This is a genomic window from Chryseobacterium sp. LAM-KRS1 (assembly GCF_013184525.1).
Lineage (GTDB): Bacteria > Bacteroidota > Bacteroidia > Flavobacteriales > Weeksellaceae > Chryseobacterium > Chryseobacterium proteolyticum.
The window spans coordinates 633,155-690,825 of sequence record NZ_JAAOIZ010000004.1 but is presented as its reverse complement, the minus strand read 5'-3'; the positions used below and the strand labels follow the sequence as shown (position 1 = coordinate 690,825).

The window sequence follows — 57,671 nt, the reverse complement described above, 5'->3', positions numbered from 1 at the left end:
ATATACGTAGTGGATTCTTTTGATTGTACTCCGATTGATATTCAAGTGACAGTTCCTAACTTAATTAATGCCATCACACCTAACGGAGATAATGTAAATGATTACGTAGATTACTCTGAGCTAGGATACAAGAAAAATTTAGTATTCATCGTTTATGACCGATATGGAAATAAATTGTATGAAGCTGATAAACTGAGAGGCTACAAATGGGATGGAACTACCGGCGGTAAAAAAGTGATTACCGGAACGTATTGGTACACCATTTCTTGGAATGAAAATGATAAAAACAATACTCAAACGAATTATAGCGGATGGATATTGGTAAAAAATAGAGAATAATTGAAATTATAAATAGAATTTAAAAAATCACCTCAAAATCGAGGTGATTTTTTTATTAACATTGCTTATCTTTTATTGGTGGTATTTTAATAACCCTTAAGAATAATTTGTTGATTACTATTTTTTAATTTTTTTTTAAATAAACTATCTTTGCACAATGGCGCAGAAAGAAACATTATCATCTCTTACGCATGGAAATTTTGCGAAAGAATTGTCAATTGCAGATGGAAAAATGCCTCCTAATGCAGTGGATTTTGAAAGATTGATTATAGGAACTTTTTTAATTGATAAAAAAGGTCTTGACCATTCCATCGACCTTCTTACTCCGGAGGTATTTTATGATCCCAGACATCAGGTGATATTTGCTACCATTTTGAAATTATATGAAGCCAACCATCCGGTTGACTTAATGACTATTATACAAGACCTAAAAAAGGAAGACAAATTAAATTCAGCAGGAGGAGATCATTATATTATTGATCTCACCATGGGAGTAAGCTCCTCAGCTCACATAGAATATCACGTTCGTGTTATCCTAGAAAAATATATTTTGAGAAGTCTGATTAATGTTTCAGCAAACGTTATAGACTCTTCATATAAAGAATCCACGGATGTTTTTGAGCTGCTGGATAAAGCAGAACAATCTTTTTTTGAAATCACCAACGGGACCATCAAAAAAGGCTTTGATACTGCAAATTCTTTAGTAAAGCAGGCTATTGATACAATTAAATCCCTGAAAGACAAAGAAGGACTTTCCGGAGTACCCTCAGGATTTAGGGATGTGGATAAAGAAACCGGGGGCTGGCAAAATTCCGACCTTATTATTATCGCGGCTCGTCCTGCGATGGGAAAAACAGCATTCCTTCTTTCCATGGCTCGAAATATTGCGGTAGGATATAAAATCCCAATGGTACTGTTCTCTCTCGAGATGGCATCTGTTCAGCTTATTACAAGGATGATTGCTTCTGAAACCAGAATTTCTTCTGAAAAATTAAGAAAGGGAACCTTAGATGATGAAGAATGGCAAAGATTGTTTTCCAATGTATCCGAACTGGAAAACGCTCCGCTTTTCATTGACGAAACTCCATCACTTTCTATATTCGATTTCCGGGCAAAATGTCGGAGACTTGTAATGCAGCATGGTGTAAAGCTTATCATGGTCGACTACCTTCAGCTTATGACCGCAGGAGGAGGTGGAAAAGGAACAGGAAACCGTGAACAGGAAATCTCCATGATCTCACGTTCATTAAAAGCAATTGCAAAAGAACTCAATGTCCCTGTTATTGCACTTTCCCAGCTTTCAAGAAGTGTGGAAACACGTCCGGGGAAAAGACCTCAGCTTTCAGATCTTAGAGAATCGGGAGCGATTGAGCAAGATGCTGATATCGTATCTTTCATCTTCAGACCTGAATATTATAAGATCACGGTTTGGGATAATGATGAAGAAGGCCAGGAAACTTCGACTGAAAATCAGGCCGAGCTTATTATTGCAAAACACAGGAACGGTGCTACTGCTGATGTACGATTATCTTTCCTTAAACATTTTGCAAAATTCGGAGATATCGAAGCAGCAACTGGCGGAAATCCAGGATATCCGTCAGGTTTTAGTTCGAATGAACCTAGTGGTTTTGATAAGATAAAAACAACCATTCAGCCGGGGGCAGCATTTGATCTTCCGGACAACTCCCAATTGTCAGGATCTTCTATGAATGATTTTGATGATGATGACGACTTCCCTTTTTAATGATGTTGAACTGATAAGAAAAGACAATTTCTGAAATTTTGAGAATTGAGATTTATACAGACGGAGCATGCAGTGGAAATCCCGGAAAAGGAGGTTATGGAATTCTCATGCGTGTTCCGGAAAAGAACTATCAAAAAACATTTTCTAAAGGATTCCGTAAAACAACGAATAACAGGATGGAGCTTCTGGCAGTAATTACGGCTCTGGAAAAGCTAAAGTCTACAGAAAATGATATCCATGTTTTTACAGACAGCAAATATGTAGCAGACGCGATCAACCAAAACTGGATTTCCGGCTGGATAAAAAGAGGGTGGAAAAATGTGAAGAATCCCGATCTCTGGAAAAGGTTTGTTATTCTTTATAATCAATATACTCCTAAAATGCATTGGATCAAAGGACATGCCGGTCATTTTGAAAATGAGCTGTGTGATAAGCTGGCGGTTGCAGCTGCAGCTTCTTCTGATTTAGAAATAGACACCTATTTTGAGAATATTGAAAACAATTCTCTATTTTAACGAATAAGAATCAAAAAGCACCCTATTATCAAATTCAATTATTCTGTTAAATAATTTAGTTATTTTACTATCCAAATTAACTTTTATTAAAAAATCATTAATATTTTCTGCAAAATTAACACTGAACACATATTTATTACTTAGGATTTAATATATTTACATGTCCAATTTTTAAACATCCTAATTAATGAATAAAAATCTACTATTTTATTTCACTATACTTTTATCCTGTTTATCCGGAAATCTTTTTTCCCAAACGTATCAGCTCACCGGAAATCCTGTGAATACGACAGGGTGGACAGTTGTTCCTTCTGCCGTAGTTAACACAGATTTTGTCATGCTGACTGATGATCTCACCAACAAATCAGGAGCAATCAAACTTAATGATCCTATCAACCTGAAGTACTGTGATAAATGGAGAATCGAGTTTGATTTCAGACTTGACGGTAATGGAACGTCGTCGGGAAGAGGAGACGGTTTTGCATTTTGGTATCTACAGAATCCTCCAGTAACCAGCCAGTTAGGCTCAGGTCTGGGAATTCCGCAAAATGCAATCGGCCTTATGATCGGCTTTGACCTCTACAATAATACTACAGGGGGACAGATGAATAAAGTTCATCTTGCCTATGGTGTGGTTCAAAATACTACTGACACAAATAATATCGAGTATTTCAATACTGTCGGAAGCTCCTTCCACTCACCTGATCTTACGTCTACCATTCCTTTGGTGGGAGCTACTTACAAACATGTGGAAGTAACCGGACAGGTGGATCCTGCTACTCCGGCCAATTGGATTATCAACCTGAAAATTGACGGAACATCAGTCATTAATCAATCATTTGCACCTGCAGGTGCTGCAGCTTCAATGGGAGTGGGATACTTTGGATTCTCAGCCTCTACGGGAGCGGCTTCAGTGAGGAGTTCCATAAAAAATGTAAAAATCTATACAGACAAAGTATCTATTTTACAGAACTCAGTTACCCAATCCTTATGCCCGAATCCTTCAACAGGAAATGGCACGGTCAATCTTACAACCTTTAATTCACAGTTTGTGAATACCCCGGCCAATTACACATTTACATACTATGTACTAGGGAGTTCAACGCCTATTGCTAACCCCACCAACTATCAATTCAATACCAATACAACAATCTCTGTTGTTATTAAAGACAATGCAGGTGTCCTTTGTGATAATCCCGACGGAAAGATTCAGTTGGTTCTGGCGCCTTTTACAGCAAATAATGTAACTATTTCCGCTTGTAACAACAATAAAGCCGGGACAGCAACATTTAACCTAACTACTGCAGCTGTAACGGGAGTACCGGGAGCCGTTAAGAAATATTACAAAACACTGGCTGATCTCAACGCAGGAACCAATGAAATCACTAACTTTTCAAACTACATATCTGCTCCGGGAGTCGTATATGTAAAAGTGACAACACCACAAGGTTGTACAGGAACAGCTCAGATAACGCTGGCATTTCTTCCTGAAGTAGTCGCTAATGATGATACTATTCGCTCCTGTTTCATTGACACCAATACAACATCCGCTTTATTTAACCTGACCACTGCCAATGTAACACCACTGGCCGGAGCAATAAAAAAATACTACACAACTTTAGCAGACGCAATGGGCGGAACGAATGAAATTGTAAATCCGCAAGCATATGTATCTACAAATGCTGTAGTCTATGTAAAAGTAATTGATGGAAATAATTGTTACACCATTGTGAAAATTACCCTTGTTGTTTTACCTCCTGTTCCATCAACTGTTCTTAAAGATCAGACAATATGTATAGACGAAACTGCAACATTAGATGCAGGTCCAGGTTTTGACGGCTATTTATGGAGCACCGGTGCAACCACTCAATCCATACAAAATGTTCCGGTGGGAATCTATTCGGTTCTGCTTAAAACAGGAAGTTGCTTCACCAGTCAGATTGTAAAAGTACAAGCTGCACCTCAACCGGTGATTTCAAGCATTGATATTACCAATAACACGATTACAATTAATGTAAATGGAGGCACACCCCCATATCAGTTCTCATTAAACGGTACAACATGGCAAAGCTCTAATGTATTCTCCGGTTTATCCAGAGGAGAGCATAAAATATTTGTTAAAGATTCATATAACTGTGATCCTATTGATGTACAAATCACTGTTCCGAACCTGATTAATGCGATCACTCCAAATGGGGATAATGTAAACGATTATATTGACTATTCTGCTTTAGCCTATAAAAAGAATCTGGTATTCATCGTTTATGACAGATATGGAAATAAGCTTTACGAAGCTGACAAATTAAGAAACTACAAGTGGGATGGTACCGCAAGTGGTAAAAAAGTACCTACTGCAACATATTGGTACACCATCTCCTGGAACGAAAATGATAAAAACAATACTCAAACAAACTATAACGGCTGGGTATTGGTTAAAAATAGGGACTAACAAAAAAAAGACCACTCCAGCATTGGCAGTGGTCTTTTCAATACAAATCACTATTTTAAAGAAAAGCATCCGAAATTAAATAAATGAATAAATAACAACTCTTTATTTCACCCACTCCAAATGAAAAAACTTTTACTCTTCTGCCTTTTTGTTCTTTTAATCAACCTACCCGGAAATCTTCTATCCCAGACTTATCAACTTTCAGGAAATCCCGTCAATACTACAGGATGGGATCTTGTTTCAAGTGCAAATGTAAATACTGATTTCATACAGCTTACTGCTGATCAGGGAAACTTATATGGAGCTATAAAATTAGCCAGTCCTATTAATTTAAGATATTGTGATAAATGGAAGGTAGAATTTGACTTCAGAATTGATGGAAACGGAACCGCACAGTTTGGAAGAGGAGATGGATTTACCTTCTGGTATTTAGCTAATCCTCCTACAGGATTCGTTTCAGGAGGAGGCCTTGGAATTCCGGCTAATGCGTCGGGCTTAATGGTAGGATTTGATATTTTCAACAATACTACAGAGGGACAAATGAGTAAAGTTCATATTTTATACGGAACCAACAACTCCCTTAACAATAACATTGAATATAACAACACTCCGGGAAGCACATTTCATTCTCCTGATCTTAATCCTACACAGCCATTTGTTGGCTCAACCTATAAACATGTAGAGGTAAATGGTGAAACAGACCTTGCCAATCCCACCAGCTGGATTATAAAGGTAAGAATCGACGGAGTCTTAATTGTGGATCAGTCATTTGCCCCCTCAGGAGGAGCAATTGGTATGACTCAAGGATATTTTGGATTTTCAGCAGCCACAGGGGGAGCCAGTGCAAGACATTCAATAAAAAATGCTAAAATATTTGTGGATAAGGTTCCCATTTTACAAAGCACCGTTACACCGTTTGTTTGTGTTAATCCTGCGACAGGAAACGGGACAGTGGATTTAACCTCATATAATTCGCAATTTGTAAATATTCCGGCTAATTATATTTTCACTTATTATGTTTTAGGAAACTCTACTCCAATTGCCAATCCTACAAATTTCCAATATTCCGGACCCACAACAATTACGGTAGTAGTAAGAGACCCTTCTTCCACTTTATGTGATAATGGCGATGGGGTTATTCAGCTAAATCCTACTCCTTTTGCTGCGGATGACGTAACATTAACAGGCTGCAACAATAATAATGCAGGAACCGCAATATTTGACCTGACAACAGCTGCCGTTACTACTGTTCCAGGCGTTACTAAACAATATTACCCGTCTTTGACAGACCTAAATGCGGGAACTAACGAAATAGTAAACCCTACAGCCTATGCATCACCTGCCGGTTCAGTATATGTAAGAGTTACAACTCCACAAGGCTGTGTAGATGTGGCAAAAATTACACTCACCATCAACCCTGTTGTGGTTGTCAATGATACTACATTAAGATCCTGTTTTATAGAAACAAGTCCGGCAACAGCTTCATTTAATCTTACAGCTGCTTCAGTAACGACACAAGCTGGCGTCAGCAAAAAGTACTACCCATCATTAACCGATGCCTTAAACGGAACAAATGAAATTACCACACCTGCAGCTTATATCGCCCCTAACGGTGTCGCTTATATTAGAGTTACCAATAATGCAAACGGATGTTATTCCGTTGCTAAGGTTACATTAGTTGTACTAGCACCTGTACTGTCTGCAGTTTTAAAAGATAAAACAATATGTATTGAGGACAAAACAACTCTTGATGCCGGCCCAGGCTTCGCTTCTTACCTGTGGAGCACGGGAGCGACTACCCAGGCTATCACAAATGTAGGTGTTGGTGTCTATTGGGTACAGCTCAAAACCGGTGAATGCACCACTACTCAGAGTGTGACTGTCCACCCTTCCGAACAACCTGTTATTACTAATGTAGACATATCTGGCACCACAATGACGGTCAATGTTATTGGCGGAACACCAGCATACCAATACTCATTAGACAATATCAACTGGCAGGATTCTAATGTATTCACTAATCTTCCGAGGGGAGAAAGCCACATATATGTAAAAGACGCTTACGACTGTGAGCCTATAGATATTAGCGTAACTGTTCCGAACATAATCAATGTGATTACGCCAAACGGAGATGGAGTAAATGACGTTATAGATTATTCTGCATTAGCTCACAAACAAAACCTTGTCTTTAATATTTATGACCGGTATGGAGCTAAGATTCACCAGGGTGACAAATCCAATAAATATAAATGGGACGGAACAATAGCAGGCAGAAAAGTCTCTACGGGCAGCTACTGGTATTCAGTTTCATGGAATGAAAACGATAAAAAGAATACAGCGATTAAATATTCCGGCTGGATTCTGGTAAAAAACAGAGATTAATAAAAATAACCAACCATATAAAAAATAAAGAATCACTTCTATTTCCGGAGTGATTCTTTTTACCAAAAAATAGAAGATTTATAAAACCATAAAAAACTAATACCCTTTATAACAATGAAAAAAACTATACCCTTTTATACTCTCCTTTTTCTGCTCTGTTTCCCGGTAATGATTTTCTCACAAACCTATCAATTAACAGGAAACCCTGTGAATACTACAGGATGGACAATGGTTGCACCAACGGTTGTAAATACCGATTTTGTGCAGTTAACTCCGGATATCAATGACAGATCAGGCTCCATAAGATTAAACGAACCCATCAATCTGAAATATTGTGACAAATGGAGAGTAGAGTTTGATTTCAGAATGGATTCCAATCAGACTTATACAGGTGACGGAATTGCATTTTGGTATCTCGCCAACCCTCCTGTTGCAAGTATTCTGGGCTCCGGACTGGGAGTATCCCAAAATGCGATCGGTTTTATTACCGGATTTGACACATATAACAATGCAACCGGAACCTCCGGAATGAGCAAAGTACATGTTGCATATGGACAGGTTGCAAATACTACAGACACCAACAATGTTGAGTTTTTTAATGTTCCCGGAAGCTCTTTTCACTCTCCTGATCTGAATGCCACACAACCCTTCCAAGGCACAACGTACAAACATGTAGAGGTAAGCGGAGAAGTAGACCCTGCAGCTCCGGCCAACTGGATCGTAAAAATAACCATTGACGGAAACTTAATCGTTAATCAATCTTTCGCACCTTCAGGAGCTGCTGCTGCCATGACAGTAGGTTATTTTGGATTTTCAGCCTCTACAGGTGGGGCAAGATCGAGACACTCTATAAAAAACGTAAAAGTCTATGTAGATAAAATTCCTCTGCTACAAACAGCTATAACAAAATTCATATGTCCTGACCTTGCCGGAATGGCAAATATAGACTTAACAACATTTAATCCTCAACTTACAGCAACCCCTAGCAATTATACATTTACTTACTATATTACAGGAAGCGGAACCCCGATTCCAAATCCTACAAATTTCCAGTATACCACAGATACCAATATTTCTGTAGTTATAAAAGACCCATCGTCGGTATTATGCGATAACAATGATGCTACAATAGCCTTAAAAGTAGCTCCTATTGTCACTGTAAATGATGCTACCCTAAGGTCCTGTTTTATTGAATCGAGCCCTGCAACAGCATCTTTCAACCTGACGGCCGCTTCGGTTACTACACAATTAGGGGTAACCAAAAAATATTATCCATCGCTAACGGATGCAATGAACGGAACCAATGAAATCACCACACCGGCAAATTATATTGCCCCTAATGGTGTTGTATATATCAGAGTTACGAACTCAAACGGATGCTATGCGATAGCCAAAGTCACGCTGGTGGTGATCGCTCCTGTTCTTTCTACAGTTTTAAAAGACAAAATAATCTGTATTGAAGACAAAACTACTCTGGACGCAGGTCCGGGTTTCGCATCCTATCTTTGGAGTACCGGAGCAACCACCCAGAGCATTACTGATGTGGGAGTAGCTATTTACTGGGTAAAATTAAAAACCGGCGAGTGTACTGCTACTCAGAATGTAACCGTATACCCTTCTGAACAACCGGTCATCAACAATGTTGATATTTCCAGCAATACCATAACCGTAAATGTAATAGGAGGAACACCTCCTTATCAATACTCGTTGGACAATATCAACTGGCAAAATTCCAATGTCTTTTCTAATTTACCACGAGGTGAAGCCAATATATTTGTAAAAGACGCCTATAACTGTGAACCAATAGATATTACCGTTACCGTTCCAAATCTGGTCAATGTGATCACTCCAAACGGCGACGGAGTGAACGATGTTATCGATTACTCCGCACTGTCCGGTAAACAAAATTTAGTTTTCAGTATTTTCGACCGGTATGGGGCGAAACTCCATCAGGGTGATAAATCCAATAAATACAAATGGGATGGAACGATAGCTGGCAGAAAAGTTTCTACTGGTAGCTACTGGTTTTCCGTAACATGGAATGAAAACGACAAAAAAAATACCGCTATCAAATATTCCGGATGGATATTGGTAAAGAATAGAGAATAATATCCGTATTCACATAAAAAAAGGATTGTTTCATTTTTTTGAAGCAATCCTTTTTCATATTATTTATAAACAGATATTTCCTGATAACTCCATTTTATTCATATTCAATTCTTAAATTTGTCTTATGAATTATTTGGAAGCTTTAAGCAGAAGATATTCTGTAAAAAAATTCAACAAAGAGATTATTCCTCAGGAAACCCTTCATAACATTCTTGAGTCGGGGAAATTGTCTGCCAGCTCTTTGGGACTTCAGCCGTACAAGATCTTAGTTGTTGAAAGCGAAGAAATGAAACAAAAGCTTATTCCGGCTTTCTATAATCCATCTCAAATTTCTACATGTTCTCACCTTATTGTAATTGTTTCTAAAAAAACAATTGATGAAAGTTATATAAGAGGTTATTTTAACCACATTTCTGAAGTGAGAAATATTCCACTGGAAACACTTGATCCTTTCAAAAAGAGCATTAACCAGCATATTGTTCAAAAAAAGGATGACGAAATTTTCAATTGGGCTGAAAAACAATCCTATATCGTCTTAGCCAACCTAATGTATGCTGCCGCTATTGAAAATGTAGATACTTGCCCCATGGAGGGGTTTCGCGAAGATGTTATCGAAAACATCCTAAATCTGGATCCGAAAACAGAAAAAGTAACGGTTACACTGGCAATGGGCTACAGATCTGAAGAAGATCATTTCCAGCACATGAAAAAAGTACGGAAACCAAACGAAAAATTGTTTAAATTTATTTAATGATTAGACCATTGTCTTAAAGCAAGCATATGATAAAAGCGGATGTATTAATAATTGGTTCCGGAATCTCGGGACTTTCTTATGCAATTAAAGTTTCTGAACAACTTCCTGATGCCAATATAATAATAGTAACAAAATCTGATGAAGATGAAAGCAATACAAAATATGCTCAGGGCGGCTTAGCTGTCGTTACGGATTTCAAGAAAGACAATTTCGAAAAACACATTGAAGACACCATGCGTGCCGGAGATGGAGAAAGTAAACGCGATGTGGTAGAAATGGTGGTAAAAGAAGCTCCCGCAAGGTTTAATGAAATTGTAGAATGGGGTGCTCAATTCGACATGAAAAATGGAGAATTTGCATTAGGAAGAGAAGGAGGACATACAGAAAACAGAATTGTTCATCATAAAGACATCACGGGATTTGAGATAGAAAGAGCTCTTTTACAGACAGCCAAAAACAGTCCAAACATCGAAATTCTCGATCACCATTACGTTATTGACATTATCACTCAGCACCATGTTCCCGGAAAAGAATTAAATGAAGGAGACATCCACTGTTATGGTGCATACATTTTGGATGAAAAATCCAAGACTATAAAAAAAATAACCTCAAAAATAACTCTCGTTGCAACCGGAGGCGCTGGCCATGTTTATAAAAACACAACCAATCCCACTATTGCGACGGGTGATGGAATTGCATTTGTAGCCCGTGCAAAAGGAAATGTTTCCAACATGCAATATTACCAGTTCCACCCTACAGCCCTGTATAGCAAAATTGACGGAATGTTATTTCTGATTTCAGAGGCAGTACGTGGTGATGGTGCAAAACTCAGAACAAAAAGAGGAGAAAAGTTCATGCATAAATATGATGAACGTGAGGAACTTGCCTCCAGAGATATAGTAGCAAGAGCTATAGACAACGAAATGAAAATTTCCGGAGATGAATATGTAGGTCTGGATTGCCGGGAAATGAATCAGGAAAAATTTTTAGACCATTTCCCTAATATTTATAAAAAATGCAAAGAAGAAGCCATTGATCCTTTCACTCAATTAATTCCTGTAGTTCCCGCCTGCCATTATCTGATGGGAGGAATTGAAGTGGACAGAGACGGGCAATCTTCTATCAAAAATTTATTTGCCGTGGGTGAATGCACCAACTCCGGCTTACACGGAGCTAACAGACTTGCTTCCAACTCTTTACTAGAAGGACTTGTGTTTGGGCATAATGCAGCGATGAAGACCGTAGAGCTGTTAAAGGATAACAACTTTAATTTTGATGATCTAAAAGCTGTTCCGGAATGGAACGAGGAAGGAATGAAAATTATTGATGAAATGATTATCGTAAGCTACCTCAGAAAACAACTTCAGGAAATGATGAGTGATCTGGTGGGTATCGTACGAAGCAACAGACGTTTAAAAATGGCTCTTCAAAAACACCATGAAATTGCCGCGGCTGTAGATGAAATCTATCACTACTCTATTCTTTCCCCTCAATTATCCGAATTGAGAAACTTAACAACCGTTGCTCATCTCATCATTACCCAATCTATGGAAATGACTGAAAATAAGGGGGCATTTTATAATAAAGATTTAGCTTAACCAAGTATAAAGAACATGAAAAAGCCAAACTACGTAACAGATAAAGCACTTAAAACATTTATAAAATCTGCTCTGGAAGAAGATATCCAGGATGGTGATCATTCTACCTTATCAACAATTCCAAAAGATCTTAAACAAAGTGCTCAACTTCTGGTTAAGCAAAATTGTATCCTTGCAGGAGTTGAATTAGCTGAAATTATCTTTACAACTTTCGATAAAAACCTAAAAGTTGAAACCTTTATTAAAGACGGTGAGGCAGCAAAAGTAGGAGATATTGCCTTCATAGTTACAGGACCAGCTCAATCAATTCTTTCAACAGAAAGACTGATCCTGAACTGCATGCAAAGGATGAGTGGTATAGCAACCCTTACACATGAATGGGATTCAAGATTAGTGGGGACAAAAACCAAATTATTAGATACAAGAAAAACCACTCCTAATTTCAGGATATGTGAAAAATGGGCGGTTGCTATAGGAGGCGGAACCAACCACAGATACGGGCTTTATGACATGATCATGCTGAAAGATAATCATATTGATTATAATGGCAGTATTACCAATGCGGTAAAAATGGCAAAAGATTATATTAAAAAGAACAAGAAAAAACTGAAAATAGAGGTTGAAACAAGGAATCTTGAAGAAGTTGAAGAAGCTATTAAAGCAAAGGTAGACAGAATCATGCTCGACAATATGGATGTGAAAACAATGAGGCAGGCGGTTGAAATGATTAACGGCAAATGTGAATCCGAAGCTTCCGGCGGAATTACCCGTGATGAGCTAAAAGATATTGCCTCTACAGGTGTTACTTACATTTCTGCCGGAGCCCTTACACACTCGGCTAAAAACATAGATCTAAGCCTCAAAGCCGTGAAATAGCATTGTATTTTTAACAAAAATAATATTACTTTTTTATGTATTATGCAATGCATTTTTTTAACATAAAAACAGGCAAAAAAGCTAAAATGCTATAAATCAATAAATTAATAATTCTTAATATTCGTTAAAAATTAACATTGGGTTAATATTGGTTAAAATTTAAATACCGACTTTTGCATAAAATTTAAATCTAACTATTACTAACGATTATGAAATTAATCAACAAATCGATGCTAACTGCGATAATTACATTATCCACAGCTAGTGTTTATTACGCGCAACAAGTTCAGGACACTGTATCAAAATCTAAGGATATTGAGGAGGTAGTACTAACAGGTGTAGCAGATATCGCAAAAGATAGAAAAACACCGGTTGCAGTTTCAACAATCAAAGAGGCACAAATTGTTGAAAAACTAGGAAATCAAGAGTTTCCTGAGATTTTAAATACAACTCCATCAGTATATGCTACTAAAGGAGGTGGTGGTTTTGGTGATTCTAAATTAAATATTAGAGGATTTACTCAAAACAATATTGCCGTAATGGTAAATGGTATGCCAGTTAACGATATGGAAAACGGATCTGTTTACTGGTCAAATTGGGCTGGGCTTTCTGATGTAACTTCTGCTATGCAGGTTCAGAGAGGACTTGGTTCATCAAAATTAGCTATTGCATCGATCGGGGGAACCGTAAATATATTAACCAGAGCTGCCGATAAAAAACAAGGTGGAATTGTTTCTTTCGGACTTGGTAACAACGACTATGTAAAATCTTTATTTGCCTATAATACAGGAAGATCTGCAAAAGGATGGTCCTCTTCATTTTTAATGAGTAGAACAGCTGGTTCTATGTATGCTGATGGAACTAAATTTGAAGGTTATAACTATTATTTTGCACTAGGATATAAAAAACCTGGTGGTAATCATGATTTTCAATTTACCATTACCGGAGCTCCTCAGTGGCATAATCAAAGATCTTATGCATCAACAATTGATAACTATATTCTTTTCAACCAAGACCATGATGGGACACCAGATAGAAGATACAACTCTGACTGGGGTTATTTAAATGGTAGAGAGTATTCTGCAAGAGTAAATTATTATCACAAACCTGTAATGTCTTTGAACTGGGATTGGAGCATTAGTGAAAAATCAAAACTTAATACTGTAGTTTATGCTTCTTTTGGTAGAGGAGGAGGTACCAATACAACAGGAACAGCAAATGGTAAAAGCTTAAATACTTTTAGAGATCCAGTTACTGGACTTTATAACTTTGACGCAATTTACGCAGCAAATCAAGCTTCCAATCCTACAAAAGGAATTTTAATTAGAAATGCCTCAATAAATTCACATAACTGGTTTGGTTTAATTTCATCATTCAACCATAATTTTAATGAAAATTTAAAATTAAGTGCTGGTGTAGATGCAAGATACTATCAAGGATACCACTACCAAGTAGTAAGTGATTTATTAGGCGGATCAGGCTATCTTGATAAAGCTAATAAGAATATAGGTAATAATATTGTATCAGCAACTGAAGGTACAGATCCAAAATGGAATCCGTTTGGAGGAAAACTAATGGATATTAACAATAGAATTGGTTATAGTAATGATTCAAATGTTCTTTGGTATGGAGCTTTCGGACAGTTAGAATATACTAAGAATGATTTCTCAGCCTTTGTACAGGGATCAGTTTCTAACCAAGGTTTCCAAAGAATAGATAACTTTATCGTTGATAATGTTACTAAATCCAAGAATGGTACAATTATGCCAACAACTACAGACTATAAAAATTTAGTTGGTTATAATATTAAGGGGGGAGTGAATTATAATATCAATGAACACCATAATGTATTTGGTAATGTCGGATATTATGAAAAACAACCTTTCTTTAACTCAATCTATAGAAGCAATGAAAATGTTGTTTCTCCTGACGCTAAAAATGAAAAAATATTTGGTGTAGAATTAGGATACGGATTCAGATCTGCTAAGTTCAATGCTAATGTAAACCTCTACAGAACCACTTGGGATGATAGATATCAAAGAAAAACCGGATTATCTTACACGGATCCTGCAACAAATGTAAGAACTACATATTATGCAGAAATTAATGGACTAAGTGAAATTCACCAAGGTGTTGAATTTGATGCTAATTTAGTTCTTAATAAATTCTTATCTGCTTATGGGATGTTTTCAGTAGGTGATTGGCGTTATAGCGGAACTGCAAATGCAACACTATTTAATGACACAGATAATTCACCATTTAATCTGCCTGGAACCTCCTCTAATGAAACTAAACTAAATTTAGATAAAGTAAAGGTAGGAGAATCTGCACAAATGACTGCTGCTTTAGGTATTACAGTTACTCCTGTTAGAGACCTAAAATTTGATGCTAACTGGAGATATGCAAACAACTTATATTCATCATTAGATGTATACTCTTATAGCAGCTCTTCTGCTAAAGGAGCATTAAAGCTTCCTGATTATCATCTTTTTGATTTAGGAATTTCTTATAAGATCAGATTAAATAATCCATCGCAATTCTTTACAATTAGAGGAAATGTATACAACTTATTTGATACTACTTATATTGCAGAATCTTTAACAGCTATTCATGCTGACGATAAGATTGGCACTACAAATCAAACTTACGAGCAAGCAGGTAAACTTTACAATGGTGTTGCCACAGGTAACCAAGTGTATTTCGGCTTCGGAAGAACATGGGCAGCAACATTATCTTTCAACTTCTAATAATATAAATTTAGATTTTATAAATATCAATCCCGGCTTTGGCCGGGATTTTTTGTTATCTTTGTCTACTAGAAAAATAGAAAAAAACAGGATATGGATTTTTACAAGATTTTACTTAGTGCCCACAAAGGATTTGGGTATCTTGAGCTTCTTTTGGTAGCACTATTTATTATTGCACTTTTAGGGACCATGTTTGGCTTCAGTGGAAAAGTGAACAAATTTTTAAAGAAGACCACTCTTTTCACCATGATCTTCTTCCACGTTCAATTTTTGATTGGAATCATTATGCTGATAACCAACTTTACAAAAGGATTGGATATGGGAGCAGTAATGAAAAATGCAGACCTAAGATTTCAATATGTGGAACATCCATTTTCTATGCTGATTGCAGCCGTATTGATGACGATCATTAATAAAAAAGTAAAATCCAATGATACTATTTCGTTAGGAATTGTAATCATGGGACTTATTGCGGTTGGCTTATTTGCATTCGCGTTCCCGTGGACAAGGGTCTTCGGGGCATAATATATTAACTTAAACATTGTAATCATTAAGATGAAAGTAGCTGTAGTAGGTTCAACAGGAATGGTTGGACAAGTTATGCTTAAAGTTTTGGAGGAGAGAAACTTCCCTGTCACAGAATTAATTCCGGTAGCTTCGGAAAAATCTATTGGTAAGAAGGTGAAGTATAAACAGGAAGAATATACGATTGTAAGCATTAATGACGCTATAGCTGCCAAACCTGATATTGCTATTTTTTCAGCAGGAGGTTCTACATCTTTGGAATTTGCTCCCAAATTTGCTGAAGCAGGAATTACTGTAATCGACAATTCTTCTGCGTGGAGAATGGATCCTACCAAAAAACTGGTGGTTCCTGAGATCAATTCGAATGTTTTAACAGCCGAAGATAAAATTATTGCTAACCCTAATTGCTCTACCATTCAGTTGGTTATGGTTCTGGGACCACTTAATAAGAAATATGACCTTAAAAGAGTGGTTGTTTCAACCTACCAGTCTGTGACAGGAACTGGTAAAGCAGCCGTAGATCAGTTAAATTCTGAAATTAAAGGTGATGATTCCGTAGCGAAGGTATATCCTTATCAGATCTTTAAAAATGCTTTACCACACTGTGATGTTTTCAGTGATGACGATTACACGAAGGAAGAGATTAAATTAATGAAAGAGCCTAAGAAAATCTTAGGGGATGATACTTTTAATTTAACGGCAACGGCAGTAAGGGTTCCGGTTCAGGGAGGACATTCGGAAAGTGTGAATATTGAATTTGAAAATGAGTTCGACCTCGATGAAGTAAGAAAGATCTTATCTGAAACCCCGGGAGTTATAGTAATAGATGATGTGAAAAACAACCGATATCCGATGCCACTAGACTCAGAAGGAAAAGATGAAGTCTTTGTAGGAAGGATAAGACGGGATCTGTCACAACCCAAAACGCTCAATTTGTGGATCGTGGCGGATAATCTGAGAAAAGGCGCTGCAACGAACGCAGTACAGATCGCAGAATACCTGGTATCAAAAAACTTAGTTTAAACTAACAAAATAAAAAAGAGTCTCAAAATTGAGATTCTTTTTTTTATCAAACTAGTAAGATTAAAGAATATGAATAAAAATAAAATAGGCTTTCAAAGATTAATTGCCGTTTTTGGAGTTATTTTGTTCATCGGTAAAATTATCGCCTGGAAACTCACTAATTCCGATGCTGTTTTTTCAGACGCTATGGAAAGTGTCGTGAACGTTATCAGCGCATTTATGGGACTCTATTCACTCCATCTGGCCGCAAAACCTAAAGATGAGGGACACCCTTACGGACATGGAAAAGTTGAATTCGTAACTTCCGGAATAGAGGGAGCGCTAATCGCCATTGCAGGTATTATGATCATCTACGAAGGTACCAATAGTTTAATCGTCGGTAAGACGCTTAATAAAATGGACTGGGGAATTGCAATCATTGCTGCCACTGCAGTGGTCAATTATCTGCTGGGCTATATTTCCATTAAAAAAGGGAAAGCGGATAACTCATTGGTTCTGATCTCTTCAGGAAAACACCTTCAGTCTGATACCATTACCACTCTTGGAGTTGTTCTTAGTTTAATTGTTGTTTATTTTACAAAGATCTATTGGCTGGATTCTGTAGTTGCCTTGGTGTTTGGAGCCTATATTATATTTGTAGGATATAAGATCATCCGCAAGTCTTTAAGCGGAATTATGGATGAGCAGGATCCCGAGATACTGATCCAGATTGTTCAAGTTCTTGAAAACAACAGAAAAGCAGAATGGATTGATGTACATAATATGAAAATCCAGCAATTCGGAGCTTCGCTCCATATCGACGCACATATTACGTTACCATGGTATTATAGCCTTCGTGACGCCCATAAAGAAATGGAAAATGTGATTATCCTCCTGGCAAAAAATATCAACCGTACCATTGAATTTAATTTTCATATGGATGATTGCAAAACGATTTCATGCCCGGTCTGCCAGATCATGGATTGCCCAGTCCGCGAAAGGGATTTCGTAAAAAGAGTGGAATGGACTACAGAGAATATAACACTGGAGGTTAAACATACTGCAACATAGACTGATATATCTAAGCTCTTTTTAATAATTGTTGCCTGTAATAAAACATAGGAACAATAAGAAGTATAATCAAAGGCTGGATCACAAACCTTCTTATATAGAAAGAAAAAAGATATCCCACTTCAAACCTGTCATGAATACAGTAAAGATAGATGGGAAAAGTAATAAGAAAAATTATAGTAATCAATACTCCACCCTGCAGGGTCCAGGTTTTATTTTTAAATAAAAAATGAATAATAAGGCAGGAAAAAAATAAATTCAGAAGAAATCTTAGGAAATGCCCAAGAATCAGCTTTCCCCAATCAAAAGCAGGAAAAGCAATAGTCTTATCGGCTTTATGAAAATACTCAAGAAAAGGATCATAAAAGATCTTATTTTCAAATACCCGTACACTCATAAGTCCCGCAACTCCAAGTATCACTAAAACCCAGTTAAGTATTTTCATTCTTTAAAGCAAAAAATTTAATCCAAACAAGCCACAGGATAACTACCGTTCCATAGATCACAGCAGGAAAAAGAAAATCATGGGCCATCTTTTCATACTGCTTGTAATCACTGACCAAAAGATTAATTCCTACGATCCTAAGAACATTGATCACATAAATTATCACAAGGCCGATCAAAACAAAAATAAATGTTTTAGCTCCTTTATAGAATGCAAAAACAAAAGATACGAAAAGAATCATTACGGAAATTGCATTACATCCTTCAACCATTCGTGTAACGTAAACATTCTTTACATAAAACCAGACCTGTTCTTTTTCAACGTCATTATACAGCTGTGTAGGATATTTCAAGACATTCTGAATATAGCTCACCTGTTCAGCAATCATCCTTGAAAAAGGATCCAGCCCCGTTTCCTTGTAGCTGTTCAGATAAAACTGATAAGCCAACAGCAACACCACATAAATGATGATGAACCTCAACAGAATACTTAAAACCGGCTTAAAATCCTTTAGCATAATACAAAGATAAAAATTAGACTCTAATTTAGTATATTTGTTTCCATATTATGACTTCTGAAAACGCACAACGATTTTTTGAAAACCATATAGGTAAAAAATCTTCTGAGTTCGTCACATTGGCTCAAAGCGGATCCGCGAGAGTGAATTTTCTGGCGCAGGCAGATAACAAAAAGTATATTATTACCTATAATGAAAATATTCAGGAAAATGAAAGTTTTTTTTATTATTCAAATATTTTCTCTCACTTACACCTCAACACTCCTGCTATTCTTATTATTTCCGAAGACCGGAAAACATATGTCCAGGAATTTTTAGGAGAACACACCCTCTCCGAAATTATTGCAAAAGAGGGTCTTTCCGTGAAAGTAAAAGCCATGGTCAGGCAGACTTTAGAAAAGCTTTTTCAGTTACAAATACGGACAAGTGGGGAAATAGATTTTACCAAAACATTTGAATATGAGAATTATGACGAACTTCCGGTCATCCACGATTTGTATTATTTTAAGAATTTCATTGCCGATGTCCTGGAGCTGGAATATCATAAGTCAACCCTACTAAAAGAATTCAAAGCCATAGCCTCTCTTATTGAAAGTCTTGAGCCAAAAGGAATAATGATACGGGATTTTCAGGCAAGAAATATCATGGTTAACGAAAATAACGATGTTTCCTTCATTGATTATCAATCTGCAATGAAAGGCCCTCTTATCTATGATGTTATTTCCTTTCTTTTTCAGGCTAAGGCAAACTTTCCCGAAGATTTCAAAAATGAAATGTTAGAATTTTATATTCAGCAATTTGAAAGTGAGCAGACACAACATCAACTAAGAAACTCGGTAAAACCTATTCAAATGATGAGATTTCTCCAGGTTCTGGGTGCATACGGTTTTAGAGGTCTTATTCAGAGAAAGCCACATTTTATATCAAGCATCAATCAGGGGATTGAAAACGTGATCCGTTTCGCGGAAACTTGGGAAGGTATAAATGAATATCCTGAGCTCAAAAAATTAATACAACAATTAGATCACGAGAAAGTACATTTAAAAATAAACACAATTTTAAACCCGTAAAAGCCTTAAGAAAATACATCTAAATCTTAAAGGGTAAATAAAAAATATATACTTATGTTACACATAGACATCCACAGTTTTTCATACAAGAAAGGAGGAATTCCCAAAGACGAAACCGGTAATGGTGGAGGTTTTACTTTTGATTGCAGAGGAATTCTTAATCCCGGAAGAATAGAGGAATATAAAAGTCAGACAGGAAGCGACAAAGGAGTCCAGGAGTTCCTTGAAAATGAAACCGAGATGCCACGATTTCTGGAATTGGTAAAAGGAATCATATCCATCAATATTGATAATTATCTTTCCCGGGGATTTGAAAATCTGCAGATTAATTTTGGGTGTACCGGAGGACAGCACAGATCGGTATATTCAGCAATAAAAATAGCTGAATTTATCAAAGAAAAATATCCTCAGGGAACTGAAATAAGCTTACATCATGATGAGCAACATCATCTTAATTCATAATTGATAAACGATCAATTATATAAATAATTAATGTACTCCGTGTATGTTTTAATAATCATCTACCCATTATAACAAATGAAAGCTCTAATCTTCGCTGCCGGTAAAGGAACACGCCTCAAGCCTTTTACAGACCATCATCCGAAAGCCCTGGCAAAAGTAAATGGAGTTCCACTACTGGAACGGAATATCAAATATCTTAAAAGTTTTGGAATTAATGATTTTGTCATTAATATCCATCATTTTGGAAATCAGATCATTGATTTTTTAAAGGAAAATAACAACTTTAATTGCAATATTGAAATATCTGATGAGCGTGAAGAATTGCTTGAAACCGGAGGTGGTTTAATTTTTGCTAGAAGATTCCTTGATCATGGAGAAGATTTCTTAATCATGAATGCGGATATTCTTACCGATATTAATATTAATGATCTTGTAAGTTATCACAAAAAGATAAAAGATTTTGCTACTTTAGCCGTCTCGGACAGGGAAAGCTCGAGAAAATTACTTTTCAATGATGAAATGGTTTTAAGAGGCTGGCTAAACGTACAAACAGGAGAACAAAGGCTTGCTGAATTCAATAAAGGATTTAAAGCATTGGCTTTTAGCGGTGTACATTGCATTAACCCTTCTATCTTTGAAAAAATAAAAAGAACAGGCAAATTTTCTGTTATGGAAGAATATCTGGATTTAATGCAAACCGAACATATTCATGGATTTGTACACAATAATCTGCTGATAGATGTTGGAAGACCAGAATCTGTAAAAGAAGCCGAAAAACATTTTAAATAATTTTGCAATGGAAATGGATGGTACCAGAGACGAAAGTTTAATAAATCCGGAATTTGATGTTAATGAAACAAAACTACAAAACAGTTTAAGACAAAAAACCTGGGACGAAATCATTACTAAGGATAGCTGGATGGTTTTCAAAGTAATGGCTGAATTCGTAGACGGTTATGAAAAACTAGCTAAAATAGGCCCTTGTGTTTCCATTTTCGGGTCTGCAAGATTAAAACCCGAAAGCAAATACTACGAAATGGCCGTAGAAATTGCAGAAAAAATAACGAAAATAGGTTTTGGTATCATTACAGGAGGGGGTCCAGGAATTATGGAAGCGGGAAATAAAGGAGCCTTTAATGCTAAGGGTAAATCGATCGGCTTAAATATAGACCTTCCTTTTGAACAGCATTTCAACCCTTATATCAACAAGTCCTATTCGATGAATTTTGACTACTTCTTTGTAAGGAAGGTCATGTTTGTAAAATACTCCCAGGGATTTGTTGTAATGCCAGGAGGATTTGGTACCCTGGATGAACTTACTGAAGCTATCACGCTGATCCAGACGAACAAAATCGGAAAGTTCCCTATTGTTCTGGTTGGGTCTGAGTTTTGGAGCGGACTGTTAGATTGGTTTAAGGCAACTTTACTAAAAGAAGGGATGATTGCTGAAGACGATCTTGATCTTTACAGAGTGGTAGATACTGCGGATGAGGCTGTAGCACACATTAAAGCATTTTACGACAAGTATGCGGTCAACGTGAACTTCTAGTTGGCATATTATTTGTCACTTATAACGAACAATTATGATTGTAAATTTATTAATTAAGATGAAAAAACTTTTATATATATCAGGAATTTTAACATGTTTTATGTTAATGAGTTTTATGTATGTAGACTTTTTCTCTTCAATGACTAAGGTTGATTATATAGATGGAAGCAAAACATTGAAGTTCACCACGAAAATGAATACGAGTCATATTTCCGATGCTATTAAGATAAATCCGAATACAGCAGGTTTTGAGGCAGAAGTAAAAAAATATGTCAATAATAATTTTGATGTGTACGTCAACGGCTCTCCAAAAACAATAACATTCACAGGAAGTCAGGTAAGCGGAGAAACTGTATGGGTATATTTTGAAACCGGAGGTGTTTCAGATATCAATACCTTGAAAATAAAAAACACGATCCTTCTAAGCGCCTTTCCAAAACAGAGTAACATTGTTACTATCTCGTATAAAGGAAGTCAGAAAGTAATGAATTTCCAACGAGGGAAAGAAGTGAACGAAGTATCTTTTTAAAGAGTTAATTTAAATTATGAAAGCCACTACATCTGTAGTGGCTTTTTTATTTAGAAATTGTAGTTTTTTAATTACCCACTACTCTAACATTGTCTAACTCCCAGGTGGCAGCAGCCGATGTTGTGGAGGTATATTTAAATGCAATTGAAATACTTTTATTAACATAGGTATTAAGATTAATATCTCCGGAATAAGTCCAGGTATTAAACGCAGCCGCATTTGTATCCAGTATTGCAGATAAAGGCACCCAGTTTGTTGTCGATGGATTTCCGGTGTAGTTTTCAGTAACAAAAACTTCAAGTGGGTTACCATTATATCTTGCGTCAGTTTCAAATGATAAAGCTGCCGAAGTAAAGCCCTGCAAAGAAATTGGTTTAGAAATCAGCCAGTCCTCATTAACATTATTACCTCCGGAAAAACCATTCATCACTACACATGGTTTTGGATTTCCAAACTGTTGAATATTCCATACCTGCGCTCCTGTGATACTAACAGCAAACCAATTATCATCCAGACTTCCATCAAAACCTTCAAAGAAAAACCTTTTCCCCGTAAATTGTACATCGTTCAAACTTCTGATCAGCATTTGCCATGAAGAATTGTAGCGGCTTACTACAAATGTCAGTTCCCCTTTTCCTTCAGGAATCAAAGCAGAGCCAGAAGTAAAAAACCCTGAATTTCTAATATTCGTTGCATTTCCAAAGACATCCACGATACTTCTATCAGTATCTACTCCTGCACCACCTACATAATCTATGTATTTCTTACCCATCTCAGAAGCAGAAAACTGAACATTCGAAACCTTCACCAGCATATTCAGATAATTAGCATCCTGGGCCAACTTCAGATTCGCCAATTCAAGAGGCTTTAACGTTGCAATATCAAGTCCGTTTCCATTACATACCCCAGACATATATCTGCTCAGTAAAGGTCCCGGGATTCTTCCTATAGCATAAGTATTATCCACAGAGCCTATCTTCACAACTCCTCTGTCAAGTCCAAGTCTTAATCCTTTTGCATTAATTCTGATATGGGCTCCCACAGGGAAATCAGCATAATTATTTGCTCTATCTACTTCAATTTGTAATCCCACGGTAGGATTTTCAGGTTTATCCTGAAAAGAAATCGTTTTATAGAAATTGCCGTTTTCATCTGAAGACACTACATAACCATCGAAAATCTGGTCCGTATTGATGAGAATATAACCACTCGACGGAGCCTGGGCTTTAAAATCAGCCATAGTCATCGTAACCGCAGGAAATTTATTCGTGCACTTAACGGGTGGAGTTTCCCAATCATCTTTTTGCACGCAAGATGTAACAGAAGCTGCCAAAACCACTCCCATTACTATACTAAAGTATTTTTTTATATTCATTGTTGTTGTTTTTAATAATGGATGATAGAAATTAAAATCTAAGCTGAAGGTTAATGAAATAAGATCTTCCCTGTGTATACCAGTATTTTGGGCCAAATAAAGTAAACTCCCTGTCTGTATCCTGAACAAAATCCGGGAATTTGGCATTTCTTGTTTGCTCAAAGCCTCCGGTGATATACCTCTTATTGTTCAAAATATTATTAACCGAAGCTGAAAGCAAAACGTAATATTTACCAATGACCCAGGATTTTCCTGCATTAGCATTGATAAAAAATGAAGAAGGCAGCTTATTGGGTTGCAACACTCTTCTCAGTTCAGATTCGCTAAGATTAATATAAGGAGTTGAAGAAACATTATTCTGAACAAATGATTCTGTCCTTATCAGAGCGGATGGATCCAAATAATTATCATCAAAATAATTCCAGTTGGCACCGAACCACCAGTATTTGGGAGAATTATATCTGAACCCCAAAGAGTAAGCCTGCTGTGGAGTCCCTCCCTGACGATAATTTTTAATGTAAGCCTTTCCTAAATTCATATAAGAAAGTCCATTAGAAAAAATACCTGAAGCGTCGGAAGCAAAATAGGTAACAGGATCATTCTCATAGGTAAACTGTCCAAGGCTTACTAACCCCTGTAGTGATAATGTAGGAATAATCTTTACGTCTAACCCCAGCTCTGCCCCCATATTTCTTCTTTTAACGTCGGTCATTACCTGCGTTACAAATGCACTTTGTACAATAGTTTCATTTCCCTGGTCATCAGAATTACTTAACTGAATACCATCAGCAAAAAACCTTTGCACGGTGGTTTCATTGCTTGTGTTCACCAAGTATCCCGTTAACCTCAACTTAAGAAACGGTGAAGAAATAACATAGCTGATATCATTGGCATTGATTACCATATTCTGAATATTAGGCGCTACAGATCCGTTTACTCTGGGATTGATAAAGAGATCTTCCAGATAAGGAGCCTGCGAATAATATGCTCCATTGTATACCAGAAAGTTCCTGCCATTCAGTTTATAAATTACCTGACCTTTCAGTCCATAATTCCAGTAATTGTAGTCCTGGCCTTTCCCTTTAGAGTCTTTATACAAATAATGATTGAATAATCCTTCCCTGCTGGATGTTGAGTAGCCTGCAAGAGCAGAAACAAATACATCAAATTTTCCGGTTGCAAATTTTAGTCCCGGGTTCACTTTAACTTCCTGTCTTCTGAAAATATAATCGTAAGTCATTCTGTCTCCGACCTTTTTCGTTACATTCTCTTCCCCATCATTAAACAATCCTGATTTTCCCGGTTGATTGGTTGCCGCAAACGGATCCCGGTTTAAAACAAAATCGGCACCTAAAAGATCCTTGACTTCCCTATATTGTTCTGATTTATAATTTTGATATGATACATTCAATAGGAACTTAGTTGTATCATTAAAATTGTGGATAAAGTGTGTTGCTGCATTAAAAATCTTATCATTACTTACATCATCAACCAGATAATATAAAGCCCTTCGTCCCGTCTGCCCGTAATATGTTCCTGCCGCCTGTTGCCCATTCCTTTTGTAAAGAGCATCCCAATTAAGCTGAGTAATCCCCGGATCTCCGGAAGTCCAGGCTGCCAAAGATGTCTGATATGCATCCTGGGCAGTCGTCATCGTTCCACCAGTTCCTACAGCGACCGATGCATTAGGGTCTAAGGAATCATAATAACTTGGCAAATTCCTGTAGTATGTAGGTGACGGATTTTGTACATTCTGCCAGTCCAAGCGCGAGCCTCTATCCTTTCCAAACTGATACGAGACAGAAGTCCAGAGACTTGATTTCTTGTCAATTTTCCAAAAATCCTGGATTTGGAATATCGGCTGAAAACCCTTTCTCACTCTTTCACTTCTTTGTTTACCGTCCTGATATCCCCAATAGGAATTATAATGTACTCCTCTGTAATCATATACTTCCTGTGTACTTGGGCTTGCTGTCGATCTTCGATAAGGAGCTCCAATAAAATTGAAGGTCATACTATGCTTGTCATTGAATTTCTTTTCAATACCCAAATAAGCTCCATATGCATCGTAAAATGTTCCTTCCTGAATTCCTTCTTCCGCCCATCTTCTTGCTCCCATTACTGTAAATGCCCACCCGTTTTTATTCATCCCGGAGCTATAGCGTAGGGAGGTCCTGTTTCTGTAGTTTCTATTGGTAAGAGATTGTGTAAACTGAAACCCTTTCCTGTACTCACTAGCCTTGGTATTTTTGTAAATGACCGAACTATTTCCCCCAAACGCGTATTCTGATGGGGAATGGTTCGCAGAAATTTCAGGGTATCTCGTCACTTCATTAAGTCCTCCCCAATTTCCAAAATCTACGTTTCCATTATCAGACTTGATCATAGAAACTCCGTTTAACATAGTTTCTCCCATTCGTCCGTCAATTCCTCTGGGCCGAAACCAGTAAAAACCTAAATCAAACGCTGCGATTCTGCTGAATACATCCTGGGATGATTGAAGAAGTCCAACCGTGGAGGTCTGGCTGCCGCTACCGTCGTCGTCATTATCACTGTCTATGATAGCCAATCCCTGATCAACATTAGTTAAATTAGAATACAGGGTAATAACCCCCAAATCTTTCCTCTTTTCATCATGAGTCACATCGAACTCCATAACTTTGGTTTCGTAATTCGATTTTGTAATAACAATCTGGTAATGTCCGGGCTGCAAATCGACAAATTGAAAGTAGCCAATCTTGTCTGCCGTAACATCATTTTCATTCCCTTTTAAATCTACTTCTGCCCTTTCAATAGGTTTTCCATCTGCATCTTTTAAATAAGCAAACACAGTTGTCTGCGCGAAATAATAAGAAGCCGGAAGTAAAGTAAATAAAGAGACTAATGATAATTTTTTAATCATAAGCAAATGTATTTTTTATAGTTTTCCCTTAGTTTTCAACGCGTTAAAAAAGTAGGGAAATATAAATTTAACAAATTTTTATAATCTGAAATACTTTTAAAATTATGTTATCTTAATATTGCGGCTTTGTAATGCATCCGGCTAAACGCTCCGTTCAATTATTTTAAATTTACTTATATTTAAAGATGAAATGAGTTATAAATCAATTGTCTACTTATTAATCTTGACGCAAAATGAAAAAAAATTTAAGCCTTTTTATGTTCTTTTTTTCAATGTTTACCTTTGCCCAGCAAGGCCAGCTAAGAAAGGTAGCGGCAGTAGGTTTTTTGAATGTGGAAAATTTATTTGATACTATACCTTCGGCTGATTATATTGATGGCACTAAAGCAATAAGCAATCCTGCATTTCATCGGAGTATCCCATTAGATTCAATCAGATTCCTGGAGGCTGAAAAGTATGATGGTCCGTGGAGTGATGGCTTGTTAAAAGGAAAAAAAGCAGTGAGATATCAAAGCGGATATGAAGAATTCACCCCCAAAAGCTCTAAAAACTATAATACTAAAGTTTATAAAACCAAACTTGCCAATGAAGCAAAGGTCATTTCTGAGCTTGGGTCTCAGTATACAAAAACAGCTCCCGCAGTTGTTGGTCTTATAGAAGTGGAAAACAGGCAGGTAATTCAGGACCTTATCAAAGAACCCGCTTTAGCTAAATATGATTATGGGATCATTCATTATAATTCTTACGATTACAGGGGAATTGATGTTGCATTGATCTATCAGAAGAGAAGATTTACGGTTACGAACTCTTTAAAAAAGGAATTAAAAATTTTCAATGAGACCGGAAAAAGAGAATATACAAGAGACATCCTGGTGGTAACAGGTTTTTTAGACAATGAAAAAGTAGCTTTCTTTATGAATCACTGGCCTTCCCGAAGAGGAGGAGAAGCGGTCTCATTACCTAAGAGAAATGCCGCAGCAGTACTTCTGAAACAACAAATGGACAGTGTACGGGCAGCAGATCCTTCTACTAAGCTATTTGCAATGGGAGATTTTAATGATGACCCGGTAAGTTCCAGTTTAAAGAATCACTTAAAAGCTGTAGGCAATTCAAAAGATCTTAATGACAACACCCCCTATCTGAATCTGATGTATCCTCTATACAAAAAAGGAGTTGCTTCTCTGGCGTATCAGGATGCACCTAACCTATTCGATCAGATCATTGTCTCCAAAAACCTTATTTCCGATCAGGTAACAAAAGAGTATTCTGTTTACAGGGCTGAAATTTATGCTCCCGCATATCTCGTCAATAAAGAAGGAAACTATAAAGGTTATCCTTTCAGGTCCTGGAATGGGGATCAGTTTACCGGAGGATATAGCGACCATTTTCCAGCATTTGTTGTTCTTCAGAAGGAACCCTAACTAAAGTACTTTTTGCGTAACTTTATAAGTATGAAAAATCTGATTTTAATAGTATGCATGTTTTGTCTGCCTTTTAGCTGTTTGTCTCAGGACAAACCTAAACCGGATAAAGAGAAATCTGAGATAAAACCAGCCAAAAATGACGATGGAGAGTGGGATATCACTGTATTGGATACTCAATATGATTATTTTTTAAATGCTATTGCAAAACCGATGAACCAATACACAGAGTCTTACTTAAAATCAAGAAATATAATTCTGGTCAGTGAATGGAATTCCTATTATAATACAGGAAGATATAGGAATGTAATTGAATCGTCGATCAGCTATGATCCAAAAGAAAATTACGGATTAAAGTTTGAATACAAACTTTACCAGGTTTTCGCTTACGTCAATTGGAAATACGGTTTACGAATGAACGGTTTGAGCGGAAGTGATGTCACAAGATATTATAAAAAAAAGGATCAGAAAATTTCTGATCCTTTTTTATTTTTATTGGAAACAATCAACTATTTGTTGAATAATTCCTCTACTTTATCCCAGTTTACTACATCGAAAAACGCTGTAACATAGTCAGGTCTTCTGTTTTGATAGTTTAGGTAATAAGCATGCTCCCAAACGTCTAATCCTAAAACCGGAGTTCCCTTAACATCTGCAACAGGCATTAATGGGTTGTCCTGATTAGGAGTAGAAGACACGGAAACTGAACCGTCTGCATTTTTAATCAGCCATGCCCATCCTGAACCAAATCTTGTTTTAGCAGCCTCAGAGAAATCTGTTTTAAATTTATCAAAACCACCATAGTTTTCAATAGCAGCCTTTACATTTCCTACAGGTTCTTTGCTTCCTCCCGGAGTTAAAATTTCCCAGAATAAAGAATGGTTAAAGTGTCCTCCTCCGTTATTTCTTACTGCAGGCTTATCTGTTCCTGTTTTGCAGATTTCTTCTATTGTTTTTCCAGCCAGGTCCGTACCCTCGATTGCTTTATTCAAATTATCTATATAAGCCTGATGATGCTTTGTATAGTGAATTTCCATTGTTTTCGCATCAATAGTTGGTTCTAATGCATCGTACGCGTATCCTAGTTTTGGTAATTCAAATGACATAATTTTATTTTTTAATGTTATATTTCAAAGTTAGCCAATAATTGACCGATTATCAAAAATAGCGTATTATTTTAATAAATCTTTAACATTGATATATTATATTCCACATCCTGTTTAAAAGTAAAAAGCACAGATTATGAAAACCCGTGCTTTTTATTTAACAATATTAAATTAATCTATCTATTCATAGACATCAGGAATTCTTCGTTATTAAGAGTTCCTTTGATATTTTTATTAACGAATTCCATGGCTTCCACAGGATTCATTTCAGAAAGATATTTTCTAAAGATCCACATCCTCTGAGAAGTTACTTCATCCAGAAGAAGATCGTCCCGTCTTGTACTGGAAGAAACAAGGTCAATAGCAGGATAAATTCTTCTGTTGGCAATTTTTCTATCCAACTGAAGCTCCATATTACCTGTACCCTTGAATTCTTCAAAGATAACTTCGTCCATTTTAGAACCTGTGTCAATCAATGCTGTAGCGATAATTGTCAGGGAACCACCACCTTCAATTTTTCTGGCTGCTCCGAAGAATCTCTTCGGCTTATGCAAAGCATTGGCATCAACCCCTCCGGAAAGAACCTTTCCAGAAGCCGGCGTTACCGTATTGTATGCTCTTGCTAATCTGGTAATGGAATCTAATAAAATAACAACATCATGACCGCACTCAACCATTCTCTGAGCCTTTGCCAATACAAGATTAGCAACCTTAACGTGCTTTTCTGCTGCTTCATCAAATGTAGAAGCAATTACCTCTGCATTTACACTTCTTTCCATATCTGTAACTTCCTCAGGACGTTCATCGATAAGAAGAACCATCATATAAACTTCAGGATGGTTAGCTGCGATAGAATTGGCAATGTCCTTAAGCAACATGGTCTTACCTGTTTTAGGCTGCGCAACGATCATTGCTCTTTGCCCCTTTCCGATCGGAGCAAACAGATCTACAATTCTTGTAGAAATGGTTGAATTGTTTCCTGTAAGGTTAAATTTTTCTTCCGGGAAAAGAGGTGTAAGGTATTCAAATGCTACCCGATCTTTGATAAATGCCAGATCACGGCCATTCACCTCCGTAGGTTTTAATAAGGAAAAGTATTTCTCACCTTCTTTTGGAAGCCTTACGATACCTTTTACTGTATCTCCGGTTTTTAATCCGAAATTTCTGATCTGTGCAGTAGATACATATACATCATCCGGAGAAGAAATATAACTAAAATCTGAAGAACGTAAAAACCCATAATTATCAGGTAAAATTTCTAACACACCTTCTATACTTACCATTCCATCAAAATGGAATTCTTTTTTAGATTCGTGTTGCTCTTCCTGCTTATCAGAATGTCTGTTTTGATTCTGATTATGGTTATTTTGGCTCTGGTTCTGATTTTTGTGAGAGTTTCCACCGTTTTGTGGATGGTTCTGGCCTTTCTGAGGTCTGGCCTGAGCTTGGGGATTACCTTGCTTTTCTTCTGCCGGAGCAGATTCCTGAGTATCTGTGTTTTTTTGTACTTCCGTCCTTTCCTGAGCAGAAGCTTCAGTGGTATTGGTATTTGGAGTAACTCTTTTCCTTTTTTTCTTTGCTTGTGGCTGCTGTGAAGCAGTATTTTCTTCTGTAGTTGAAGTAACTTCTTCCTGCTTTGGAGTTTCAGTGACAGTTTCTTTTTCTTCTGTTTTTTCTTCAACCTTTGTTGCTGTCTCTGATGGCGTTGGAACCTTTGCCTCCGTTTTAGGTTTTGCCGTCCTCTTTGGGGCGGCTTTCTTGGCAGGAGCTTTAGTTTCTTTTTCCACCGTTTTGTCTTCAGTATTCATACTGTTCTCTGTGGTGTTGAAATAATCTTTTGTAACTTTAGGGTTAGAAGCTTGAAAATCAAGAACAGCAAAAATTTTATCGTTTTCAGAGCTGTTTCTTGCAACCTTAACGCCTAAATCCTTTAAGATTTTAGTCAATTCCGTTACGGATTTTGACCTTAACGTTTCAATGTTAAACATATGTATGTAAAAATGTAATTAATTGTGAGTAAGAAAAGTAAGTCCGGTGACTTTTGTTTTCAAGTACATTGTATAATGCAAATCTACACTTATTTTTGAATTGTGCAAAATTTATGTTATTTTTGCCAAGAATTTAATATTCAATGCTACAAAGAATACAAACTATATGGATTTTTCTGGCAGTTTTAGCTGCTGTTTTTCTTTTCATCACAGGACAAGATGTTGCTGTATTTGGTAACATTCCTGTAGTAGACAGTGCATGTATTGTACTTGTTTTAGTTGGATTACTAAGTGTATTCAGCTTTAAAAACAGAAAAAGACAAATTTTGCTGAATACAATCAGCATCATTATAAACGCTTTGTTGATTGGTGTATTGGCTTATTGGCTACTAAATTTATCCGGAGGAATTGAATTTCCTGAGAAGGGTATTGAGCCTGTTTTTCCATTAATCGCGATTATCTGTTTGTTTATTGCAAACATATATATCCGTAAAGATGAGAGGCTCGTAAAATCTGTAGACAGACTTCGATAACCTTACAACGATTTTTTGAGTAAGAACAGCTTCTTTTGAAGCTGTTTTTTTCTTTTAGACCAAGATTAAGTTTTCAATTTCTGTATTTCCTTCTTATCTCTCCATATTTTTTTTAAAATCAATGCAACATTTTCTATGTTTCAACGACATATACTTATATAACAGGACTCCAATGAAAAAATTAACTTATCTCGCATTCTCGTTTTTCTCAGTAATTACCTTTGCCCAGGAAGTTCAGAAAAGTACAGTAACAACTGTTCTTTCCACACTGGCATCTGATGAAATGAAGGGCCGGGAAATCGGGACCCCGGAAAACGACAATGCCGCCCAATATATTGCCAAACTTTTTAAAGAAAACAACTTAGAATACTGCACCGGGAACTCTTACCTTGTCCCTTTTGATTATAAAGGGAAAACCGTTTATAACGTTTGTGGTATCAAAAAAGGAAAAAGCGACAAGTATTTAGGCTTCTCAGGACATTTTGATCATATCGGCACCAGTAAAAAAAGTGGTGATAACATCTACAATGGGGCAGACGATGATGCAAGCGGAATTACCACTCTTGTAGGAATCGCAGATTATTTCAAAAATAAAACTCCTGAATTTTCAATGGCATTTATTGCTTTTAACGGAGAAGAGAAAGGAATGTTAGGTTCAAGGGCGATTTCAACTAACAAGGATCTTGATCCTATTTATAATAACATGTCTGCCCTCTTTAATTTTGAAATGGTAGCTACAGAATCACAATTCGGAAAAAATGCCCTCTTTATGACAGGTGATGAATTTTCTGATCTTGATGAATTGTTTAATCAACATGCAGCAAACGGCTTGAAAATATATCCTGATCCATATGCCACACAACAGTTATTCTACAGATCCGATAACGTAAGCTTTGTTAAAAAGAAAATCATTGCACACTCGTTCTCTACAGTTGACATGACCAAAGCAACACATTATCACAATGAAAGCGACGATGTATCCGTTGTAGATTTCAATAACCTGACCCAAATCATCAATAACCTTGGGAAAACTTTTGAGAAATTAGGACCAAAGAATTTTACACCAAAATATAACGATAAAGTAAAATTCAATTAAGATCGTCTACTCTTTTAAAAATACCTAATTTTGCCTTTCCAATTTTTCATTAATGAACGAATATAAAAAAATATTAAAATTCGCACGGCCTCACCAGAAATACATATACGGAAGTTTGTTTTTCAATATCCTGTATTCTGTGTTTCAGATAGCTTCCTTAGGAACTATCCTTCCGGTCCTGGGAATGCTTTTCGGAACAATAAAACCGCAGAAATATGAATCTGCACCTGTGTATTCAGGAGATGTTATTGATTTCTTTTCCTACATAAAAGACTACTCCAATTATTATGTACAAAGCCTTGTTACTGAGTATGGTTCGCTGAAAGTACTTGCATGGCTTTGCGTTGTCACTGCTTTTATGTTTCTCTTAAGAAATGCGTTCCGTTATTTCGGATCTTTTCTTTTAATTAATTACCGGGTGGGAGTTACCAAGGATCTCCGTGGTGCGATGTACCGCAAAATACTTTCATTGCCTGTGTCATTCTTTACCGAAAGCAGAAAAGGGGATCTGATGTCCCGTATGTCCAATGATGTCGGTGAAGTGGAAGGTAATATCTTAGGTAGTTTAATTGACCTGATCAATGCACCGTTTATGCTGATCAGTACTTTGATCACCCTTTTCTTTTTAAGCCCTGAAATGACACTTTTTTCATTACTTATTTTACCGGTAATGGGAACAATGATCGCTTTAATCGGAAAAAGCCTTAAAAAAGACTCTCATGAGGCTCAGCATGAATTAGGAAATATATTCTCTATCGTGGATGAGACCCTTAAATCATCAAAGGTTATTAAAATCTTTAATGCTGAAAAAATAATGGATAACCGATTTATGCAATCGATGCACAAATGGATTTCCAGCTCTATAAGTTTAGGACGAAAAAAAGAATTGGCTTCGCCAATGAGTGAATTCCTGGGCTCTATTACATTTTTGATCATTGCTTGGTATGGAGGAAAGCAAATCATTGTTGATCAAAGTATTTCCCCTGCAGATTTCCTTGTATTTTTAGGGATGTTTTTCCAGATTTTACCTCCGGCAAAAAGTTTATCTACTTCGATTTCCAATGTTCAGAAGGGAGAAGCTTCTCTGAAAAGGGTATTGGAAATTCTGGATGCAGATGTTAAAATCGAAGAAATTGCGGCACCGGTTTCTATTACAACACTTGAAAACAATATTGAATTCAGGAATATCGGATTCTATTATGATAAGGATAATGTAATTCTTAAAAACTTTAATTTAACGATTCCAAAGGGAAAAACAGTTGCTTTAGTCGGCCAGAGCGGAAGCGGGAAGACAACAATAGCCAACCTGCTTGCCCGTTTCTATGATGTTTCCGAAGGTGAAATTTTAATTGACAATGTTGATATCAAACACCTGAAGCTACAGGAGTACAGAAAGCTATTAGGCATGGTAACCCAGGAATCCGTTCTTTTCAATGATTCTGTTTATAACAACATCTTAATGGGTAAACCTGATGCTACCAAAGAAGAGGTTATCGCAGCTGCTAAAGTGGCCAATGCAGATACTTTTATTACACAGCTTCCAAAAGGTTATGACACCAATATCGGAGATGATGGTGGTAAATTATCCGGAGGGCAGAAACAAAGGGTTTCTATTGCAAGAGCAGTTCTTAAGAACCCACCGATTATGATCCTTGATGAAGCAACTTCAGCATTAGATACAGAATCTGAAAAGTTTGTACAGGATGCTCTCGAGAAAATGATGGAAAACAGAACCTCTTTGGTTATTGCCCACAGGCTTTCGACAATACAAAAAGCAGACTGGATCGTAGTGATGGAAAAAGGGGATATCGTAGAACAGGGAAGCCACCACGATCTGATCGCGAAAAGAGGTGTTTACCACAAATTGGTTGAACTCCAGAATTTTGATTAAACCTTTTTAAATTAAATTTAAAATGAACCCCATACAAGAGTATTTCTACAGAATTGAAGAACCTGATAGAAGTACTCTTTTGTTTTTGCGGAAAAAGATCCTGGAATCTGATCCGGATAACATAACAGAGACACTAAGCTTTGGATTGCCCTTTTTTAAATACAAAAAGAAGATGCTTTGCTATTTGTATTACAGCAAAAAATATAAGAAACATTATGTAAGCTTTTATCATGGAGACAGACTGAATGCTCCGGAATTGCTCCAGGAAGGCAGAAAGAAGTTTAAAATCCTTTTAATTGATATGGATAAGGATTTACCCATACAGCTTATTTTAGAGCTTGTAAACGAGGTAAAAAAATTTATTAAGGTTTAACCTTAAACAAAAAAAACAGCTTCTCCTGAAACTGCTTTTGTATTTTATTGATTGAAATTACTCTTTCATTTTAGCAATGATATCCAACCCTCCTTTTGTGATATCTCCGATTTTACAAATAATCTCCGTGTCCAATGGTAAGAAAACATCCATTCTTGAACCGAATTTTATAAATCCAAATTCGTGCCCTGCTTTTGCCTGATCTCCTTCATTACAATAGAAAACAATTCTTCTCGCTACATAACCTGCAATCTGCCTGAAAACAACTTTGTGATTCGTTAAACTTTCTATCGCCACAGTTGTTCTTTCATTTTCAGTAGAAGACTTTTCGTGCCATGCTACCAAATATTTTCCAGGATGGTATTTTTTATAGATCACCTCTCCGGAAACGGGATATCTGCAAATATGCACATTCAGGGGTGACATGAAGATAGAAACCTGTATTGCCTTCCCCTTCAGAAATTCCGTTTCTTCAACTTCTTTAATCATAACCACTTTCCCATCTACCGGTGCAATCACATTCTCTTTATGATCAAGAATTTCCCGGTTGGGAACTCTGAAAAACCAAAATATAAGGCTGTATACAACCAATAAAGGCATAATGATCAAAAGCGACCACATTTTAAGAAAATAAATTGCTGCAACACCAATAATGATGAAAAGGATGGTTGCTACAGTGATCGTTCCTTTCGATTCTCTATGTAATTTCATGAGTTTAAATAAATTTTTCTAAAATAAAGTACAAATATACAACAGGAACGCAGATTATAAAACTATCCAGTCTATCTAATACACCTCCGTGCCCCGGAATAATGTTTCCGCTGTCCTTAACGCCAAAACTTCTTTTAAGCTGGCTTTCTACCAGATCTCCAAGCGGAGCAAATGAAGCGACGAGAAAACCTACAACGATCCAGTTTCCACGCAGATCGTGTTGATATTTTTCAATAAAGTAAGACAATACTAATGTGAGAATAACACCTCCCGCATAACCTTCCCAGGTTTTTTTAGGAGATATCTTAGGTGCCATTTTATGTTTTCCAAAAAATTTTCCCGTAAGATAGGCAAATGTATCACTGCTCCAGATCAGAATAAACAGGAACAACACTTCTAAAGAAAACGAATTATCAAAATTAGAATATTTTGGAAGTCCCAGAGCAAAGCTAAAAGGCAGTGCAACGTAAATGACCGTAAAAATCAATTTCCCGCTATCGTAGTATAATTCTGTAGGATACTTAAATAAAGTAACTACAGCTATCCCTATTAATGATAATGCCAATATTTCGCTTAGCCTGAAATCAAAAAAGAAATCATGATAGAAGTATCTTTTGGAAAACATGTAAAAGATAACCGCAATAACGGGAAAAACAACCCACTTTTCATATCCTTTTCCAAACTTCATGATCTTCACACACTCCCATGAACCCACCAGCATTAAAAATGTTATTAAACCGTAGTACAGGTATTGCTGTTTAACGAGTTCCGGAGATATGGTATTGATCAGTTGGGCTCCGAGTGGAGTTGCACAAAGGATAATAACCGCAACGTACACAATCCCTGAAATGGTTCTTTGAATGAGATTTTTGTCCAAAATGTATAATTTAGAAATTGATGCTTAATCTTCAAGCAGCAATAAAAACAGTTTTGTATTGGAATTAGAGGATGTATCTAATTTTGACTGGCTTCCGCTGATTGAAGTCAGGTTTTTAATATTCCCGTTACGCTTTATTTTTCCCATGGCGTCATTCAGGTTATTAACGATCTGAGATACGTTAGCCATGATAATAATCTTACTGGGTAGTCTCGACGAATGATAATGGAGAATGTTATTGTGCGACAGCATAATTCTTCCATCGTAAGCAATCAGATACTCACAGGTTATAAATGCAGCATCGTTGGAATGTTCCAGCTCTGAAGTAAAGGGACTTTTTACAACATTCAAAAAATTCTGAAGTTCCTTATCCCAACAAAATATATTGTGAATGCCCTCTATTTTAATGATTTGATTCAAAGTTTGTAGAGCCTCCGCTTCATCTGCACAATAATTAAAAAATCCCCCCGAATGCGTAAATAATTGCGCAAACTTATAATCGAGATCTGCATTTTTCAGCGAATCCCCTAGCTTTTCCAAACTTTGGTTGTCATCTTCCTCGGGTTGGTTAGTTAGTTTGCTTACAATTTTTTTAAATAAACTCAACTTAATGTTTTTTAGTCAACTTTATACAAAAATAGAAAATAAATTATAATTGATTCCAAAAATGTACGTTTAAATATGAAAAAACCTGGCAATTTTGAAATTACCAGGTTTTATTTCTTTTATTTTTTAAGAATCTTAAAGTTGAGTCGGGCTTTCCGGAGCCTGAATCTCACTTTCTTCTTCTTTATCCTTGATTAGAGGAATTGTATTCGTTACGGGTCTTTCCGTCAACTCAGGATCCCAGGCTCTTTTACCGAATATTTCTTCTAAATCCTCACGGAAGATTACCTCTTTTTCCAGAAGTTTACCTGCCAGAGCATCCAGCTTATCTTTGTTTTCTGTAAGGATCTGTACTGCACGTGCATATTGATTTTCGATAATCGATTTGATCTCTACGTCAATCTTATTCGCAGTTTCCTCAGAGTAAGGTTTTCCAAAATTGTATTCCGACTGTCCTGAGCTATCATAGTACGAAATGTTACCGATATTTGGACTCAATCCGTAGATTGTAACCATAGCCTGAGCTCTTTTCGTTACTGTTTCAAGGTCAGATAATGCACCGGTAGAAATATTATTGAATATTACTTGCTCTGCTGCTCTACCTCCCAGAGTTGCACACATTTCATCCAGCATCTGCTCAGTAGTAGTAAGCTGCCTTTCTTCCGGAAGATACCATGCTGCTCCCAGGGAACGTCCTCTTGGAACGATCGTTACTTTTAAAAGTGGAGAAGCGTGTTCTACCAACCATGAAATGGTTGCGTGACCGGCTTCATGATAAGCAACTCTTTTCTTTTCAGAAGGTTTTATTGCTTTATTTTTCTTTTCAAGACCTCCAATAATTCTGTCTACCGCATCAAGAAAATCTTGTTTTGTCACCGAAGTATGGTTATTTCTTGCTGCAATCAGTGCTGCCTCGTTACAAACATTGGCAATATCGGCTCCGCTGAAACCAGGAGTTTGTTTTGCTAAAAACTCTCTGTCCACATTATCATCCAGTTTGATTTTCTTTAAGTGAACATCAAAAATCTGTCTTCTTTCGTGTAATTCCGGAAGGTCTACAAAGATTGAACGGTCAAAACGCCCTGCCCTCATTAAAGCTTTATCTAAAATATCAGCCCTGTTGGTAGCAGCCATTACAATAACATTGGTATCAGTCCCGAAGCCGTCCATTTCTGTAAGAAGTTGATTGAGGGTATTTTCTCTTTCGTCATTTCCTCCTGAGAAATTATTTTTTCCTCTCGCACGTCCAATAGCATCGATCTCATCAATAAAGATAATGGCAGGAGATTTAGCTTTCGCCTGAGCAAAAAGGTCTCTTACTCTTGACGCCCCAACTCCTACAAACATTTCAACAAAGTCTGAACCCGAAAGCGAAAAGAAAGGTACTTTTGCTTCTCCGGCTACTGCTTTCGCCAATAATGTTTTACCAGTTCCCGGAGGCCCTACCAAAAGAACTCCTTTTGGAATTTTACCTCCCAGTTTTGTATATTTTTCAGAGTTTTTAAGAAAATCTACAACTTCTTGTACCTCTTCTTTTGCTCCTTCTAATCCTGCTACATCTTTAAATGTTACCTGAATTCTTTCTTTTTCGTCAAAAAGTTTTGCCTTAGATTTACCGATAGAGAAGATTTGTCCTCCAGGACCTCCACCTCCCCCCATCTTTCTGAAAAGAAGGAAGTAAAATAATCCTAAAATAGCAATCCATATCAATGCAGAGAATAAAATATCCATGAAAGGATTTTTACCCGCTCCATAATCTTTAGTTGTTTTAATAGCCGCATTTTCTGCTTTTATCTGATCAAATTTTTGAAGGAAAAGCTGAAGATCTCCGTATTTCACTGTGTAATCAGCTTTAGGAGCCATATCGAATGCTGACAAAGGATTGTTTTCTTTGGTGTTTTTATTCACCATTGCTGTTTTAGCAGCCTGAGTTAAAAATACATCAGCCTTTTCAGTGTCTTTATATATAATAATATTCTGAACTTTTCCCGATTGCATTTCTCTGAAGAAACCGTCTTCATCAATAGCTTTTGCGCTGTTGTCTCCTAAAAAGTTGGATCCAAAAAATAACAAAAGAGCTATGATCGCAATTGGAAAAAACCAGTTAAATCCTTTATTGTTCATTTATACTTTTTAAAATTAAATTTCATTTTCAATTTTGGTGATTTTCGCATCACCCCACAATTCCTCAATATCATAGTACTCACGCACCTGCTTTTGGAATATGTGAACGACCACTGTTACATAGTCTACCAAAACCCACATTGCATTATCCGTTCCTTCTACGTGCCAAGGTCTGTCATGAAGTTCGTTTCTAACTTTCTTCTCTACACTCCCAGCCAATGCAGAAACCTGTGTATTAGAGTTTCCACTGCATATTACAAACGTTTCTGCTACTGAGTTTTCGATGTTGGAAAGATCAAAGATCATAATGTCTTCTCCTTTTACATCCTGGATAGCTTCAACGATTTTATCTATTAATTCTTGCTTTTCTACTGTCTTATTCATTAAAAAAATACTATAATCTGCAAATTTATTGTTTTTTCTTTACTTTAACCTTACTTTTACCCTTTTAAAGTCTTAAAGTTTTCTTAAATGGCCCAACTGTTCTATCTAAAAGAGTGCCCTTCTACTAATGACGAAATTTCAAAGTTTTTACTTTACGAAAATTCAGATTTTATTGCTTTACATACATTTAATCAAACCAAAGGTCGCGGGCAATATGGAAATACATGGTCTTCCACTGCTGAAAAGAATGTAGCTTACACATTAGCTGTGAGCACTCATCATTTCACGCTTTCGGATTTTATGTTCAATTATTATACCGCAATTATTATCAGGGATTTCCTTGCCAATATGACTGAATGTGATGTAAAGATAAAATGGCCTAATGATATTATTCTTAAAAGTAAGAAAATAGTTGGAATATTGATTGAAAAGAAAAAAATTAATCAAAAAAATTATTTCATCATCGGCGCAGGATTCAATGTTCTTCAGGAGAATTTTGATGAAATTTCGAACGCAAGCTCGCTTTCTGTTCTTACAGGTAAGATATTCCGTCTTGAAGAATTTACTGTAAGTCTTCATGATTTCCTGATTGAAAAACTGAGCAACATTCCGACTGATGGAGAAATCCTTAAACGATTCAATGATCTTTTATTCCGTAAAGATGAGATCTCTGTTTTTGAAATCGATAAAAAGAGACAAAATGGCATTATAAAGTTTTGCGACGAAAAGGGAGAAATCTGGATTGAACTGGAAGAAGGCCTTCGTTCTTTTTACCATAAAGAAATCAAACTTCTTTACTGATTTGCTCTTTTCAGATAAAGATATAATGCAATCGGAAAGAAAATAAGGTTGGGAAACCACATGGCCAGAGCCGGAGACATGCTCTTATTTTCGGAAACTACTTTTAAAGCCTCAAATGAGAATACAAAGATAAATGCAAGAGAAATACCTATCGCCAGGTTAATTCCCAAACCTCCCCTCTTCTTTTGTGAGGAAAGTGAAAGAGCCAGAAATGTCAGGATAACAATAGAAACAGGCATGGAAGTCCTTTGGTACAACTCATTTAAATGGGTATTCAGGTTACTGTTTCCTTTTTCTTTCTCCCTTTGGATAAACTTTAAAAGCTCCGGAGTGGTTTTATTCTGTCCTAAAAGCTCATTTGGGAAAAGTTCTTCAGGTGCATGCCCATAGCTTTTCCTTAATTCAGTTCCGTTTTTCAGCTTTTCAGAATCATCTTTATTAACATTTTTCTCAGTATAATTATTGAGAACAAATTGTTTTTTATCCTGGTCCCAATACACATCAGAAGCTTTCAGTTCATAAAGCATCTTTCTGTTGTTATCAAATTTCTGGAATATAAAACCGGAACCCCTTCGCTCCCTCTTGTTCCAGGAGTTGATAAAAATGTATTCTGTTCTGCTGAGCTGTGCCGTTACCGGTGCTGTTCCCAAAACTTTTTCTTTATTGGCTGCATTGTAAGTATAAGCTTCCAGCTCATTTTTTTTGATATTTGCCCATGGGAGCACAAAATGATTGACAACCAAAGATATAGACGCAATAAACAAAGAAGTAATTAAATAGGGCTTTGCAAAGCGATGAAAACTCGCTCCACTACTGATCACAGCAACAATTTCTGTATTATTTGCCATTCTGGAGGTAAAATAAATTACCGATATAAATACCAGAATAGATAAGAATGTCATCACCAAATTAATGATCCAGAACGGATAAAAATGAACAAGAAAATAAGATAGATTTAATTTTGCATCAATTGCTGTCGCATTTTCTATCCTTGGAATTTTCTGCTGAACATCGATCACCAAAACAACTATAGACAATAATATAAGCATGAAACCAAAAGTTCCAAGATATTTTTTGATGATATACCGGTCTATAATTGTAAACATAATTTCCTTTTATAATCTTTGTCTGAGAACAGGAATAACAGATTTTTTCCATTCATAGAAATCACCTGCCAAAATATGCTCCCTTGCAACTTTTACCAAATCCAAATAAAAAGCCAGATTGTGGATGGATGCAATCTGCTTGCCTAAATATTCTTTAGAAACAAATAAATGGCGAACGTATGCTTTTGAATACTCTTTGTCTACAAAACTTGTCCCAAACTCATCCAAAGGCGAAAAATCACGTTTCCACTTCTCATTCTTCAGGTTCATAACCCCTTGCCAGGTAAAGAGCATGGCATTTCTGGCGTTTCTGGTTGGCATTACGCAATCCATCATATCGATACCTAAGCCGATAGATTCCAAAATATTCCAGGGAGTTCCTACCCCCATAAGATACCTTGGCTTTTCTTTAGGAAGAATATCTGTTACTTCATCTGTAATTCTGTACATTTCTTCTTCAGGTTCTCCTACAGAAAGTCCACCAATTGCGTTTCCTTCAGCACCGGCCTCTGAAATCACCTCTGCGGATATCTTTCTCAAATCGGAATAAGTAGAACCCTGAACAATAGGAAACAATCTCTGTTTATAACCATAGAGTTCCTGGTTTTCTTCAGTCCAGTCAATACATCTTTTCAACCAACGGTGGGTGAGTTCCATAGATAATTTTGCCTGATTATATTCGCATGGATAGGGAGTACATTCATCAAATGCCATAAAAATATCTGCCCCGATCTGTCTTTGGATTTCCATAGATTTCTCCGGAGTAAAAAGATGATAACTTCCATCGATATGCGATTTAAATTTCACACCTTCCTCAGACATCTTTCGGCTTCCTGAAAGCGAAAAAACCTGAAAACCTCCGGAATCCGTAAGAATAGGAAGATCCCAGTTCATGAATTTATGTAATCCTCCGGCTTCCTGCATAACATCCATTCCCGGACGTAAATAAAGATGGTAGGTATTCCCTAATATGATCTGCGCCTTAATGTCTTCTTTTAATTCTCTCTGGTGAACTGTTTTTACACTCGCAACAGTTCCTACGGGCATAAATATAGGCGTCTGAACTTTACCGTGATCGGTTATAAGTTCACCTGCTCTAGCTTTCCCTTCAGAGGTTTTTTCTATATTAAAAAATTTCATTTGTATATTTTATTAATTCATCATCATTGGTTGATCTCCAACGAATACATTCTACATTAGTTTGATAAAACAGGAGGACTTAAATTCTTCTTGATTTTATCTTTGACATATTGATCTGCTTTCGGATCTTTTTTTAATAATATTTTTTGAGCATCATCAGCAATCCCACTCATCTTTTGCTCTACCACATAATATTTAAAACTTGCAACAAAGTCATCCGGCTTTACATTATGAGTTTTAAGAACAAAGCGGGTTCCGCTTTCCAGATTGGTATTCTGAAACATAAAAGTAGCCTGATCATTGATTGCCAAATCAGCAAGAATCTCTGACATTGTACCCTCAGAAACAAGATTCTTAGGTTTATCAATGTACTTCTTACAGGAAAATACAAGCATCAAAACAAAAAGAAAAATTAATTTTTTCATAATCTGTTAATTAATGATTTCCATTTTAAATTTAAAACCCCAAAAACCGCTTCATGGATAATTCCGCCATTCATTTTACTTTCTCCTAAAATACGGTTGGTAAAAATAATAGGAACTTCTACAATTTTGAAGCCTTTCTTAAATGCCCTGAATTTCATTTCAATCTGAAAACCATATCCTTTTAATCTTACATTATCCAGATCTATATTTTCCAGAACCTTTCTTGAAAAACACACAAAGCCTGCCGTTGTATCATGAATAGGCAATCCCAGGATGAACCTCACATACTTTGAGGCAAAATAAGATAGCAAAACCCTGCCCATAGGCCAGTTAACCACATTTACGCCTTTGGAATAACGGGAACCAATAGCCATATCAGCCTGTAAGCAAGCCTCATACAATCTTGGAAGATCATCCGGATTATGGGAGAAATCGGCATCCATTTCAAAAATATAATCATAATTATTTTGAAGAGCCCATTTAAATCCATGGATGTAAGCTTTTCCTAAACCATCTTTAACGTGCCTTACGGATAAATGTAAAGAATGGGGAAACCTTCTTTGAAGCTCCTTTACAATGGTGGCTGTTCCATCCGGTGAAGAGTCGTCCACCACAAGAATATGAAAGTCATCTTCCAATGCAAAAACCGCGGAAATAATATTTTCAATATTTTCCTTTTCGTTATAAGTTGGAATAATGACAAGTTTTTTCATTTCAGTTTGCAAAGATAGTTTATTTAACCTTTTTATTTTATACAAAATATTCTATAATTTTGCAAAAAACAATCGATTGCTATTATCACAAAACTTCGTAAACCATGTAAGGATTCCTGAAAACAATGATTGGGTAATCTTTATATTGCTGGGCTGCATATTTTTGTACCTTTTTATGATGAATATTGTAGAAAGAGGAGCCAATCTAAAAGATTTCCTTCTTCAAAAATATTTTGATGCCAGTAATAATTTAGCAAGCTGGATAATAACTTCCTGTGTGGCCACCCTCACCCTGGCTGTACTTCTATCTCAATATGTTCCAATTGTTCCTAAATATATTGCCGACCTACAGATTTTAGGATATCAGATGAACAAATTTGGATATTGTCTATTTGCAATCAGTATTTTTTATTTAATAAAATCAACTTTAGGATTTTTATTTTACCAAAGTATAGGTGACACAAAAAAATGGCTTATTTTTTATTTTACCTCCACTAAATTTTATTTCATTTTGTCTTTTTTACTAATAATTCTGTGTATAACCCACTATTATTTCCCAGTCGACAGAAATAAAATATTTTCTTACTATTTGATATTCTTTTCTTTTGTGTTTATTTTTAAAGTTTTTTTCTATTTATTTCACAAGAACAAGGTCTTACCTGAAAAATGGTATTATAAATTTTTGTATATTTGCACCCTCCAAATCGCACCATTATTGTTGCTTTGGAAATTGTTATTTTTTTAATAAAAGTCAATGATGAGAATAAAGTCTATATTGGTTTCTCAACCAGCGCCTAGTGAGTCTTCTCCATATTTGGATATAGCGAAGAAGGAAAAAATAAAGATCGATTTCCGTCCGTTCATCCATGTAGAGGGAGTTGACAATAAAGAACTTAGGACACAAAAAATAGATCTTACGCAATATACTGGCATCATCTTTACCAGTAAAAATGCTATAGACCATTACTTCAGATTAGCAGAGGAGCTGCGTTTTGCAGTCCCGGATACCATGAGATATATCTGCCAGTCCGAAGCAATTGCGAACTACCTTCAAAAGCACATTGTCTACAGAAAGAGAAAAATCAGCTTTGGGGAGAAAAACTTCTCAGACTTGCTGCCTCTTTTCAAAAAGTTTCCTACAGAAAAATATTTATTGCCTTCTTCAGATGTTTTAAGTCCTGATATCGTTAAAACATTAGATGCGGCAAATATTGACTGGACAAGAGCTATCATGTACAGAACGGTATGCAGTGATCTGAGTGATATCAACATTAAGGATTATGATATGCTGATATTCTTCAGTCCGCAAGGAATTAAGTCGCTTCAAATGAACTTTGAGGATTTTAAACAAGATGAAACCAAAATTGCCGTTTTTGGAAACACGACTTTAAATGCAGCCGAAGAAGCAGGATTGAGAGTAGATGTAATGGCTCCTACCAAGGAAACACCATCTATGACAATGGCACTTGAAAAATATATTAAAAGCCTTCATAAATAGGTTTTAATATTTTACATAAAACAGCCGTCTTTTCGATTAAAGGAAAGATGGCTTTTTTTTAATTACATTTGAACAAGAATTAATATTGAATGAAATGCCTTATTCATATTTCTATAGTGAAAAATTGATATGGCATTCCGCATGATTCACAGACCTATAAAAATCAAACTACCGGATGAAAGCTCCCCAGCCAAAAAAAATAGAAAAAATACTCGAAATACACGGAGATAAAAGAACTGATAATTATTTCTGGCTCAATGAAAGAGAAAATCCCGAAGTCATAGAATACATCGAACAGGAAAATGCTTACGCAGATTTCATGATGAAGGAAACGGAAGATTTTCAGGAAGAGCTTTATGAGGAGATGAAGTCCCGCTATAAAAAAGATGATGAATCACTTCCTTATTTTTTTAATGAATACTGGTACATGGTTCGTTATGAGGAGGGAAAGGAATATCCTATTTTTTGCAGAAAATATAAAACCCTTGACAACCCTGAGGAAATTGTACTCGATGTAAATATCCTTGCTGAAGGAGAAAGCTTTTTCGAAGTTGGAAGTGTTGCAGTAAGCCCGAGTAATAAGATCGCTTCTTTTTCATCTGACAATGTCGGAAGAAGAATATATTCCATCAATTTCAAAAATCTGGAAACAGGAGAAATCCTTTCGGATAAAATAGAAAATACAACAGGAAAGGCAGTCTGGGGAAATGACAACCAACATGTTTTCTACATCAGAAAAGATGAGAGTTTACGTGCGTTCCAGGTATACAGACATCAACTGGGAACTGAGTCATCGGAAGATGTTTTGATCTTCCATGAAAAGGATGATACCTTTGATGTAAATGTCTTTAAGACAAAATCTTTGCAATATATATTCATTGCAAGTTCAAGCACTATCTCTGATGAACACCGGTTCATTCCATCTGATGATGTCTTCGCTGAATGGAAAATTATACAGCCCAGAATAGATGATCTGGAGTACTCCGTTGAGCATTATGAAGACGAATTCTATATCATCACCAATGCTGATGATGCGTTCAATTTTAAGCTTGTAAAAACTAAAATTGACAACTGCGGGATGGAAAACTGGGTAGATGTGATTCCCCACCGTGCTGAAGTCCTGCTTGAAGGGTTCGAAATATTTAAAGACTACCTTGTCCTTGAAGAAAGAGAGCAAGGTTTGTTACAGATAAAAATCATAGACGAAAAAACTCAGGAAGCCTATTATCTTCCTTTCTCAGATCCTACTTACACAGCCTATATTGGAATCAATCTGGAGTTCGATACGGAAATTTTACGATACGGTTATACATCTTTAACCCAACCAAGTTCCACTTACGAATACAACATGAAAACCAAAACCACTGTACTTCTTAAGCAGCAGGAGGTTTTAGGAGGGAAATTTTTCCCTGAAAATTATATCTCGGAGAGAATATGGGCGGATTCAAGAGATGGAAAAACAAAAATTCCTATTTCACTGGTTTACCATAAAGACACAGAAAAATCAGAAAATACTCCCCTACTGCTTTATGGATACGGAAGCTATGGACATACCGTAGATGCCAGCTTTTCAAATGTAAGGTTATCTATTTTGGATAGAGGCTTTATCTATGCAATTGCCCATGTCCGCGGTGGTGAATACCTGGGAAGAGAATGGTATGAAGATGGTAAAATGTTATTTAAAAAGAATACCTTCTTTGATTTTATAGATGCCGCAAAATACCTGATCAAAGAAAACTACACTTCATCCAGGCATCTTTATGCAATGGGAGGAAGTGCCGGAGGATTATTGGTAGGGGCTGTAGTTAACTATGAACCTAACCTGTTTAACGGTATTGTTGCGCAAGTCCCTTTTGTAGATGTGGTAACCACAATGCTGGATGAAACCATCCCATTGACCACGGGAGAATATGACGAATGGGGAAATCCTAATGATGAAGAATATTATCATTATATGAAGGAATATTCCCCGTATGATAACGTAGAAGCTAAAAATTACCCGAATATGCTCATCACCACAGGACTGCATGATTCCCAGGTACAGTATTGGGAACCTGCAAAATGGACTGCCAAGCTGAGAGAACTGAAAACAGACCAGAATCTTTTACTTTTCAAAACCGATATGAGTGCAGGACATGGAGGAGCAAGTGGAAGATTTGAATCATTAAAAGAAGATGCATTAGAATATGCGTTCCTGTTGATGATTGATAAAAGATAATGTATAAATTATGATTAACGAATCTGAATACTGGAAAAAAATAGAACAGTTTTTTGAAGATAACTTTCAGACTGAAAAAAATCCTCCCATTGAAACTTTATTGTTTCTTATTGGACTTCAGGAACTTGGAAGTGGTCATCAAAAATATTCAAAAGATGACAAACTCAATATTCTTCATATTGCAGTTTGCAGATTACTGGAGCCCTTTGGCTACTATAAGTTTACGCATTATGAAGATGGATGGCCCCAATTTGATAAATTAGAGGACCTTCCTGAACTCAGAGCTAATGAGCAAACCTTATTAATGAAAAAGGCCATCATCCAATATTTTCAGGATGAGGAGCTTCTTTAAAATTGAAATGTGGCAGTTAATCATTTTAAACTGCCACATTTTCGTTTTTAATATAATTTCTTAATTGTTGAACATATGTCATTCAATATTAATGAACGGCCAAAACTTCGTGAAGTTGACTCAAGCCCATTTTAAATCCTTCTTCAAAGCCCATTTCAAGATGTTTCTTTAAAGCCTCCTGGGATTCGAAATGGATGTTGATTGTTACTTTCGTTCCCTCTTCAATTCCAGTGAATCCGATCAGCCATTGGGCCTGCGGAAAATCATTATTAATATTTCCGTTTTCATCACAAAAAGCATCTATCCCATCGAAGCTTCTGTGTTCCATAATTTCCCCATATTTAAGCTGTCCATACATTTTTTCCCCTTCGGGACCTATCATTGCATAATGCCAGATTCCATTCTCTTTAAAATCCATTTTTACCGTTTCACATTTCCAGGGTTTTGGAGCCCACCATTGGTCTAATAATTCGGATTTGGTAAAATAATCCCACACTTTTGAAACATCAGCTTTGTAAATAATCATTACATAAATGCTGTTTGCGTCAAAATCTTTGTTAAAAATGATATTTGATTCCATACGTAATTATTTTTAACAAACTTACTTCTTTATTTGTAGGTGAGGCTTTTCATAAGACAAGTTATTTTTGATTTATAAAAAAATTGTTAAAAAACATGGTTTTAAGAAAAAAAATACAATTTTTTGGCTCGTTTTTTGTTTATCAAGTCTGAAAACAATTAATTTTAACATTCATCATTCCGAACAACCTAAAACAAGCTAATGAATAATAAATTCATCCCAATAATTTCAGTGTTTATGACAATATCATTGATTGTCTTTGTTACACTCCAATTTTATTGGTTGAAAGGATATTATAATGCTTTAGAACAAGATTTTTCGAATAAAGTCTATGCGGCTTTAGAAAATACAGCAAAAAATATCTCTGAAATTGAAGTGGAAAAGTACCTGAATGAAGATTTTAAAAATTTCAGAAAAAATGTCATTTCCAATAATAATCAACCTTCTTTAACTACGATCCAGCAGGTAGAGGATTCTGGGGCTCAGAGGCAGATTATTTATTCTAAAAATATCATTGAAAAAACACAGCTTCCCATTTCTCAGAAAGGAGATTCATTAAAGCTGACAACCTTATATACGGACGAAGCCGCTTACAAACTGAAAAGAGATACCACCAACCGGGAACTGCTTACGGCTGACATTAATCAAGATATAGAAAGTGGAGATTACTCTATGAAGGAGTTTGCCAAAGTATATGGAAATAACCTTCCGATTACTAAAAGAGTGGATGATGCTATTCTGGATTCTGTTCTCGCTAAAGAACTGAAAATGAAAGGCATTACCGCAAAGTTTGGTTTCGGGGTTACTGATAAAAACAATAAACTCACAAGTGTTTTTAACAAAGTATATAAGGAGAAAAAGGATAATAATACATATAGCTATCCTCTTTTTACAGACAAAAAGGACCGTACTTTATACAGCCTGGCATTGGTTTTCCCTAAAAAAGAATATTCCTTAGCCATGAATAACTGGCCGATGCTTTTGGGAACCTTCCTTTCTTTGCTTACGATATTGGGAATCTATATCATCTCCATCAACTATATGATGAGACAAAAGAAACTGGCAGAAATAAAAACGGACTTCATCAATAATATGTCGCATGAGTTCAAAACTCCTTTAGCTACTATTTCTGTTGCTACGGATTCTCTGGCGAATGACAAAATTGCCACTAATCCGGAAAAGGTAAGATATTATTCCAACCTGATCAAGCAGGAAAATCTTCGGATGAAAAAACAGGTGGAGAATGTCCTTAATATGTCGAAGCTTGAAAGAAATGAAGTTAATCTGTTCCTCAAAGAAACCAATGTAAGAGAACTGATCAAAAAAACGACAGAATCATTTAATCTTATTGTAGCACAGAGAAACGGTTCACTGACGGAAGAGTTTACTGCTGACCGATATACTTTTAAGATCGATGAGTTCCATATTTCCAATATGCTGGTGAATTTACTGGATAACGCCAACAAATATTCTCCTGATACACCGGATATCAAAATCAAAACAAAAAATGAAGGCAACTTCTATGTGATTGAAATTTCCGATAAAGGAATGGGTATGGAAACACAGAATAAAACTAAAATCTTTGAAAAATTCTTTAGAGAAGAAACGGGAAATATCCATAATGTAAAAGGTCAGGGATTAGGGCTTTCGTACGTTAAAAAAATTGTAGAACTTCATAAGGGCCAGATTATCGTGGAATCGCATAAGGGAGAAGGAAGTGTGTTCACGATAAAACTTCCCATGACATAGAAGAATAGATAGGAAGCAATAAAAGATAAACCAAATAACAAATATAAAAGAAGAGAGAGTGAGGAAGTTCATTCTTATTATTAATTTTTAATTTTTAAAATTATGAGCAACAGAATATTATTAGTAGAAGACGATCAGAGTTTCGGAGCTGTTTTGAAAGATTATTTAACCATCAATAATTTTGAAGTAACTCTTGCAACAGATGGAGAGCAGGGGCTCAAAGAATTCACAGAAAATGAATTTGACATTTGTATTTTCGACGTGATGATGCCTAAGAAAGACGGGTTTTCATTGGCAGAAGATGTAAAAAAAATAGATAAAAATACTCCTATCATTTTCCTTACAGCAAGAAATATGAGGGAAGACATCCTGAAAGGATATCAGTTGGGGGCAGATGATTATATTACAAAACCATTTGATACGGAATTACTTTTATACAAGATCAAGGCAATTCTTCAGAGAAGCTCAACCCTGGAAAATGAAGAACAGGAACAGTTTAAAATCAGTAATATTTTCTTTGATTCTATGCTTAGACAATTAAGAGTAGGTGATAAAGAATACAAACTTTCTCCTAAGGAAAATGAATTGCTTAAACTTCTTTGTATCCACAGAAATGATTTTATGCCAAGAGACCTTGCATTGAGAAAGATCTGGAAAAAGGAAAACTATTTTACTGCAAGAAGTATGGATGTTTATATCGCAAAACTTCGTAAGCTGTTAAAAGATGACGAAGGACTGGAAATCATCAATGTTCACGGAGAAGGATTCAGACTTTTAGTTAAGAATTAATTCCAAAAGAAGATTATAAATATAAAATTAGCAAAACAATTGAAAATGTTTTGCTAATTTTGTTTTATACGATAGGATATGAAAAATATATTTTTAGGTCTTGCTGCTTTTTCTCTGCTTACTGTTTCCTGTAAAAAAGATGAAAGAGCAACTTACATTAAAGAAGAGGCATCCATTCAACAGCCTGCATTAGCTGTTAATAATACTCCAAAAGCTTCTATTTTAGATCAGGCAGGCATAAAGAGCAATGTGCAACCTGTAAATTCAGCTCCACCTGTTACCGCTCCCGGAATGAATCCACCCCACGGACAACCGGGACACCGTTGTGATATCCCTGTAGGACAGCCATTAAACAGCAAACCGGCTCAGGCCCAGACCACTCAAAATGTTGTAGTAAATAATAATGGATCTCAAACGATACAAATCGATCCCAATTCACTAAAACCAGGAAAATTTACGGTGGATAATAAAACAGGAAAGGCGGTAAAAACTGCTCCGGGCATGAATCCACCTCACGGACAACCGGGACATCGCTGTGATATTCCTGTAGGACAACCTCTCAATAGTAAACCGGTTCCGCAGCCTGTTCAAAATGCTGTACAAAACACTCCCGTTTCAGCTCCTGAACAAAGTCTGGCAACTGGTGAGAAACCGAAATTAAACCCCGCTCACGGAGAGCCTTTTCACAATTGTTCTGTAAAAGTAGGTGATCCATTACCATAATTTTTGTAATTTTGCCATCGTGAAGTTATTTCAGATCATAACCCTTATCTTCTGCTTAGGAATTTTCTTGATTCCTAAAGATAACTTCTATATGATGTCAACCCAGCAGACCTGCTGTAAGGCGGACGCTAAAAAAGACGACTGCTGTAAGAACCATCAATCAAAATCATCTAAAGAACACGAAAAATCCAAATCATCTTGCAACGATGATTGCTGTTCAACATGTGTGGCTTGTTTTTCATATATAGAAACTCCTTTTTCCAAAGGTTTTCTATTGGAATTATCATACTATAAAGCCAATAAAAAATTACTTTTCCAATATTGTGATCCTCATCTTTCGGATCGTTTAAAAGAGATTTGGGAACCGCCAAAGCTAGCTTAATTAAAAATACAGCAGGTTCATTAGAGCGCTAATGGACTATTTTTTAATTAATCTAAATTTTAAACAAAATGAAATTATTTATTTCCAGGATAATTCTTGGATTATGCTTATTATCTGCACCCTTTATATTTGCCCAAAATCTTAAAAGCCAGTTTCAGGTAAAAGGAAACTGTGAAATGTGTAAAGAAAGAATAGAAACCTCAGCAAAAAAAGCAGGGGCAAAAGCGGCAAGATATTCTATAGATTCTCAAACTTTAACATTAGAAACAGAAGGAAATGTTTCTCCGGATGACATCCTTAAAAAGGTAGCTGAAGCGGGACACGACAATGAGAAATTCAAAGCTACTGATGAAGTGTATCAAAGTCTTCCTGACTGCTGTCATTACGAGAGAACTCTTCAACCGTTCAATGCAAGTACAAGCGCGGTAGTACAAAAATCCAAAGCTGACAATGAATTTTATGTCAAAGGAAATTGTGCATCATGTAAAGCAAGAATTGAAAAAGCAGCAAAAGATGCCGGTGCTACTTCTGCAAATTGGAGCGCTGAGAAACAAACTGTTGTTTTAAACTTTGACAGCAACAAAACTTCTGCAGATAAAATTTTAAAAAAGATTGCTGATGTTGGGCATGACAACGAAAAGTATACTTCAACAGACAACGTTTATAACAATCTTCCCTCATGTTGCCTTTACGACAGAACTGTAGCGTTGGGAGAAAAAGGACCTAACGTTCATTTTGAAGAAGATGAAAAAACAATGTCCGGTAACAATAATGTATCAACGGAAAACGAGAACCACGATCATCATGAAAAAAAGATTGAGGAAGTAAAATTATCCGCGTCGAAAGCTTCAACTTCATTAAGCAAAAACGAAGCAGGCTTAGTTTTTAATATTGACAAAAAGGAATTGTTGAAAGCAGCCTGTTGTAATCTCTCGGAAAGTTTTGAAACAAATGCTACTGTAGATGTTTCCTTCAGTAATGCTGTAACAGGCACGAAACAGCTTAAAATGCTGGGTCTTGATCAGAAATACACCAGCCTAACCAAGGAACTTTTACCGGAGATCAGAGGTTTGGCTTCCGCTTATGGGCTGAATTTTATTCCCGGCAGATGGATCGAAAGCATCCAACTTACAAAAGGAGGAAGTACGGTAACCAATGGGTATGAAAGTATTACCGGGCAAATCAATACCGAACTTCTGAAAAATGCCAAAACTTCCGAAACATCACTCAATCTTTTTTCTGATTTCAACGGGAGAGCAGAGGCAAATATAACGAGTGTATCTCCTATTAATGAGAAATGGTCTCAGACTTTCTTATTGCATGGAAACGGAACTTTCGGAAATACGGATATGAATAATGACGGATTTCTTGACCGTCCGAAAGGGACACAAATCAATGCAGCATATTTGCTTAATTATAATGACCTGGAAAAATCCGGTTTCGGATCTCACTTCGGAATTAATTTCGTGAAGGATAACAGAACAGCAGGACAGACCGATTTTGATAAAAGGCTGTCTCAGGAGAAGCAAAACCCGTACGGGGTTGGAATTGATATTTCGAGATTTCAGGTATGGAACAAGACCGGATATGTTTTTAAAGGTAAACCTTATCAAAGTATAGGCTGGATGAATCAGTATGTATACCATCAGCAGGATAGCTTTTTCGGGTTGAGAAATTATTCAGGTAAACAGAATACTTTTTATTCCAATTTAATTTTTGAGAGTATTATCGGGAATACGAATCACAAATATAAAGCCGGAGCCAGTTTTATGTATGACGGTTATGATGAAACCTATCTTACAACTCCATACAAAAGAAATGAAATCGTACCTGGAGCTTTTGCCGAATATACTTTAACAGGATTAAAATATACTTTGGTAGCCGGAGCAAGAGTAGACTTCCACAATCTTGCTGGGACACAGTTTACACCAAGGATGAACTTTAAATATGATTTCACTCCACAAACCATTTTGAGGTTGTCAGCAGGAAGAGGTTTTAGAACGGCTTCGGTTTTTGCGGAAAATCAACAGTACTTTGCATCGAACAGAACGATTCAAATTATACAAAATGGCGGAGATATTTACGGATTAAAACCTGAAATTGCATGGAATTACGGAGCAAGTTTACAGCAGGAGTTTAAAATTTTCGGAAGAAAATCTTCTATCGTTGCCGATTTTTTCAGAACAGATTTTCAGAATCAGGTGATGGTTGACCTTGACCGATCTCCACAGCAGCTTGTATTCTATAATTTGGAAGGAAAATCTTTTGCCAATAGTTTGCAGATACAATGGGATTTTATTCCTATTAAAAACTTTGAAGTAAAAGCTGCTTACAAATACTATGACGTTCAGGCAGATTATCTTGACGGAAGAAGGGAAATTCCTTTTATGGCTAAAAATCGCGGATTTGTAAATCTTGCTTATTCTACGAACAAAAGTGATAAGGGTGGCTTCTGGAGTTTTGATACGACTCTGAATTGGGTTGGAAAGCAAAGACTACCGGACACATCAGGCAATCCAACCGAGTTTCAATTACCCGGTTATTCCGAATCTTATGCTATTTTGAATGCACAGATTTCTAGAAATTTCAATAAAAAACTGAGAGCCTATGTTGGAGGCGAAAACTTAACCTCTTACTATCAGAAGAATGCGATCATCGATTTTAAAAATCCTTTCGGGAATTATTTTGATGGTGGAATGCTCTACGCTCCTATTATGAAAGCTAATTTTTATGTAGGTCTGGATGTGACATTCTAAAAATACCGATAAGTTTTTAAATATAATAGGCAGCATTAATCCAAATGCTGCCTTTATTTTGGAATAAAATTTTATCGGTACGGACATTTTTTCAAGATTAAAATGTGGTTCCTTCTCCGTTGACAAAGGTGAGCTAAAGGCATTAAATGACAATTTTGCAAATCTCCGATTTTGCCATTTTACAAACAAAGAACAAAAAAATACTTAAAAAATCTATTTACATTAAAAATTTTATATATTTACACTTTCTAATATGTATGAACATACCAACCAAAGATTTCACGATAGATCATCATAGTAAACTCCCTCTGCATGTACAGGTAGAAGAACTTTTCCGTAAACTTATCAAGATGGAAGTTTATAAAAAAGGAGCTCTGTTACCTAAGGAGGTTGATCTGGCTAATCTTTGGGGAGTTTCCCGGAACACCATCCGACAGGCAACCAATAAACTGGAACATGAAGGTCTTATTGTACGGAAAAAAGGGGTCGGAACACGTGTGGCTGAAAATAAAAGCCTTACAACAGGATTGGATCATTGGTATAGTTTTACAAGAGAAATGCAGGAGAAAGGTATTCATGTAATTAACCAATTGTTAAAAACAGAAACAGTACAGCCTAATGAAGAAATCTGCCATTTTTTTAACAGTTCACCAGATAAAAAAATATTTAAGCTTTCTAAATTAAAAGGAGAAAATTCCGGTGATCCGATTGTCTATTTTGAAAGCTATTTTCATCCAAGAATAGGCCTGGATAAAAATGATGATTTTGATATGCCATTGTATAGCATGTTGCAGGAGAATCATGGAGTCATAGTACACCGGTCCCGTGAAAATATAAGCGCCTGCCAGGCTGGTGCCGTGATAGGAAAGAAACTAAAAGTACCGGCTGCTTTTCCGGTTCTGAAACGTGAGCGTTTCGTGTATGATATCAATGGAAAGCCGGTAGAATATAATGTGGGATACTACCGTTCTGATAAGTTTACCTATACGATAGATATTAATAAATCTTCTTAGCAGGTTTTATTTTTTTAGACATTAATATGTTCAAACATTCTAACATATAACCAAAAATGAAGTCCATGTACAAGTATTTTCTTTTGCTGATGTCCTTCCTGATGACAGGCAATTTTGTTTATAGTCAAAAAAAAGTTCCTTATTTTGGTAACATACAGTCTACCAACGGTTATGAAAAGGAAATAAGTGGTGAGAATATTGATTATTTCTCTACATTTCCGGATCATGCAACGAGAGCTTTGCTTACGCGCACAACGGATGGCGCAAAAGCAATTGAGTGGGAAACTGCTCCTGTGCCACAAAAAGGCAATAAGCAATATGTATATTTTAACTGGCTGGTCTCCCATTCTTCGGGAAGCAGTGGAGGTATTCGCCATTTTGACTTGTACATCAACAATCAAAAAGCACTTACTCTCACTACTTATCCCGGAAATAAGTATCCGGACTGGATTTCCAAAGCAGCAGACAGTACTGCATTTGTATTCCACCAGACTAAAATGGACGGCTTAAAAGATTCTTATGGTATTGCCTATCTCAGAGTTCCTGCCAATAAAGTAACTCCGGGAAAACCTTTACGTCTGAAACTTGTAGGACAAGCTCAGGATAGCAGGGACTGGTTCATGACATACAAATTTACCTTCCAGGAGAAAATGGATGCTTCCCCCACTCCTTTCATTTTAAAAGATGGAAAACGTCTTATTACCCTTACTACATTACACTTTGGTCCTGAACAAAAAATTACGGCTAAAATAAACAATAAGAATTCCTTCTCCTTTACTATTCCGGATGGTATTAAAACATTTGACCTTCCTGTAGATCTTGCACCTGAAGGAGGCAGTGTTCAGTTATCAGTTACCTCCGGTAATAAGGAACTTCTCCGTAAAACCATTGAGGCTGGAGCTATCGTTCCCCGCACCTTATATTTCATACATCATTCTCATACAGATGTAGGATATTCCCATTTACAATCTGAAGTGGAAAGGATTCATACTCAAAATATATATGATGCCCTGAAAATGATTGAGAAAACACGGAACTTACCTGAAGAAGCTCGTTTTAAATATAATGTCGAAGCACTATGGGATGTAGAAAACTTTATGCGAAAAGCTACTCCTCAGGATAAACAATTATTTGTAAAAGCAGTAAAAGAAGGAGATATAGGTCTTTCAGCAATGTATGGTAATATTTTAACGGGGCTTAGCCAGCCCGAAGAATTATACCATTATACGGAATATGCGAAAAAGCTGGAAAAAGAATATGGATTAAAGATCAACAGTGCCATGATGTCTGATGTTCCCGGCTTTGCCTGGTCATTGGTTCCTGCACTTACTGCATCGGGAGTAAAATATTTTTCCA

52 protein-coding genes (2 of these 52 running past the window's edge) are annotated in these 57,671 nt (G+C 36.4%); 36 read left to right on the top strand and 16 right to left on the bottom strand.

Annotated features, from left to right (window positions below; translation table 11 throughout):
- The 13 genes from G9C87_RS14245 to G9C87_RS14185 form a co-directional block, all read left to right on the top strand.
- Positions 1-339 carry the 3' end of a gliding motility-associated C-terminal domain-containing protein gene (locus G9C87_RS14245; RefSeq protein ID WP_172282273.1) on the top strand. 1,722 nt of this gene lie to the left of the window's left edge, so 339 of the gene's 2,061 nt are visible here — the last part of the coding sequence; its start codon lies beyond the left edge, outside the window; its stop codon occupies positions 337-339.
- Positions 340-496: 157 nt separating this feature from the next.
- A complete protein-coding gene (dnaB, locus tag G9C87_RS14240; protein WP_172282271.1) occupies positions 497-2,083 on the top strand; it encodes a replicative DNA helicase in 1,587 nt (528 codons plus the stop codon).
- A 38-nt stretch (positions 2,084-2,121) separates the two neighbouring features.
- A complete protein-coding gene (gene rnhA / locus G9C87_RS14235) occupies positions 2,122-2,598 on the top strand; it encodes a ribonuclease HI (RefSeq protein WP_172282269.1) in 477 nt (158 codons plus the stop codon).
- 187 nt (positions 2,599-2,785) lie between these two features.
- The gene (locus G9C87_RS14230) at positions 2,786-5,047 is read left to right on the top strand and encodes a T9SS type B sorting domain-containing protein (RefSeq protein ID WP_172282267.1); all 2,262 of its coding nucleotides are present in this window, start codon (positions 2,786-2,788) and stop codon (positions 5,045-5,047) included.
- Between the two features lie 120 nt (positions 5,048-5,167).
- Entirely contained in the window at positions 5,168-7,429 is a 2,262-nt protein-coding gene (locus G9C87_RS14225; protein ID WP_172282265.1) for a T9SS type B sorting domain-containing protein, read from the top strand.
- Between the two features lie 114 nt (positions 7,430-7,543).
- Positions 7,544-9,538 (top strand): T9SS type B sorting domain-containing protein, encoded by a 1,995-nt coding sequence (locus tag G9C87_RS14220; protein ID WP_172282263.1) that lies wholly within the window; start codon positions 7,544-7,546, stop codon positions 9,536-9,538.
- A gap of 124 nt (positions 9,539-9,662) precedes the next feature.
- Positions 9,663-10,289, top strand: a complete 627-nt coding sequence (locus G9C87_RS14215) for an NAD(P)H-dependent oxidoreductase (protein WP_172282261.1) — start codon at positions 9,663-9,665, stop codon at positions 10,287-10,289.
- A gap of 29 nt (positions 10,290-10,318) precedes the next feature.
- A complete protein-coding gene (gene nadB / locus G9C87_RS14210) occupies positions 10,319-11,890 on the top strand; it encodes an L-aspartate oxidase (protein ID WP_172282259.1) in 1,572 nt (523 codons plus the stop codon).
- 15 nt (positions 11,891-11,905) lie between these two features.
- The gene (nadC, locus tag G9C87_RS14205; protein WP_172282257.1) at positions 11,906-12,766 is read left to right on the top strand and encodes a carboxylating nicotinate-nucleotide diphosphorylase; all 861 of its coding nucleotides are present in this window, start codon (positions 11,906-11,908) and stop codon (positions 12,764-12,766) included.
- 209 nt (positions 12,767-12,975) lie between these two features.
- Positions 12,976-15,513: a TonB-dependent receptor gene (locus tag G9C87_RS14200; protein ID WP_172282255.1), complete on the top strand. Its 2,538-nt coding sequence runs from the start codon at positions 12,976-12,978 to the stop codon at positions 15,511-15,513.
- Between the two features lie 93 nt (positions 15,514-15,606).
- Positions 15,607-16,038: a hypothetical protein gene (locus G9C87_RS14195; protein WP_172282253.1), complete on the top strand. Its 432-nt coding sequence runs from the start codon at positions 15,607-15,609 to the stop codon at positions 16,036-16,038.
- 30 nt (positions 16,039-16,068) lie between these two features.
- Positions 16,069-17,061, top strand: coding sequence for an aspartate-semialdehyde dehydrogenase (locus G9C87_RS14190; RefSeq protein ID WP_172282251.1), 993 nt, complete (start codon positions 16,069-16,071; stop codon positions 17,059-17,061).
- A gap of 69 nt (positions 17,062-17,130) precedes the next feature.
- Positions 17,131-18,111: a cation diffusion facilitator family transporter gene (locus G9C87_RS14185; protein WP_172282242.1), complete on the top strand. Its 981-nt coding sequence runs from the start codon at positions 17,131-17,133 to the stop codon at positions 18,109-18,111.
- A 10-nt stretch (positions 18,112-18,121) separates the two neighbouring features.
- Here G9C87_RS14185 and G9C87_RS14180 read toward each other — a convergent pair whose 3' ends face one another.
- Positions 18,122-18,556, bottom strand: a complete 435-nt coding sequence (locus tag G9C87_RS14180) for an exosortase F system-associated membrane protein (protein WP_172282240.1) — start codon at positions 18,554-18,556, stop codon at positions 18,122-18,124.
- Positions 18,543-19,073, bottom strand: a complete 531-nt coding sequence (xrtF, locus tag G9C87_RS14175) for an exosortase family protein XrtF (RefSeq protein WP_172282238.1) — start codon at positions 19,071-19,073, stop codon at positions 18,543-18,545. Before xrtF ends, G9C87_RS14180 begins: the two co-directional genes overlap by 14 nt.
- A 50-nt stretch (positions 19,074-19,123) precedes the next feature.
- Between xrtF and G9C87_RS14170 the strand changes: the two genes are divergently transcribed.
- The 5 genes from G9C87_RS14170 to G9C87_RS14150 all read left to right on the top strand — a co-directional run bounded on the left by G9C87_RS14170 (position 19,124) and on the right by G9C87_RS14150 (position 22,683).
- Positions 19,124-20,143, top strand: a complete 1,020-nt coding sequence (locus G9C87_RS14170; protein ID WP_172282236.1) for an aminoglycoside phosphotransferase family protein — start codon at positions 19,124-19,126, stop codon at positions 20,141-20,143.
- 54 nt (positions 20,144-20,197) lie between these two features.
- A complete protein-coding gene (locus G9C87_RS14165; protein WP_172282234.1) occupies positions 20,198-20,605 on the top strand; it encodes an RNase adapter RapZ in 408 nt (135 codons plus the stop codon).
- 75 nt (positions 20,606-20,680) lie between these two features.
- Positions 20,681-21,394: an NDP-sugar synthase gene (locus G9C87_RS14160; protein ID WP_172282233.1), complete on the top strand. Its 714-nt coding sequence runs from the start codon at positions 20,681-20,683 to the stop codon at positions 21,392-21,394.
- 7 nt (positions 21,395-21,401) lie between these two features.
- Positions 21,402-22,154, top strand: a complete 753-nt coding sequence (locus G9C87_RS14155; protein WP_373428014.1) for a TIGR00730 family Rossman fold protein — start codon at positions 21,402-21,404, stop codon at positions 22,152-22,154.
- 58 nt (positions 22,155-22,212) lie between these two features.
- Positions 22,213-22,683, top strand: coding sequence for a DUF6702 family protein (locus G9C87_RS14150; RefSeq protein ID WP_228457017.1), 471 nt, complete (start codon positions 22,213-22,215; stop codon positions 22,681-22,683).
- A 67-nt stretch (positions 22,684-22,750) separates the two neighbouring features.
- Here the strand turns inward: G9C87_RS14150 and G9C87_RS14145 are convergent, their stop codons facing one another.
- Both G9C87_RS14145 and G9C87_RS14140 read right to left on the bottom strand, forming a co-directional pair.
- Entirely contained in the window at positions 22,751-24,058 is a 1,308-nt protein-coding gene (locus G9C87_RS14145; RefSeq protein WP_172282227.1) for a DUF5689 domain-containing protein, read from the bottom strand.
- Positions 24,059-24,089: 31 nt separating this feature from the next.
- A complete protein-coding gene (locus G9C87_RS14140) occupies positions 24,090-26,960 on the bottom strand; it encodes a carboxypeptidase-like regulatory domain-containing protein (RefSeq protein ID WP_172282225.1) in 2,871 nt (956 codons plus the stop codon).
- Between the two features lie 233 nt (positions 26,961-27,193).
- Between G9C87_RS14140 and G9C87_RS14135 the strand changes: the two genes are divergently transcribed.
- Both G9C87_RS14135 and G9C87_RS14130 read left to right on the top strand, forming a co-directional pair.
- Entirely contained in the window at positions 27,194-28,381 is a 1,188-nt protein-coding gene (locus G9C87_RS14135) for an endonuclease (RefSeq protein ID WP_172282223.1), read from the top strand.
- A 30-nt stretch (positions 28,382-28,411) separates the two neighbouring features.
- On the top strand, positions 28,412-28,954 hold the full coding sequence (locus tag G9C87_RS14130) for a DUF6146 family protein (protein WP_228457016.1): 543 nt from the start codon (positions 28,412-28,414) through the stop codon (positions 28,952-28,954).
- Here G9C87_RS14130 and G9C87_RS14125 read toward each other — a convergent pair.
- Positions 28,891-29,487 carry a superoxide dismutase gene (locus tag G9C87_RS14125; protein WP_194304258.1) on the bottom strand — a complete coding sequence of 199 codons (597 nt, stop codon included), beginning with the start codon at positions 29,485-29,487 and terminating at the stop codon, positions 28,891-28,893. The genes G9C87_RS14130 and G9C87_RS14125 overlap by 64 nt on opposite strands.
- Before the next feature lie 176 nt (positions 29,488-29,663).
- A complete protein-coding gene (gene rho / locus G9C87_RS14120; RefSeq protein ID WP_172282221.1) occupies positions 29,664-31,475 on the bottom strand; it encodes a transcription termination factor Rho in 1,812 nt (603 codons plus the stop codon).
- A 143-nt stretch (positions 31,476-31,618) separates the two neighbouring features.
- Between rho and G9C87_RS14115 the strand changes: the two genes are divergently transcribed.
- The 4 genes from G9C87_RS14115 (at position 31,619) to G9C87_RS14100 (ending at position 35,368) form a co-directional block, all read left to right on the top strand.
- Positions 31,619-32,008 carry a DUF4293 family protein gene (locus tag G9C87_RS14115; protein WP_172282219.1) on the top strand — a complete coding sequence of 130 codons (390 nt, stop codon included), beginning with the start codon at positions 31,619-31,621 and terminating at the stop codon, positions 32,006-32,008.
- A gap of 172 nt (positions 32,009-32,180) precedes the next feature.
- A complete protein-coding gene (locus G9C87_RS14110; protein ID WP_172282217.1) occupies positions 32,181-33,104 on the top strand; it encodes a M28 family peptidase in 924 nt (307 codons plus the stop codon).
- Positions 33,105-33,156: 52 nt separating this feature from the next.
- Positions 33,157-34,995: an ABC transporter ATP-binding protein gene (locus G9C87_RS14105; protein ID WP_172282215.1), complete on the top strand. Its 1,839-nt coding sequence runs from the start codon at positions 33,157-33,159 to the stop codon at positions 34,993-34,995.
- Positions 34,996-35,017: 22 nt separating this feature from the next.
- Complete coding sequence (locus G9C87_RS14100; protein ID WP_172282213.1) at positions 35,018-35,368, top strand: DUF1801 domain-containing protein; 351 nt, start codon at positions 35,018-35,020, stop codon at positions 35,366-35,368.
- A 57-nt stretch (positions 35,369-35,425) separates the two neighbouring features.
- On the opposite strand, the gene G9C87_RS14095 is transcribed toward G9C87_RS14100, so the two are convergent.
- The 5 genes from G9C87_RS14095 to rsfS form a co-directional block, all read right to left on the bottom strand.
- Positions 35,426-36,079: a phosphatidylserine decarboxylase family protein gene (locus tag G9C87_RS14095; RefSeq protein ID WP_172282211.1), complete on the bottom strand. Its 654-nt coding sequence runs from the start codon at positions 36,077-36,079 to the stop codon at positions 35,426-35,428.
- 4 nt (positions 36,080-36,083) lie between these two features.
- Positions 36,084-36,956 (bottom strand): phosphatidate cytidylyltransferase, encoded by an 873-nt coding sequence (locus G9C87_RS14090; protein WP_172282209.1) that lies wholly within the window; start codon positions 36,954-36,956, stop codon positions 36,084-36,086.
- A gap of 24 nt (positions 36,957-36,980) precedes the next feature.
- Entirely contained in the window at positions 36,981-37,562 is a 582-nt protein-coding gene (locus G9C87_RS14085) for an LUD domain-containing protein (protein WP_172282207.1), read from the bottom strand.
- Positions 37,563-37,697: 135 nt separating this feature from the next.
- The gene (gene ftsH, locus G9C87_RS14080; RefSeq protein ID WP_172282205.1) at positions 37,698-39,686 is read right to left on the bottom strand and encodes an ATP-dependent zinc metalloprotease FtsH; all 1,989 of its coding nucleotides are present in this window, start codon (positions 39,684-39,686) and stop codon (positions 37,698-37,700) included.
- 15 nt (positions 39,687-39,701) lie between these two features.
- Positions 39,702-40,070, bottom strand: a complete 369-nt coding sequence (gene rsfS, locus G9C87_RS14075) for a ribosome silencing factor (protein WP_172282203.1) — start codon at positions 40,068-40,070, stop codon at positions 39,702-39,704.
- An 87-nt stretch (positions 40,071-40,157) separates the two neighbouring features.
- Here rsfS and G9C87_RS14070 point away from each other — a divergent pair, with 87 nt between their 5' ends.
- A complete protein-coding gene (locus tag G9C87_RS14070; protein ID WP_172282191.1) occupies positions 40,158-40,871 on the top strand; it encodes a biotin--[acetyl-CoA-carboxylase] ligase in 714 nt (237 codons plus the stop codon).
- Here the strand turns inward: G9C87_RS14070 and G9C87_RS14065 are convergent.
- The 4 genes from G9C87_RS14065 to G9C87_RS14050 are packed head-to-tail and all read right to left on the bottom strand — an operon-like array spanning position 40,865 to position 44,255.
- Positions 40,865-41,977, bottom strand: a complete 1,113-nt coding sequence (locus G9C87_RS14065) for an LptF/LptG family permease (RefSeq protein WP_172282189.1) — start codon at positions 41,975-41,977, stop codon at positions 40,865-40,867. The two genes, G9C87_RS14070 and G9C87_RS14065, sit on opposite strands and share 7 nt — an antisense overlap.
- 9 nt (positions 41,978-41,986) lie before the next feature.
- Complete coding sequence (gene tgt, locus G9C87_RS14060; protein ID WP_172282187.1) at positions 41,987-43,117, bottom strand: tRNA guanosine(34) transglycosylase Tgt; 1,131 nt, start codon at positions 43,115-43,117, stop codon at positions 41,987-41,989.
- Between the two features lie 56 nt (positions 43,118-43,173).
- Entirely contained in the window at positions 43,174-43,542 is a 369-nt protein-coding gene (locus G9C87_RS14055; RefSeq protein ID WP_172282185.1) for a DUF4296 domain-containing protein, read from the bottom strand.
- A complete protein-coding gene (locus G9C87_RS14050; protein WP_172282183.1) occupies positions 43,539-44,255 on the bottom strand; it encodes a polyprenol monophosphomannose synthase in 717 nt (238 codons plus the stop codon). The genes G9C87_RS14055 and G9C87_RS14050 overlap by 4 nt, the downstream gene beginning before the upstream one ends.
- Between G9C87_RS14050 and G9C87_RS14045 the strand changes: the two genes are divergently transcribed.
- The 4 genes from G9C87_RS14045 to G9C87_RS14030 all read left to right on the top strand — a co-directional run bounded on the left by G9C87_RS14045 (position 44,239) and on the right by G9C87_RS14030 (position 48,323).
- The gene (locus tag G9C87_RS14045) at positions 44,239-45,000 is read left to right on the top strand and encodes a DUF4271 domain-containing protein (RefSeq protein WP_228457015.1); all 762 of its coding nucleotides are present in this window, start codon (positions 44,239-44,241) and stop codon (positions 44,998-45,000) included. The two genes, G9C87_RS14050 and G9C87_RS14045, sit on opposite strands and share 17 nt — an antisense overlap.
- 12 nt (positions 45,001-45,012) lie before the next feature.
- On the top strand, positions 45,013-45,753 hold the full coding sequence (locus G9C87_RS14040; protein ID WP_172282435.1) for a uroporphyrinogen-III synthase: 741 nt from the start codon (positions 45,013-45,015) through the stop codon (positions 45,751-45,753).
- A gap of 175 nt (positions 45,754-45,928) precedes the next feature.
- Positions 45,929-47,971 carry a S9 family peptidase gene (locus tag G9C87_RS14035; RefSeq protein WP_172282179.1) on the top strand — a complete coding sequence of 681 codons (2,043 nt, stop codon included), beginning with the start codon at positions 45,929-45,931 and terminating at the stop codon, positions 47,969-47,971.
- Positions 47,972-47,981: 10 nt separating this feature from the next.
- The gene (locus tag G9C87_RS14030; RefSeq protein ID WP_172282177.1) at positions 47,982-48,323 is read left to right on the top strand and encodes a hypothetical protein; all 342 of its coding nucleotides are present in this window, start codon (positions 47,982-47,984) and stop codon (positions 48,321-48,323) included.
- A gap of 88 nt (positions 48,324-48,411) precedes the next feature.
- Here the strand turns inward: G9C87_RS14030 and G9C87_RS14025 are convergent, their stop codons facing one another.
- Positions 48,412-48,903 carry an SRPBCC domain-containing protein gene (locus G9C87_RS14025; RefSeq protein WP_172282175.1) on the bottom strand — a complete coding sequence of 164 codons (492 nt, stop codon included), beginning with the start codon at positions 48,901-48,903 and terminating at the stop codon, positions 48,412-48,414.
- 201 nt (positions 48,904-49,104) lie between these two features.
- On the opposite strand from G9C87_RS14025, the gene G9C87_RS14020 reads away from it, so the two are divergent.
- The 7 genes from G9C87_RS14020 to G9C87_RS13990 all read left to right on the top strand — a co-directional run.
- A complete protein-coding gene (locus tag G9C87_RS14020; RefSeq protein ID WP_172282173.1) occupies positions 49,105-50,652 on the top strand; it encodes a sensor histidine kinase in 1,548 nt (515 codons plus the stop codon).
- Positions 50,653-50,754: 102 nt separating this feature from the next.
- Positions 50,755-51,441, top strand: a complete 687-nt coding sequence (locus G9C87_RS14015) for a response regulator transcription factor (protein WP_007842513.1) — start codon at positions 50,755-50,757, stop codon at positions 51,439-51,441.
- Positions 51,442-51,519: 78 nt separating this feature from the next.
- The gene (locus tag G9C87_RS14010) at positions 51,520-52,164 is read left to right on the top strand and encodes a hypothetical protein (RefSeq protein WP_172282171.1); all 645 of its coding nucleotides are present in this window, start codon (positions 51,520-51,522) and stop codon (positions 52,162-52,164) included.
- A gap of 91 nt (positions 52,165-52,255) precedes the next feature.
- A complete protein-coding gene (locus G9C87_RS14005; protein WP_228457014.1) occupies positions 52,256-52,546 on the top strand; it encodes a hypothetical protein in 291 nt (96 codons plus the stop codon).
- Positions 52,547-52,614: 68 nt separating this feature from the next.
- Complete coding sequence (locus G9C87_RS14000) at positions 52,615-55,302, top strand: TonB-dependent receptor domain-containing protein (RefSeq protein ID WP_172282167.1); 2,688 nt, start codon at positions 52,615-52,617, stop codon at positions 55,300-55,302.
- 257 nt (positions 55,303-55,559) lie between these two features.
- Positions 55,560-56,315, top strand: coding sequence for a GntR family transcriptional regulator (locus G9C87_RS13995; RefSeq protein WP_172282165.1), 756 nt, complete (start codon positions 55,560-55,562; stop codon positions 56,313-56,315).
- A 65-nt stretch (positions 56,316-56,380) separates the two neighbouring features.
- On the top strand, positions 56,381-57,671 hold the start of the coding sequence (locus tag G9C87_RS13990; protein WP_228457013.1) for a glycoside hydrolase family 38 C-terminal domain-containing protein. 2,036 nt of this gene lie beyond the right edge of the window; the window shows 1,291 of its 3,327 coding nt (coding positions 1-1,291); its start codon is at positions 56,381-56,383; its stop codon lies beyond the right edge, outside the window.

What these genes read in the sequence shown, in the direction of transcription:
- G9C87_RS14050 (WP_172282183.1), bottom strand. Translation starts at nt 44,255, where the DNA reads ATGAAAAAACTTGTCATTATTCCAACTTATAACGAAAAGGAAAATATT.
- G9C87_RS14150 (WP_228457017.1), top strand. Translation starts at nt 22,213, where the DNA reads ATGAAAAAACTTTTATATATATCAGGAATTTTAACATGTTTTATGTTA.
- G9C87_RS14045 (WP_228457015.1), top strand. Translation starts at nt 44,239, where the DNA reads ATGACAAGTTTTTTCATTTCAGTTTGCAAAGATAGTTTATTTAACCTT.
- G9C87_RS14105 (WP_172282215.1), top strand. Translation starts at nt 33,157, where the DNA reads ATGAACGAATATAAAAAAATATTAAAATTCGCACGGCCTCACCAGAAA.
- G9C87_RS14110 (WP_172282217.1), top strand. Translation starts at nt 32,181, where the DNA reads ATGAAAAAATTAACTTATCTCGCATTCTCGTTTTTCTCAGTAATTACC.
- tgt (WP_172282187.1), bottom strand. Translation starts at nt 43,117, where the DNA reads ATGAAATTTTTTAATATAGAAAAAACCTCTGAAGGGAAAGCTAGAGCA.
- G9C87_RS14215 (WP_172282261.1), top strand. Translation starts at nt 9,663, where the DNA reads ATGAATTATTTGGAAGCTTTAAGCAGAAGATATTCTGTAAAAAAATTC.
- G9C87_RS14000 (WP_172282167.1), top strand. Translation starts at nt 52,615, where the DNA reads ATGAAATTATTTATTTCCAGGATAATTCTTGGATTATGCTTATTATCT.
- nadB (WP_172282259.1), top strand. Translation starts at nt 10,319, where the DNA reads ATGATAAAAGCGGATGTATTAATAATTGGTTCCGGAATCTCGGGACTT.
- G9C87_RS13995 (WP_172282165.1), top strand. Translation starts at nt 55,560, where the DNA reads ATGAACATACCAACCAAAGATTTCACGATAGATCATCATAGTAAACTC.
- dnaB (WP_172282271.1), top strand. Translation starts at nt 497, where the DNA reads ATGGCGCAGAAAGAAACATTATCATCTCTTACGCATGGAAATTTTGCG.
- G9C87_RS14100 (WP_172282213.1), top strand. Translation starts at nt 35,018, where the DNA reads ATGAACCCCATACAAGAGTATTTCTACAGAATTGAAGAACCTGATAGA.
- xrtF (WP_172282238.1), bottom strand. Translation starts at nt 19,073, where the DNA reads ATGCTAAAGGATTTTAAGCCGGTTTTAAGTATTCTGTTGAGGTTCATC.
- G9C87_RS14070 (WP_172282191.1), top strand. Translation starts at nt 40,158, where the DNA reads ATGGCCCAACTGTTCTATCTAAAAGAGTGCCCTTCTACTAATGACGAA.
- G9C87_RS14155 (WP_373428014.1), top strand. Translation starts at nt 21,402, where the DNA reads ATGGAAATGGATGGTACCAGAGACGAAAGTTTAATAAATCCGGAATTT.
- G9C87_RS14010 (WP_172282171.1), top strand. Translation starts at nt 51,520, where the DNA reads ATGAAAAATATATTTTTAGGTCTTGCTGCTTTTTCTCTGCTTACTGTT.
- ftsH (WP_172282205.1), bottom strand. Translation starts at nt 39,686, where the DNA reads ATGAACAATAAAGGATTTAACTGGTTTTTTCCAATTGCGATCATAGCT.
- G9C87_RS14180 (WP_172282240.1), bottom strand. Translation starts at nt 18,556, where the DNA reads ATGAAAATACTTAACTGGGTTTTAGTGATACTTGGAGTTGCGGGACTT.
- G9C87_RS14230 (WP_172282267.1), top strand. Translation starts at nt 2,786, where the DNA reads ATGAATAAAAATCTACTATTTTATTTCACTATACTTTTATCCTGTTTA.
- G9C87_RS14005 (WP_228457014.1), top strand. Translation starts at nt 52,256, where the DNA reads ATGATGTCAACCCAGCAGACCTGCTGTAAGGCGGACGCTAAAAAAGAC.
- G9C87_RS14115 (WP_172282219.1), top strand. Translation starts at nt 31,619, where the DNA reads ATGCTACAAAGAATACAAACTATATGGATTTTTCTGGCAGTTTTAGCT.
- rho (WP_172282221.1), bottom strand. Translation starts at nt 31,475, where the DNA reads ATGTTTAACATTGAAACGTTAAGGTCAAAATCCGTAACGGAATTGACT.
- G9C87_RS14185 (WP_172282242.1), top strand. Translation starts at nt 17,131, where the DNA reads ATGAATAAAAATAAAATAGGCTTTCAAAGATTAATTGCCGTTTTTGGA.
- G9C87_RS14030 (WP_172282177.1), top strand. Translation starts at nt 47,982, where the DNA reads ATGATTAACGAATCTGAATACTGGAAAAAAATAGAACAGTTTTTTGAA.
- rsfS (WP_172282203.1), bottom strand. Translation starts at nt 40,070, where the DNA reads ATGAATAAGACAGTAGAAAAGCAAGAATTAATAGATAAAATCGTTGAA.
- G9C87_RS14195 (WP_172282253.1), top strand. Translation starts at nt 15,607, where the DNA reads ATGGATTTTTACAAGATTTTACTTAGTGCCCACAAAGGATTTGGGTAT.
- G9C87_RS14025 (WP_172282175.1), bottom strand. Translation starts at nt 48,903, where the DNA reads ATGGAATCAAATATCATTTTTAACAAAGATTTTGACGCAAACAGCATT.
- G9C87_RS14020 (WP_172282173.1), top strand. Translation starts at nt 49,105, where the DNA reads ATGAATAATAAATTCATCCCAATAATTTCAGTGTTTATGACAATATCA.
- G9C87_RS14125 (WP_194304258.1), bottom strand. Translation starts at nt 29,487, where the DNA reads ATGTCATTTGAATTACCAAAACTAGGATACGCGTACGATGCATTAGAA.
- G9C87_RS14160 (WP_172282233.1), top strand. Translation starts at nt 20,681, where the DNA reads ATGAAAGCTCTAATCTTCGCTGCCGGTAAAGGAACACGCCTCAAGCCT.
- G9C87_RS14130 (WP_228457016.1), top strand. Translation starts at nt 28,412, where the DNA reads ATGAAAAATCTGATTTTAATAGTATGCATGTTTTGTCTGCCTTTTAGC.
- G9C87_RS14165 (WP_172282234.1), top strand. Translation starts at nt 20,198, where the DNA reads ATGTTACACATAGACATCCACAGTTTTTCATACAAGAAAGGAGGAATT.
- nadC (WP_172282257.1), top strand. Translation starts at nt 11,906, where the DNA reads ATGAAAAAGCCAAACTACGTAACAGATAAAGCACTTAAAACATTTATA.
- G9C87_RS14140 (WP_172282225.1), bottom strand. Translation starts at nt 26,960, where the DNA reads ATGATTAAAAAATTATCATTAGTCTCTTTATTTACTTTACTTCCGGCT.
- G9C87_RS14220 (WP_172282263.1), top strand. Translation starts at nt 7,544, where the DNA reads ATGAAAAAAACTATACCCTTTTATACTCTCCTTTTTCTGCTCTGTTTC.
- G9C87_RS14055 (WP_172282185.1), bottom strand. Translation starts at nt 43,542, where the DNA reads ATGAAAAAATTAATTTTTCTTTTTGTTTTGATGCTTGTATTTTCCTGT.
- G9C87_RS14065 (WP_172282189.1), bottom strand. Translation starts at nt 41,977, where the DNA reads ATGTTTACAATTATAGACCGGTATATCATCAAAAAATATCTTGGAACT.
- G9C87_RS14225 (WP_172282265.1), top strand. Translation starts at nt 5,168, where the DNA reads ATGAAAAAACTTTTACTCTTCTGCCTTTTTGTTCTTTTAATCAACCTA.
- G9C87_RS14015 (WP_007842513.1), top strand. Translation starts at nt 50,755, where the DNA reads ATGAGCAACAGAATATTATTAGTAGAAGACGATCAGAGTTTCGGAGCT.
- G9C87_RS14095 (WP_172282211.1), bottom strand. Translation starts at nt 36,079, where the DNA reads ATGAAATTACATAGAGAATCGAAAGGAACGATCACTGTAGCAACCATC.
- G9C87_RS14190 (WP_172282251.1), top strand. Translation starts at nt 16,069, where the DNA reads ATGAAAGTAGCTGTAGTAGGTTCAACAGGAATGGTTGGACAAGTTATG.
- G9C87_RS14200 (WP_172282255.1), top strand. Translation starts at nt 12,976, where the DNA reads ATGAAATTAATCAACAAATCGATGCTAACTGCGATAATTACATTATCC.
- G9C87_RS14170 (WP_172282236.1), top strand. Translation starts at nt 19,124, where the DNA reads ATGACTTCTGAAAACGCACAACGATTTTTTGAAAACCATATAGGTAAA.
- G9C87_RS14040 (WP_172282435.1), top strand. Translation starts at nt 45,013, where the DNA reads ATGAGAATAAAGTCTATATTGGTTTCTCAACCAGCGCCTAGTGAGTCT.
- G9C87_RS14035 (WP_172282179.1), top strand. Translation starts at nt 45,929, where the DNA reads ATGAAAGCTCCCCAGCCAAAAAAAATAGAAAAAATACTCGAAATACAC.
- G9C87_RS14145 (WP_172282227.1), bottom strand. Translation starts at nt 24,058, where the DNA reads ATGAATATAAAAAAATACTTTAGTATAGTAATGGGAGTGGTTTTGGCA.
- G9C87_RS14135 (WP_172282223.1), top strand. Translation starts at nt 27,194, where the DNA reads ATGAAAAAAAATTTAAGCCTTTTTATGTTCTTTTTTTCAATGTTTACC.